The 57,671-nt window shown below is 40.9% G+C and carries 44 protein-coding genes and 1 pseudogene (1 of these 45 running past the window's edge); 20 read left to right on the top strand and 25 right to left on the bottom strand.

All coding sequences use genetic code 11. The features are described 5' to 3' along the window. Positions 1-669, bottom strand: the 5' portion of a protein-coding gene (locus tag V7K60_RS07030; protein ID WP_334924101.1) for a hypothetical protein. 666 nt of this gene lie to the left of the window's left edge; 669 of the gene's 1,335 nt are visible here — the first part of the coding sequence; it begins with the start codon at positions 667-669; its stop codon lies beyond the left edge, outside the window. A 973-nt stretch (positions 670-1,642) separates the two neighbouring features. Here V7K60_RS07030 and fmt point away from each other — a divergent pair. Then, positions 1,643-2,647, top strand: a complete 1,005-nt coding sequence (fmt, locus tag V7K60_RS07025; RefSeq protein WP_334924099.1) for a methionyl-tRNA formyltransferase — start codon at positions 1,643-1,645, stop codon at positions 2,645-2,647. Positions 2,648-2,692: 45 nt separating this feature from the next. Here fmt and V7K60_RS07020 read toward each other — a convergent pair whose 3' ends face one another. Further along, a complete protein-coding gene (locus tag V7K60_RS07020; RefSeq protein ID WP_334819380.1) occupies positions 2,693-3,058 on the bottom strand; it encodes a DUF6464 family protein in 366 nt (121 codons plus the stop codon). 145 nt (positions 3,059-3,203) lie between these two features. Next, positions 3,204-4,712 (bottom strand): hydroxysqualene dehydroxylase, encoded by a 1,509-nt coding sequence (locus tag V7K60_RS07015; RefSeq protein ID WP_334924097.1) that lies wholly within the window; start codon positions 4,710-4,712, stop codon positions 3,204-3,206. 248 nt (positions 4,713-4,960) lie between these two features. Between V7K60_RS07015 and V7K60_RS07010 the strand changes: the two genes are divergently transcribed. Continuing rightward, positions 4,961-5,863, top strand: a complete 903-nt coding sequence (locus V7K60_RS07010) for a class I SAM-dependent methyltransferase (protein ID WP_334924095.1) — start codon at positions 4,961-4,963, stop codon at positions 5,861-5,863. A gap of 188 nt (positions 5,864-6,051) precedes the next feature. On the opposite strand, the gene V7K60_RS07005 is transcribed toward V7K60_RS07010, so the two are convergent. Further along, positions 6,052-8,118 (bottom strand): potassium channel family protein, encoded by a 2,067-nt coding sequence (locus tag V7K60_RS07005; protein WP_334924093.1) that lies wholly within the window; start codon positions 8,116-8,118, stop codon positions 6,052-6,054. Between the two features lie 274 nt (positions 8,119-8,392). On the opposite strand from V7K60_RS07005, the gene modB reads away from it, so the two are divergent. The 5 genes from modB (at position 8,393) to V7K60_RS06980 (ending at position 17,854) form a co-directional block, all read left to right on the top strand. Continuing rightward, entirely contained in the window at positions 8,393-10,219 is a 1,827-nt protein-coding gene (gene modB / locus V7K60_RS07000) for a molybdate ABC transporter permease subunit (protein ID WP_334924091.1), read from the top strand. Positions 10,220-10,444: 225 nt separating this feature from the next. After that, positions 10,445-12,517 (top strand): type I restriction-modification system subunit M, encoded by a 2,073-nt coding sequence (locus tag V7K60_RS06995; RefSeq protein WP_334924090.1) that lies wholly within the window; start codon positions 10,445-10,447, stop codon positions 12,515-12,517. Then, positions 12,517-13,851: a restriction endonuclease subunit S gene (locus tag V7K60_RS06990; RefSeq protein WP_334924089.1), complete on the top strand. Its 1,335-nt coding sequence runs from the start codon at positions 12,517-12,519 to the stop codon at positions 13,849-13,851. The genes V7K60_RS06995 and V7K60_RS06990 overlap by 1 nt, the downstream gene beginning before the upstream one ends. Beyond that, on the top strand, positions 13,848-14,849 hold the full coding sequence (locus tag V7K60_RS06985; protein WP_334924088.1) for a hypothetical protein: 1,002 nt from the start codon (positions 13,848-13,850) through the stop codon (positions 14,847-14,849). The genes V7K60_RS06990 and V7K60_RS06985 overlap by 4 nt, the downstream gene beginning before the upstream one ends. Beyond that, positions 14,846-17,854 (top strand): type I restriction endonuclease subunit R, encoded by a 3,009-nt coding sequence (locus V7K60_RS06980; RefSeq protein WP_334924087.1) that lies wholly within the window; start codon positions 14,846-14,848, stop codon positions 17,852-17,854. Before V7K60_RS06985 ends, V7K60_RS06980 begins: the two co-directional genes overlap by 4 nt. Positions 17,855-17,946: 92 nt before the next feature. Here V7K60_RS06980 and V7K60_RS06975 read toward each other — a convergent pair whose 3' ends face one another. Together V7K60_RS06975 and V7K60_RS06970 are read right to left on the bottom strand one after the other, a co-directional pair. Next, positions 17,947-18,318: a four-helix bundle copper-binding protein gene (locus V7K60_RS06975; RefSeq protein WP_334924151.1), complete on the bottom strand. Its 372-nt coding sequence runs from the start codon at positions 18,316-18,318 to the stop codon at positions 17,947-17,949. A 495-nt stretch (positions 18,319-18,813) separates the two neighbouring features. Continuing rightward, positions 18,814-19,992: a pyridoxal phosphate-dependent aminotransferase gene (locus V7K60_RS06970; RefSeq protein ID WP_334924085.1), complete on the bottom strand. Its 1,179-nt coding sequence runs from the start codon at positions 19,990-19,992 to the stop codon at positions 18,814-18,816. A 188-nt stretch (positions 19,993-20,180) separates the two neighbouring features. On the opposite strand from V7K60_RS06970, the gene V7K60_RS06965 reads away from it, so the two are divergent. Then, the gene (locus tag V7K60_RS06965; RefSeq protein ID WP_334924084.1) at positions 20,181-20,780 is read left to right on the top strand and encodes an MBL fold metallo-hydrolase; all 600 of its coding nucleotides are present in this window, start codon (positions 20,181-20,183) and stop codon (positions 20,778-20,780) included. A gap of 506 nt (positions 20,781-21,286) precedes the next feature. Here the strand turns inward: V7K60_RS06965 and msrB are convergent. Together msrB and V7K60_RS06955 are read right to left on the bottom strand one after the other, a co-directional pair. Then, complete coding sequence (gene msrB / locus V7K60_RS06960) at positions 21,287-21,781, bottom strand: peptide-methionine (R)-S-oxide reductase MsrB (protein ID WP_334924150.1); 495 nt, start codon at positions 21,779-21,781, stop codon at positions 21,287-21,289. Between the two features lie 231 nt (positions 21,782-22,012). Further along, positions 22,013-22,546 (bottom strand): MgtC/SapB family protein, encoded by a 534-nt coding sequence (locus V7K60_RS06955; RefSeq protein ID WP_334924082.1) that lies wholly within the window; start codon positions 22,544-22,546, stop codon positions 22,013-22,015. Positions 22,547-22,965: 419 nt separating this feature from the next. Between V7K60_RS06955 and ssuD the strand changes: the two genes are divergently transcribed. From ssuD to ssuE, 3 genes are read left to right on the top strand one after another with little or no spacing between them, the layout of a single operon-like run. After that, complete coding sequence (gene ssuD / locus V7K60_RS06950; protein ID WP_334924081.1) at positions 22,966-24,126, top strand: FMNH2-dependent alkanesulfonate monooxygenase; 1,161 nt, start codon at positions 22,966-22,968, stop codon at positions 24,124-24,126. A gap of 27 nt (positions 24,127-24,153) precedes the next feature. Beyond that, entirely contained in the window at positions 24,154-24,771 is a 618-nt protein-coding gene (locus V7K60_RS06945; RefSeq protein ID WP_334924079.1) for a beta-class carbonic anhydrase, read from the top strand. A gap of 17 nt (positions 24,772-24,788) precedes the next feature. Further along, entirely contained in the window at positions 24,789-25,355 is a 567-nt protein-coding gene (gene ssuE / locus V7K60_RS06940; protein ID WP_334924077.1) for an NADPH-dependent FMN reductase, read from the top strand. Between the two features lie 336 nt (positions 25,356-25,691). On the opposite strand, the gene V7K60_RS06935 is transcribed toward ssuE, so the two are convergent. Beyond that, complete coding sequence (locus V7K60_RS06935; RefSeq protein ID WP_334924075.1) at positions 25,692-26,450, bottom strand: red chlorophyll catabolite reductase; 759 nt, start codon at positions 26,448-26,450, stop codon at positions 25,692-25,694. A 154-nt stretch (positions 26,451-26,604) separates the two neighbouring features. Then, the gene (locus V7K60_RS06930; protein WP_334924073.1) at positions 26,605-27,927 is read right to left on the bottom strand and encodes an FAD-dependent oxidoreductase; all 1,323 of its coding nucleotides are present in this window, start codon (positions 27,925-27,927) and stop codon (positions 26,605-26,607) included. A 219-nt stretch (positions 27,928-28,146) separates the two neighbouring features. On the opposite strand from V7K60_RS06930, the gene V7K60_RS06925 reads away from it, so the two are divergent. Beyond that, positions 28,147-29,505: an FAD-binding oxidoreductase gene (locus V7K60_RS06925; protein ID WP_334924071.1), complete on the top strand. Its 1,359-nt coding sequence runs from the start codon at positions 28,147-28,149 to the stop codon at positions 29,503-29,505. A 56-nt stretch (positions 29,506-29,561) separates the two neighbouring features. After that, the gene (locus V7K60_RS06920; RefSeq protein ID WP_334924069.1) at positions 29,562-30,917 is read left to right on the top strand and encodes a (Fe-S)-binding protein; all 1,356 of its coding nucleotides are present in this window, start codon (positions 29,562-29,564) and stop codon (positions 30,915-30,917) included. A 181-nt stretch (positions 30,918-31,098) separates the two neighbouring features. Here the strand turns inward: V7K60_RS06920 and V7K60_RS06915 are convergent, their stop codons facing one another. The 3 genes from V7K60_RS06915 to V7K60_RS06905 all read right to left on the bottom strand — a co-directional run bounded on the left by V7K60_RS06915 (position 31,099) and on the right by V7K60_RS06905 (position 34,638). Further along, positions 31,099-32,544 (bottom strand): PQQ-dependent sugar dehydrogenase, encoded by a 1,446-nt coding sequence (locus V7K60_RS06915; protein ID WP_334924067.1) that lies wholly within the window; start codon positions 32,542-32,544, stop codon positions 31,099-31,101. A gap of 635 nt (positions 32,545-33,179) precedes the next feature. Further along, entirely contained in the window at positions 33,180-33,986 is an 807-nt protein-coding gene (locus V7K60_RS06910; RefSeq protein WP_334924066.1) for a pentapeptide repeat-containing protein, read from the bottom strand. 10 nt (positions 33,987-33,996) lie between these two features. Beyond that, positions 33,997-34,638 (bottom strand): hypothetical protein, encoded by a 642-nt coding sequence (locus V7K60_RS06905; RefSeq protein WP_334924064.1) that lies wholly within the window; start codon positions 34,636-34,638, stop codon positions 33,997-33,999. A gap of 122 nt (positions 34,639-34,760) precedes the next feature. Between V7K60_RS06905 and V7K60_RS06900 the strand changes: the two genes are divergently transcribed. Then, complete coding sequence (locus V7K60_RS06900; RefSeq protein ID WP_334924062.1) at positions 34,761-34,973, top strand: hypothetical protein; 213 nt, start codon at positions 34,761-34,763, stop codon at positions 34,971-34,973. A gap of 172 nt (positions 34,974-35,145) precedes the next feature. Here the strand turns inward: V7K60_RS06900 and V7K60_RS06895 are convergent, their stop codons facing one another. Both V7K60_RS06895 and V7K60_RS06890 read right to left on the bottom strand, forming a co-directional pair. Then, positions 35,146-35,520, bottom strand: a complete 375-nt coding sequence (locus V7K60_RS06895; RefSeq protein ID WP_334924061.1) for a hypothetical protein — start codon at positions 35,518-35,520, stop codon at positions 35,146-35,148. A gap of 99 nt (positions 35,521-35,619) precedes the next feature. After that, entirely contained in the window at positions 35,620-35,985 is a 366-nt protein-coding gene (locus V7K60_RS06890; RefSeq protein WP_334924059.1) for a hypothetical protein, read from the bottom strand. Between the two features lie 543 nt (positions 35,986-36,528). Between V7K60_RS06890 and V7K60_RS06885 the strand changes: the two genes are divergently transcribed. The 5 genes from V7K60_RS06885 (at position 36,529) to V7K60_RS06865 (ending at position 43,712) form a co-directional block, all read left to right on the top strand. Then, positions 36,529-37,662, top strand: coding sequence for a substrate-binding domain-containing protein (locus tag V7K60_RS06885; RefSeq protein ID WP_334924057.1), 1,134 nt, complete (start codon positions 36,529-36,531; stop codon positions 37,660-37,662). Between the two features lie 487 nt (positions 37,663-38,149). Beyond that, positions 38,150-39,118: a nitrogenase iron protein gene (gene nifH, locus V7K60_RS06880; RefSeq protein WP_334924055.1), complete on the top strand. Its 969-nt coding sequence runs from the start codon at positions 38,150-38,152 to the stop codon at positions 39,116-39,118. 576 nt (positions 39,119-39,694) lie between these two features. After that, positions 39,695-41,089, top strand: a complete 1,395-nt coding sequence (gene nifE / locus V7K60_RS06875; protein ID WP_334924053.1) for a nitrogenase iron-molybdenum cofactor biosynthesis protein NifE — start codon at positions 39,695-39,697, stop codon at positions 41,087-41,089. Then, on the top strand, positions 41,089-42,405 hold the full coding sequence (nifN, locus tag V7K60_RS06870) for a nitrogenase iron-molybdenum cofactor biosynthesis protein NifN (protein ID WP_334924051.1): 1,317 nt from the start codon (positions 41,089-41,091) through the stop codon (positions 42,403-42,405). Before nifE ends, nifN begins: the two co-directional genes overlap by 1 nt. 47 nt (positions 42,406-42,452) lie before the next feature. Beyond that, positions 42,453-43,712: a glycoside hydrolase family 10 protein gene (locus V7K60_RS06865; protein ID WP_334924148.1), complete on the top strand. Its 1,260-nt coding sequence runs from the start codon at positions 42,453-42,455 to the stop codon at positions 43,710-43,712. A gap of 84 nt (positions 43,713-43,796) precedes the next feature. On the opposite strand, the gene V7K60_RS06860 is transcribed toward V7K60_RS06865, so the two are convergent. The 10 genes and pseudogenes from V7K60_RS06860 to V7K60_RS06820 all read right to left on the bottom strand — a co-directional run bounded on the left by V7K60_RS06860 (position 43,797) and on the right by V7K60_RS06820 (position 57,137). Then, on the bottom strand, positions 43,797-43,988 hold the full coding sequence (locus tag V7K60_RS06860) for a DUF6887 family protein (protein ID WP_334924049.1): 192 nt from the start codon (positions 43,986-43,988) through the stop codon (positions 43,797-43,799). After that, the gene (locus V7K60_RS35135; RefSeq protein WP_442944347.1) at positions 43,985-44,161 is read right to left on the bottom strand and encodes a DUF6888 family protein; all 177 of its coding nucleotides are present in this window, start codon (positions 44,159-44,161) and stop codon (positions 43,985-43,987) included. The genes V7K60_RS06860 and V7K60_RS35135 overlap by 4 nt, the downstream gene beginning before the upstream one ends. A 5-nt stretch (positions 44,162-44,166) precedes the next feature. Beyond that, entirely contained in the window at positions 44,167-45,648 is a 1,482-nt protein-coding gene (locus V7K60_RS06855) for a site-2 protease family protein (RefSeq protein ID WP_334924048.1), read from the bottom strand. 388 nt (positions 45,649-46,036) lie between these two features. After that, a pseudogene (locus tag V7K60_RS06850) lies at positions 46,037-46,993 on the bottom strand (spore photoproduct lyase family protein). A gap of 170 nt (positions 46,994-47,163) precedes the next feature. Next, positions 47,164-47,520 carry a hypothetical protein gene (locus V7K60_RS06845; protein WP_334924046.1) on the bottom strand — a complete coding sequence of 119 codons (357 nt, stop codon included), beginning with the start codon at positions 47,518-47,520 and terminating at the stop codon, positions 47,164-47,166. Between the two features lie 217 nt (positions 47,521-47,737). Further along, entirely contained in the window at positions 47,738-47,869 is a 132-nt protein-coding gene (locus V7K60_RS06840) for a hypothetical protein (protein ID WP_334924044.1), read from the bottom strand. A gap of 213 nt (positions 47,870-48,082) precedes the next feature. Next, positions 48,083-51,262: an RNaseH domain-containing protein gene (locus tag V7K60_RS06835; RefSeq protein WP_334924043.1), complete on the bottom strand. Its 3,180-nt coding sequence runs from the start codon at positions 51,260-51,262 to the stop codon at positions 48,083-48,085. A 2-nt stretch (positions 51,263-51,264) separates the two neighbouring features. Beyond that, the gene (locus tag V7K60_RS06830) at positions 51,265-54,678 is read right to left on the bottom strand and encodes a hypothetical protein (protein ID WP_334924041.1); all 3,414 of its coding nucleotides are present in this window, start codon (positions 54,676-54,678) and stop codon (positions 51,265-51,267) included. After that, a complete protein-coding gene (locus tag V7K60_RS06825; protein WP_334924039.1) occupies positions 54,662-56,179 on the bottom strand; it encodes a restriction endonuclease-related protein in 1,518 nt (505 codons plus the stop codon). The genes V7K60_RS06830 and V7K60_RS06825 overlap by 17 nt, the downstream gene beginning before the upstream one ends. Positions 56,180-56,366: 187 nt before the next feature. After that, positions 56,367-57,137 (bottom strand): lipoate--protein ligase family protein, encoded by a 771-nt coding sequence (locus tag V7K60_RS06820; protein WP_334924037.1) that lies wholly within the window; start codon positions 57,135-57,137, stop codon positions 56,367-56,369. Between the two features lie 86 nt (positions 57,138-57,223). Here V7K60_RS06820 and V7K60_RS06815 point away from each other — a divergent pair, with 86 nt between their 5' ends. Further along, positions 57,224-57,478 carry a hypothetical protein gene (locus V7K60_RS06815; RefSeq protein ID WP_334924036.1) on the top strand — a complete coding sequence of 85 codons (255 nt, stop codon included), beginning with the start codon at positions 57,224-57,226 and terminating at the stop codon, positions 57,476-57,478. Positions 57,479-57,671 lie beyond the last annotated feature (193 nt).

Raw genomic sequence — 57,671 nt, 5'->3', positions numbered from 1 at the left:
CCAAGGAATCGGATGAGGACTACCGATGGGATCTATTTGTTCTGCTTGGGACTCATCAACTGATTCCACAACAGGTATTTCGGTAGTTGTGGTTGATTGCGATTCTCTAATAGCTGGTGCTACTTGAGTTGCTGTCAATGATTCAGTAAAAGACTTTTCTCTAGAAGGATAATTTTCTTGTCCTCTCAAAGACTTAACATTAGCAGCTTTAAGTTTGCGTATTAAATTAAGTTGACTAATAGGAACATCTGTTGATGGTGCGAGTTCAACTGCTGCCAAAGAATCGGGAACAGTTACATCGCTTAAATCTAAATCGCTGCTTGACAGATAATTATCTACTTTAGCCGAAGACTCAATTTTATCTGCTGGTAATACTTGCGGTTCCTGAACAGCAGTACTTTGTGTTGGCACAGAGTCAAATTCTTTTGTTGTCGATTCGATTTGATCTGTTTTTAATGTTTCAGCTATCTCAGATTCCTCAACTACAGCTATTTCCTTTGATACAGAGTCAGATTCTCCAGCCATCGAAGTTAATTTATGTACTTCGGATCTTACTGGGATCGAGTGAGCCGATGCTCCTAATAAAGGTGCAAGTAGTATCACAGCAACAACGTAATTGAGAAATGGTTGTGTGCGGAACCATCCTGACAGCAAAAGGGGTTTAAGCATTTGTAGACTCTCTAGAGGGGGCAATTGCTATGTGAGAAGCAATACATCAACAGCAATGGAGCAGGTGGTAGTTATATGTATAACAAGAAACTAAAAGTCATGACGAAATAATATCTTCAAAGTTTGCAGATTTTTACAAAAATTAAGTATCATTGTCTACACCTTTTCTTACTGAGGTACTGAATATTTTTTGGCAAAAATATGCGAGTATAGTAAATATGCTGAGAACTCAGTAATTACTACACGATATATAATGTCGCTATATTCCACCACACCAAAAATAAGTCTTAGTTAAGAAATATTTCGGGTATAGTTTGAGGAATCAGGCTGGCAAACAAGAGTGAGATAACTTAGTTATCGGGGATCGTACTAGCGATCGCTAGTACGCAGCAAATAAGCTAGGTTACACACTAAATATAACAGCGCAAACCCTCATGATCGTAAACGTGAGGCGTTAATTAAAAACCTGGGAAAGCTGACGCATAATACATCATACTCAGAAGATATTGCTATCAGCAACCCAAAGTTATAAATTGCTATCTAAACTACAAAAATAGCTAGAAGACGCAATATTTTTTTGGAAATTTAACTACATTTAAAGCCAATTTCGGGAAGACGATTGGGAACACAACAAAATTCACTTGGTAGATGCTCTAGCGACTCACAACGAAAAACCACTAAGTGATTAGGTTCACTAGAGGCAAATGCGGCTAATACTTAGCTATTACACTTGTTAACTTAACAACTAAGTTAATCAAGCAGCCTTTTGTTTCATGAATACGAAAATATTGTACCACCAAACAGCGAATATTATTTACAGCGAACAACTGTGTTTTGCAACTACCGTCCCGAATCCAGTAGCCTGCTAGATGCTGGCTTAGTGCATTCTGTTTGAACATGCAACTTAAATGTTGTCAGTTATGAGGGGCGCACTTACGATTAACTAATGACTCACGACTAACAACAATTATTAATGAAAATTGTATTTTTTGGTACACCTCAATTTGCTGTACCCACCTTGGAAAAGTTATTGAATCGTTCAGAATTTGAGGTACTGGCGGTTGTCACCCAACCAGATAAACGCCGGGAACGCGGAAATAAACTTACACCAACACCAGTAAAAGCGATCGCCACTGCTCACAATTTAGCAGTATGGCAACCCGAACGGGTGAAAAAAGACACTGAAACTTTAAGCAAACTCAAACAATTAGATGCAGATGTGTTTGTTGTTGTCGCTTATGGACAGATTTTATCGGCAAAAATCTTAAATATGCCGAAATTGGCTTGCATTAATGTACATGGTTCGATTTTACCCAAATATCGCGGTGCTGCGCCGATTCAGTGGTGTTTGTATAACGGTGAGAGAGAAACGGGGATCACCACCATGTTAATGGATGTGGGGATGGATACTGGCGCAATGCTCCAAATAGCCACTACACCCATTGGATTACTGGATAATGCCCAAGATTTAGCCGATAGACTAGCAACGATTGGTGGGGATTTGTTGGTGGAAACTCTGTTGAAGTTGGAACGTAAAGAAATTCAACCAATCCCTCAAGATAATTTAGCAGCTACTTATGCACCTCTGATTCAAAAACCAGATTATGCTTTGGATTGGTCAAAAAGCGCGATCCAATTACACAATCAAATCAGAGGCTTTTACCCTAACTGCACGGCTACTTTTCGTAACAACCTGTTGAAAATCACCGCTTCTGCTCCTCTTGGTTCTGTAAGTGATCGCGATCTCCCACCAGAATTACAAGAATTAATACATAAATTGCCGTATTTGTCAAATGTATCAGATCAACCGGGAATTGTAGTCAGCATTGTCAAAGGAATTGGTGCGATTGTCCAAACTGGGGAAGGTTTATTGCTGTTGCGAGAGGTTCAGTTAGCCGGTAAACGTCCCCAGTCGGGATGGGATTTTGTTAATGGTACGCGCTTAACTGTAGGAGAAGTTTTTGGTACGGGAAGCTGACGGAGATGGAAGAGATGAGGGAGAATAACTTTTAACTCCTCACTCTTAACTTGTAACTTCTAACTTTTCATAAAAGCGGCAAGATTCGCAAGGGCCATCTGGGTTAACTGCACAGCGAATGAGTTCTGAATGAGCATTGTAACAGCAGGTAGCATCACCGATTACCCAACGTCCCGCTACCAAACTTTTCTCAGATGGTCGTTTAGCAGACTGTACATAAATGGCAATATTATGCAAGCGGTAGCGCCCAGCTTGAAGTTTGTATCTATGGCGGCGCTCTAAAACCGCGTAGGTTTTACCTTGAAAATCGAGATAGTTTCCGGGTTGGGGTGTCCAATCAAGTTGCACTCTACCAAGGGACTCACGCGGGTGCGTCAGAATCACCTCAGTTTGTAAAGAGTCTGGCTCCATAAGCTTATGTGATTTGATTTACATTATAAGGATGGTATCGCGATCGCTTTCTTTAGCTTACCGAATTTAAATTACAATTAATGATTAACTAAATTTGCGAAAAATATACATACAGTAGGGATGCACTGCTGTGCTACCCTACAGATTACGGCAACCAGAAGTTAGGCAGGATAGATTTACTCAATTTACGCAAAGTTTGGTTGAGCGATCGCGCCACTTGGATATGCACTTCATCCTCTTCTACAGCTAAAATCTCAGATGGCTGACCTTCTCCTAAATAAGACACCACCAAATTTGCCGCTTCCAAACCAGTAACATAAGCCTTTTCCTGTGACCAGGAACCATGACGGTTCACAATCCAATCCCCACTCATAAATACATTCTCAAAACTTGTCTTAGCGGGCAACATATAACGATAGCTGCCAGGTGCAAAGTGAGTCACTGCTTGAGGTAGACGAATTACACTACTATCAATTATCTTTGCCTCCTCAAATGCTGGTATACAAGTTGCTAAATAACCCTGAACTATTGCTAAAATCTCCTCATCACTCAAACCCAGAAACTGATTCGCGTGATAGAAATCAGCTTCAATCACTGTTCCTGGCTCATCTCGATATTCATCATGTAAAGCATTCAAATCAAAAAACGTCCAACCTGTAGTTGTGTCGAATCCAAAACAAGCATTAGAAGGACGAGGAATATTAATTTTACGGTCAAACCATAGTCGCGTTGCTAAAACATCAATTGCTCCTAAATTGCTCAAATTACGGAATTCTTCACGACTTTGTAAACTCGGGCTAGTTGAGACAATTTTCTTCATCCCTGTGATTCCAACCGCAAAAATCACGGCATCTGCATCAAAAACTTCATCACCACAAACCACACCCTTAACTTGATTACTATCAACAATTAAATCTGTAACCCGGCGTTTGGGCAACACTCGCACACCAGCTTTTTCGATACGTTCCACCCAAGGACGAAATATCTTTTCTCCAACAGTTCCCCGACACCAAACCACATCAAAATCGGGTTGATGAGCCAGAATAAAAAAGTAAAGCATCCCTAAAGTTGCGGCGGCTGAACACTGTTCACCAGGGGCAAACAAGCCCACTAATAACATCGGTTCAAAAGCCTCGCGGTAAAGTCGTGCAGAAACGTTAAAATCTTTGAACAATTCACGGGCAGTTACAAAATCATAGCGCCGCCAAGCTGCATCAGAATTGTCAAAATCAACGACAGAATAAAGTAAAGGCAGGGCGCTAAGACGGTCAATTAGTGGCAGCCGCTTAAACTGAGTGTAGAGAAAAGTTCCCAGTGGCGAGGGGAGTCGCGGTAAATCTTGAAAAATTGGTGATTCAACTTCCAAACCTGCTGGCGAATATTGTGAAGAACGAGTCCAAGTAGTAAAAGGATTAATTTCTAATTCATTGATTAAAGAAAAAATATTTTTGTAAGGATACCAGAACCCATGAATGCCAGCTTCAACAGATTTTCCGGCAGATGTTTGCCAACCTGCCACCAATCCACCAGGATAGGGGCCTGCTTCGAGAAGTGTCACATCATAACCTTGTTTTGCCAAATGGTAGGTTGCTCCTAAACCAGCCCAACCAGCACCTACAACTACCACCCGTTTTTGTTGTAACCCTCCTACCATCGCAGCCTCCAATTGTTGCAGTCCATCAACTAATGTATACGAACTTGTGTTCTAATCGGGCAAGGGTTGTTATTATAGCGGTTTTCACTTGGATGCAATAGGCGTGCTAGCACATTCCATAGAATTTAAAATAGTTATAGCCTTTAAAAAAGGCTTAGGGAAAGCCGTTCAGTAAAAATCACTTGCGGTTAATGCTGAGTTAAGAGTATAACAGAAAACAGACTTCACTATTGATGAGGATAATCATAATGTCTCAATTAGCAAATGTAAAATCTAGTCTAAATGACTTTGAATTACGAGATGGAATTTATTTTCCTAGTGACTATGAACAATTAACTAATACTCAACATAAAAAAACATGGGACACAATTGGTAAAACATACTATGGTTCCCAAAAAATTGAAAAAATTGCAGCGACATCGCCCATTAAACAAGATTACACTCTGCTAACTGGTACGCCTGGAGGTACTTGGAACAAATTTCCGTTGAATAAATCTGTCGGTTCTATTCTGGAAATTGGTTCTGGTTATGGTCGCGCACCTTTACATCTCTCTAAAGCGAAAAATCTGAGATGTGAGAAATATTACGGCATTGATATTTCTGAACCTTTATTACGACGGTTAATCAAGGTTAAACAAGAATACAACTTTTTCCCAGAAGCTGAATTTAACTTGATTTGCACTTCTGCTGAAACATTGCCTTTAGAAGATAATTCTATAGATTTGGTAATTTCTAACTGCGTCTTTATGCATATCCCAGATGCCCAATTAAGAAATTTATTGGCTGATATATGTCGTGTGCTAAAACCTGGTGGAATTTTTGTTTTTAATCATTCCTTTCACAATAAGTCTTGTCCTTCTCATATTATCCATAATTTTATCAGAAGGCTGAACCCCTTTGTGAGAAATCCAGTTTATCTCAAGCAATATTCATCTGCTGAAATAGAAGAAATGTTAGCTACTGCTGGGATGAAAGCGAAGTGTCCACAATATATTGTCGAACCAACAGCAGAGTATGCAATTTTGCCGGAAACCATCAAAGGAATTCCAGTGCCGTTTGCTAATGCTATCAACAGAAGTCTCAAGCCATCAGATAATTTAAAAGAAACTTTGGCTTACGGTTTTAGTGCCTACAGTACTCAACTGGACTAATTAAGAAACTCTCTGGTTGTCACAATGAACTGAATAAAAATAATTTATAAAAGCACAACATTGTTGTGCTTTTATTTTTACAATAAATGCCTATGAATTTTGTCTCTTATTTTTTGCTTTGAGTTTGATTATTTAGTCTAAACTCCAATAATTCTCCACAGATGATATGACTTCTAGATATGGGAGATTTAAGGTTGCTCAATATAGATAACATTTGCCAAAACTTGCACTTTTGTTAACTCGCGCACAAGACGTTGAGCTTGATGTTTATAAAGTGGTATCGGCAACACTCTAGGCAAATTATTCATCCATTGCCTAGCGGTAGTGGAACTACATCCTGTAATCAAAACTATCTCTTCAGCACCATAGATAATGGCATTTGTAGTTAGAGTTTTTTCAATCTGCACCTGCCAAAGACGAGGCAGCATTTCACCCCATTCAATTCGCTGCAAACTATTGCTTGTAGCTAAAACAATCAAGCGATCGCCAGCATCAAGCTTAACATCATACCAAGGCATTAAAGAGTAATTGTCTCGCTGATATTTCTGGTAGAGAATCGGTACAACACTGTAGCCAGAAGCTATTTCAGATAAAAGCAACCCATTCAAGGTATCGCCATCTTCAATCTTGTATTCTGTCACCATGACTATTTGCTCATTCAAGTGAAACAAGCTCAGAACATTTTCTCCAAAAGCAGCACAAGCAAAGACTTCTGCCGACAAAGCTGCACCACATATAACTTGAGCATAAGGGAACAGAGGGGCGACATTATCACTAAATTGGCGGTCTTGAGAGCGGATAATCAAGGTAGTGGCGGGGTTCATTGCATGAGCCATCAAACCAATTTCCAGATTTTCCATATTATCGTCCCCAACTAAAATGATGCTTTTGGCATGGGAGAGATTCGCCTTCGTAAATGCTTCGGTAGCATTACCAACGATAAGGGGCATGTCGGGTAAAGTTTCTTGGTCGAGAATGGTAGGATGAATTCCTACTAACGGCTGGTTGAGTTCTTGCAAAAGAGCAGCCACTTTTTGTCCCAAGCGATTTAAGCCAATAATTACCAGATGGTTGCGTTGTGGTATGGGAGGACGAGAATTGAAAAAATGGAATCTTGAAGTGACAAGAGCATCAGTCAGCAGTGCATATAATACTCCCACGAAAGCTTGACCTGTCAACGTCAGTCCCAGGCTAAAAAACCTCAACCACCAAGGAATATCGTCTGAGGGTTTTGATTGTGATGCAAACTCAACACCGCCAAATAAATCTCCGTATCCTCCCAGGAGCAAAACTGCTGTCGCATAGAAAGCTTCTTGGATGGTGATGTCAGGATAATATAAGTGATAAAGAATTATTCCAACAAGCCACAGGATGAGTACAGTAATTGCATAGATTGTCGCAATTCGCCGGATTTGATTTTGGCTTTGATAGTAAGATTGCCAAAATTGCGCTATTTTCTCCTTGAGATTTTTCGCTGTGATGCTTTGGATAAACTGTTGCCACCGCCACTTTTGGTTATGAGATTGTCGGCGTTGTTCAGAGAAAGCTAAATCGTATGCAACATCAATGTAAACTAGCGTGTCTCCTACCTGCACTTCTGCCTCTGGGTTCCAGCCAAACAATTCTTTGCTTGGGTTAGATGCAACAGGTTTGTGACTCAAGATGCGGCGAGTTGTCAGATTGAGTCTATGTACTGGCTTGCCATTACACCAGCTATCCTTCGCTTGTACCTGGTGCTTTATCACTTGCAACAGTTGCCCTTCTAAGGTGAAATATCCAATAGCTTCAGAACCAAGGGCTGTCAGAGCGAAGGCATGGGCTGAAAGATGAGTAGGTTCAAAGGCAACAAAATTGCCAAGATTTTCCCACAAGAGTTTGTTGAAATTTTGTTTGTCAGAACGTACAATCAAGCGAACGTGCGGATTAAGACGCCGTGCTGCAAAGGCAGCTTCTATATTTATCCGTTCATTTCTGGTAACTAAAAGTATTGAACGACACTGAGATATACCTGCTTGCTCTAAAACATTTGGCTGGCGGCAGTCTCCGATGATTAGCTTTTCTAGTAAGTTAGGTACTTCTGGAACTTCCCAATGTTCGGGCTGCACATCCTCAATGGCGCTGACTTTGACATCGTATTCCTTGAGGATTGCAACGCAATGTTGCCCTAAACTTTTGAGTCCGCATACTAAGAAAAGGTCTTGGGGTTTTTTTGATTGCTGGTAGAAGGAGGATGCACTTTCTGTTGACGGTAGCATTAGATACTGCTAACAGGATGTGTTTGCTAAGTTTTTACGCTTCGGTAATTCCCAACAATTTTACCAGCTGGTTTTAAGATAAGTATCAAATGATAATAAACCGTATCGAATTATGACATTTGATACCCAACTGAATGCGAATTTTGTTAAAAGTTTGGCTAGTTTTTGGGATTTCCTTGATTAATTGTGATGTATTTTACCAACTTTTTCCAACATATTAAAGCTAAAGTTGGTAAATTAGGGATTAGTTGAGCTAATTTTTCCCTACGCAACTATGCCATTGGATTTATCGCCTTTTTGGATATCACTCAAAACTTCGTTACTTGCCACATTTATCACCTTCTTCTTGGGTATCGCTGCTGCCTACTGGATGCTGGGATATCGTGGCAAAGGTAAATCGTTGATTGAGGGTATCTTTATTGCGCCCCTGATTTTACCGCCCACAGTTGTCGGTTTCTTGTTGCTGCTATTTTTTGGTAAAAATGGCCCTGTAGGGAAATTCATGGAGACTTTTGACTTCACCATCGTCTTTACTTGGTATGGTGCTGCGATCGCAGCCACGGTAGTTTCTTTCCCTTTAATGTATAAAACTGCACTGGGAGCCTTTGAACAAATAGATGGTAATCTACTACAAGTCGCTAGAACCCTTGGTGCAACTGAAACTACAATCTTTTGGCGTATTAGTTTACCTCTAGCACTACCCGGCATTGTCGCCGCCACAATGCTCGCTTTTGCGCGTGCTTTAGGAGAATTCGGCGCGACGTTGATGCTCGCTGGTAATATTCCCGGACAAACGCAGACAATCCCAATGGCGATTTATTTTGCTGTGGAAGCGGGAGCAATGAACGAGGCTTGGTTTTGGGCGATCGCAATTATGGTGATTTCTCTATCTGGAATTATTGCAGTCAACTTCTGGCAAGAATTGAGAGAAAAGAGGAGAGGAGCAGGGAGCAGGCTTGCCGTGAGCGTAGCCGAACGGGAGCAGGGGACAGGGGGAGAAATTCTTTATACTCCGCACACTAGCTTTGAATCTGGTGGATTGTTTGTCAACATTGAAAAAATACTTCCTAGCTTTGATTTAAAAGTTGCTTTCAGTACTGATGAGCAACCTTTGGGATTATTGGGAGGTTCTGGAGCAGGTAAGAGCATGATTTTGCGCTGCCTTGCGGGGATAGAAACGCCTACAATCGGGCGCATAGTTTTAAATGACAGAGTTTTGTTTGACTCAGAGCAAGGAATTAATTTACCTAGCCGCGATCGCCGCATCGGTTTTTTAGTGCAGAATTATGCTCTCTTTCCGCACATGAGTGTGGCGCAAAATATCGCTTTTGGCTTGCCCAAAGGACTATCTGCTGGGAGTATTAGGGTGCAGGTAGAAGAACAATTATTAGCGATGCAGTTGCAGGGATTAGGCGATCGCTATCCGCACCAACTTTCTGGGGGTCAACAACAACGGGTAGCTTTGGCAAGAGCATTGGCTAGTCAGCCGGAAGCATTGCTTTTGGATGAGCCGTTTTCGGCACTTGACACCCATTTGCGTAGTCAATTAGAGCAGCAAATGACAGAAACTCTGGCTGATTACCAAGGTGTGACTTTATTTGTCACTCATAATATGGAAGAAGCTTATCGGATTTGCCCAAATCTGTTGGTATTGGAGCATGGTAGAGCCGTTCATTATGGCAGCAAATACGATATTTTCCAGCATCCTGCTACTGTGAGTGTTGCCCAACTTACCGGATGCAAAAACTTCTCTCGTGCTGTTCTCCAGTCATCGCAACAGGTAGAAGCGATTGATTGGGGTTGTACTCTGCAAGTCGTTGAACCAGTCAAGAGTGAATTATCGCACGTCGGCATTCGTGCCCATCAAATTATCTTTACCAACGACTCATCACAGGAAAATACCTTTCCCTGCTGGCTAGTAGGAACAAGTGAAACGCCTCATAGAATGACATTATTTCTCAAACTACATTCGGCTGGCAAGAATTCTCAAGATTATCATCTGCAAGCTGAAGTCTTCAAAGAAAAATGGGCGACGATGAAAGATCAACCTTTTCCTTGGTATGTGCGTTTAGATCCTCTGCGGTTGATTTTGATGGAGTGAACGCAGAGATGCACGGGAGGCAACGAAGCTGTAATAATGGAAAACTTGGCGGCAGTTATAGATTAGTTATTTGACCATACATAGGATGATTATGGCAAGCAATAGCTTCAAACCCGCCTCTGCGGGTTTTGTCTGTATAGCTGCAACTTCCAGTCATTTGGTGCAAAATGTGAGTTAGCTGGCTTCCAAAATATTACAGTTGATGAGTCTACCCTGGAGTTTTTAATGTCCCGAACGGAAAAAGTAAGAAAACTTGCCGGTTTTATTTGGAGTATTGCTGAACTTTTACGCGGTGATTATAAGCAAGCTGACTACGGTAAAGTTATATTACCGTTTACAGTGTTGCGCCGTTTGGACTGTGTTCTAGAGCCAACAAAAGCAGCAGTCATGGAATTTTACGAAACCAAACTAAAGTCCATGAATCTGAAAAATCCAGAGCCGTTACTAAATCAGAAAGCTGGCGTAACTTTTCACAACATTAGCCAGTTTACCTTTCAAAAACTCAAGGCAGACCCAGATAATGTAGCTGCTAATCTTAGAAACTTTATTAATGGCTTCTCTATTGCTGGAAGAGAAATTATTGAATATTTTAACTTTACTGACCAAATTAATCGTTTAGATGAAGCAAATCTACTATTTTTAATAGTCAAAAACTTTGCTGAAATCAATCTTCATCCAGATGAAGTAAACAGCATGGAGATGGGCTATGTTTTTGAAGAATTAATTCGCAAATTTTCGGAACTATCTAATGAAACCGCCGGGGAACATTTTACACCCCGTGAAGTTATCCGGCTGATGGTCAACTTACTGTTTCTCAATGACAGAAATATTCTAACTCAAGAAGGTATTGTGACAACTATCTATGACCCTGCCTGTGGAACAGGTGGGATGTTGTCTTTAGCAGAAGAGTACATTAAAGAACTTAATCAAAACTCTAAGGCTGTAGTTTTTGGTCAGGAAATTAACCCAGAATCCTACGCAATTTGTAAATCTGATATGTTGATTAAAGGTCAAAATATCAGCAATATTAAGTTTGGCAATACTTTCACTACTGACGGTTTAGCACACGAAACATTTGACTATATGTTATCTAATCCGCCGTTTGGTGTGGAATGGAAGAAAGTACAAACATCCGTAAAAAACGAGTATGAAAAGAAAGGATTTGATGGACGTTTCGGAGCAGGTTTGCCCAGAATTTCAGATGGTTCATTTCTGTTTCTGCAACACATGATTTCTAAAATGAAGCGGGATGATGGCGGTTCTAGAATTGCTATTGTATTTAACGGTTCACCGCTTTTTTCTGGAAGCGCTGGCAGTGGCGAAAGTGATATTCGCAAATGGATTATTGAAAATGATATGTTAGAAGCTATTACAGCACTGCCTGATCAATTATTTTATAATACTGGAATTTATACATATATTTGGATTATCACTAATTATAAAACTCCAGAGCGTAAAGGTAAAATACAGCTAATCAATGCCATTCATTATTACAAAAAAATGAGTCGCAGCTTGGGAAATAAGCGTAATGAAATTGGTAATGGTGAAGATGGTAAACCCAATCAAATCGAGGAAATAACCCGTATTTATGGTGAGTTCCAACACAATGCTAAACGCAAACTCGATATCGATGGCAAAGAACAGGATGTCATTGTTAGTAAGATTTTTGATAACGAAGACTTTGGCTATTGGCGAATTACGGTAGAACGTCCGCTCAGGCTCAATTTTCAGGTGAGTGATGAACGTATAGTTAAGTTAGAAAATGAAACCACGTTTATGAATTTAGCTGAATCTAAAAAACGGGGTGGGGTGGCTTTACGAGAGATTGAGGAAGGGAAGAAGTTACAGGAATCAATTAAAGAAGCGTTGCGAACTTTGGGTGCAGATTGTCTCTATAAAAATCGGGATAAATTTAAAAAAAATTTGACGGATGCACTCAAAGCGGCTGATGTAAAAGTTGCAGCACCGTTGAAAAAAGCGATTATGAATGCTTTAGCTGAACGCGATGAAACTGCTGATATTTGTATTGATAAAGATGGGAATTCTGAACTGGATACAGATTTGAGAGATTATGAAAATGTATCGTTGAAGGATGATATTAACGAGTACATGAAGCGGGAAGTATTACCCCATGTGTCTGATGCGTGGGTAGATGAGAGTAAGACGAGAATTGGGTATGAGATACCGTTTACGCGGCATTTTTATGAATATGTGCCGCCGCGACCTTTGGAGGAGATTGAGCAGGAGATTAAGGATTTAGAAGAGGAGATTCGGGGGATGTTGGAGGAGGTGTTGTAATGAATCAAGAGTATTCCTGTCCAATCTGGCTGCAAGATACTAAACCTAACTGGGCTATTCAACGGATTAAGTATGCAACTTACTTAAAAGCTCGTGTTGGTTGGCATGGCTTGACATCTAATGAGTATCTTAATAAAGGTGTACTCCTAATAACAGGAACAGATTTTGAAAACGGTCGAATTAATTGGAAAATCTGTTATCGTGTTTCAGAAGAAAGATATCAACAAGATCCGTATATCCAGATTCAAGAAGGCGATCTCTTAATTACCAAAGATGGAACAATAGGAAAAGTCGCTTTGATTCAAGGTTTAAATGAACCTGCAACATTAAATAGTGGGATTTTTGTAACTCGCCCTTTGAAAGGAACTTACTCTAATCACTTCATGTACTGGCTTCTTAAATCCAAAGTTTTCCAAACTTTTATCGATTACATTAAGGTAGGAACAACCATCAATCACCTTTATCAAAATCAATTGAGTGATTTTGCTTTTCCAGTTCCTAGTTTAGAAATACAACAAGCGATCGCCTCTTTCCTAGACCGCAAAACCGCAGCAATTGACACCCTCATCGCCAAAAAACAACGCCTCATCCAACTCCTCGAAGAAAAACGTACCGCTCTCATCAACCAAGCTGTGACTCAAGGGTTAAACCCAAACGTTCCAATGAAAAATTCTGGTATTGCTTGGATTAGCAAAATTCCTGAGCATTGGGAAGTCAGCCGTTTAAGTTTTCTCTCAACCACTATTCAAACGGGGCCTTTTGGCAGTCAGCTACATGCTTCAGAATATGTAGAAAATGGGATTCCACTCGTCAATCCAATCAATATTCAGCGCGGAAACATAGTTGCTGACTATCAGAAAACAGTTAACCAAGAAGTAGCGATCCGTTTGAGTAGGCACAAATTGCTGATTGGAGATTTGGTTTTTGCAAGGCGTGGAGAATTGGGACGCTGTGGAGTGATTAACAAAAACAATAATGGTTGGTTATGTGGTACAGGATGTATTCAGGTTCGCGTCAGCAAAATTAAAGTTTATCCAGACTATCTTAACTTGTTTATAAGTATTCCTTGGGTTGCTTCTTGGCTATCGTTAGAGTCTGTGGGTTCAACAATGGATAACCTTAACACAGAAATTCTTTCAACACTACCAATTATTTTGCCACCTAAAGAAGAACAAATAAAAATATTTCAATACATTGAGCTTAAAAAATATTTATTTGATAAGCTAATTACGACTATAGATAGGCAGATAAGTAAACTCCAAGAATATCGTCAATCTCTCATCACAGCAGCAGTAACAGGAAAAATTGACATCAGTGAGGAGGTGGCTGCATGACTCTTTGTGTTGCCTGGATTCGCCAAAAAAATAATGTTGAGGAGCTAGTATTTGCAACTGATAGTTCCTTAACTGGAGGAGAAAAATGGAATCAAGGCATTAAATTATTTGAATTGCCTAGAACAGATTGTTTAATTTGCTTTGCAGGTGAGACAGGTCGGGCTTATCCGTTAATCTTGAATTTAATTTCTTCTATCAAGCTCAGTAGACGTTTGCAAAGTTCGCGTACTGATGTTGAAGAGGTATTAATTTATCTTTCTTCGGTGTTTACTTCATTAGTATCCACCATCATTAACGAAATTTCTGGGCTAGATATTCATGAACTGAGAGGCGGAGCTAAATTCCTTTTTGGTGGGTGGAGTTGGCTAGAAAGCCGTTTTCGTATCTGGCAACTCTATTACTCAAAAGATGCCGAAGGATTTGTATTTATAGAATGTACAGATGAACCAAATAAAAATCGTATTTACACTTTCTTAGGTGATCCAGTAGAGCTAGCTGATATTGCATCAAGAAATTATAAAAAACTAGTCTATGAAAACGATAAACAAGATGATAAAATGGATATGGAACCGCTACAAGTTCTAATAGAGATGTCTAGAGATAAAGATATTAGATCTGTAGACGGAGCTATTCAAATTTCTAAAATTTATAAATCTGGAACCTCAGAATTTTTTGGGATAAATTGGCCATCAAGAGAAGGAAAACCTCACTTTCAGGGCAGAAGCTTTAATCCGCACAGTAAACCAGACGTTCGATATTTTGATCCAGATACACTCACTCTAATTGAAGACAAGTTACCCAATATCATTGAAGACATAAATAGATTCAGTCAACTAGAAGACTTTGATTTCATTTGTTCTTGTTATGATGTAAATGATGGTAGTTTGAAAGAAAACCTTCTTGACAATGACCGTGAACGACTGATTTACATATTCCGCGAAGCAGCTTACCAGTATTTCATAGAGGAAATAAAAAATAAGGGGAGTTCAGCGCCATGACCAGCCAAACGACAGAACGAGCTTTTGAAGTTGCGATCGTTGACTCCCTGATTCAGAATGGTGGTTATCAATTAGGCGATGCTGCCAACTTTAGCCGCGAGTTGGCATTCGATAAAGCCACCATTTTCCAATTCATTCAGACTTCTCAGCTAGAAGCATGGCAAAAGCTTTCAGATATTCACGGCTTGGCTGTAGAGCCAAAGTTCATTCAAAGGCTCTATACAGAATTAGAGTTACGGGGGATGCTAGACGTACTACGTTATGGCATCACTGACTACGGTGTACGCTTCAAACTGGCATTCTTCAAACCCGCCAGTGGTCTAAACCCCGATACCCTAGTACTTTATAACCAAAACATCCTCACAGTTACTCGTCAGGTGCGCTACAGTGCTAATCATGAAAACTCAGTAGATTTACTATTGAGTATCAATGGCTTGCCAGTCACGACCGTAGAACTAAAAAACCATTTTACCGGACAAGATGCAGATAAAGCCAAGCGCCAGTATATGCAAGACCGGGATAACCGAGATTTGTTATTTCAATTCAAGCGGCGTTGTTTGGTGCATTTTGCCGTAGACCCGGATGAAATCTGGATGACTACGCGCATTGATGGCAGTAACACCCGTTTTCTACCCTTCAACAAAGGCTACAACAAAGGTGCAGGCAACCCACCCAACCCAAAGGGTTACAAAACCGCTTACCTTTGGGATGATATCTGGGCAAAAGACAGTTGGTTAGATATTATATGTCGTTTTTTGCACTTAGAGCAAGAAAACATTAAACTAAACCACAAATCTGCCAAAAAAGAAAGCCTGATCTTTCCTCGGTTTCACCAATTAGATGTAGTTCGCAAGCTAACCGCAGATGCCAAAGTTAAGGGGACAGGACAAAATTACCTAATTCAACATTCTGCTGGTAGTGGCAAAAGTAATTCTATTGCCTGGTTAGCATATCAACTTGCTAGCTTATATAATGATCAAGATCAACGAGTTTTCGATTTAGTTATCGTTATCACTGATAGAAAAGTATTAGACCAGCAACTTCAAAATACGATTTACCAGTTTGAGCATAAGCAAGGAGTCGTGCAAAAAGTTGATAAAAACTCTGCACAACTAGCTGAAGCGTTGGTTTCTGGCACTAACATCATCATTACTACCTTACAGAAATTTCCTTTTGTCTTAGATAAGATTCGGGAAATCTTAGAAAAAAACAAGATTGGCGAACTACCTAAACGTAATTACGCCCTAATTGTGGACGAAGCCCACAGTTCTCAAAGTGGGGAAGCGTCCAAGAAAATGAAAGAAGTGCTTTCTATCAACGATTTAAGTCTTTCAGCCAAGCAAGAAAGCATGGTTGACCAGGAAGATGATATTGAAGATAACATCCGCAAGTCGATGCGTGCCCGTGGTAAACAACCAAATTTGAGCTTTTTTGCCTTCACAGCCACACCCAAGCCAAAAACCTTAGAAGACTTTGGCCAGATGAACGCCCAAGGGCAAACAGAACCCTTTCATCTTTATTCCATGCGGCAGGCAATTGAAGAAGGTTTTATCATGGATGTGTTGCAAAATTATACAACCTACAGAACTTTCTTCAAAATCAGTAAGGCGATCGCAGACGATCCTAATATTAGCAAAAAGAAAACGAGTCGAGCGATCGCTAAATTTTTATCACTCCATCCACACAACCTAGCCCAAAAAACTCAAGTTATTATCGAGCATTTTCGCCAATGTGTGATGCATAAAATTGGCGGTAAAGCTAAAGCAATGGTGGTTACAGCTTCTCGACCCCATGTAATCCGCTATAAAGAAGAATTCGACAACTATTTACAGAAACAAGGTTATGCAGACATCAAAGCATTAGTAGCCTTTACTGCTTTTACCGATAGAGAAACTTATATCGAGTATACTGAATCTGATATCAACGGCTTTGGTGAAAAAGAATTACCCGAAAAATTTGAAACGGTTGAATATCAACTTCTGATTGTAGCAGACAAGTATCAAACTGGTTTCGATCAGCCATTATTGCACACCATGTATGTAGATAAAAAACTTTCTGGTGTCAAAGCTGTACAAACCCTCTCTCGCTTAAATCGCACTTGTCCTGGTAAGGAAGATACTTTTGTTTTAGATTTTGCTAATGATGAGCAGGAAATTATTGATGCTTTCCAGCCTTATTACGAACAAACAACCCTAATAGCAACAACAGATCCTAACAGATTGTATGATTTAAAAAATAGGTTAGATGGCTACCAGATTATCTGGTATAGTGAGGTAGATGCTTTTGCAAAAATATTTTTTAAATCTCAGGAAAAGGTAAATAATCTAGATCAAAGTAGACTACATTCCTTTATTGATCCTGCTGTAGACCGTTTTAAAGGTTTAAGTGAAGAACAGCAAGATGAGTTTAAAAATAGTCTAACCGCGTTTATTCGGTTATATGCATTCTTAGCACAGATTATGCCATTTGCAGATGGAGAGCTAGAAAAATTTTATGCTTTTACTCGTATTTTGCAAACAAAATTACCAAAACTTAGCCAAAGCGAAGCTTTTAAACTTCTTGACGAAGTTGCACTAGAATATTATCGACTACAAAAAATCCGAGAAGGTCAGATAATCTTAGAAAAAAATACAGAGTTATCTCTACAACCTATAACTGAAGCTGGCATACCAAGAGATAAAGAAGAACAGGCTAAACTTTCAGAGATTATCGATATTCTCAACAAAAGATTTAGAACTGATTTTACTGAAGCAGACAAATATTTTTTCAGCCAAATTGAAGAAGCACTAGTTCAGGATAAAATATTATCACAACAAGCCAAAAGTAACTCAATTCAAAACTTTAAATATGGCTTTGAGGATGTATTTCTGACGAAGCTGATTGAGCGAATGGATTTAAATCAAGATATTTTTACCAAAATCATAGATTTTAAAGATTTTGGTGAAGTAGTAAAGGACTGGATGCTGAGGAAAGTGTATACAAGATTGACACAAGAGTTTAGCTAGCAAAAATGATTTAATTACTTCAAGCGCCCAGACTTGAAGAATCTGAGCGCTTGAATATTAGGTTGCAGAGAAACATCTGCTAGTTAGGGAAATTAAGCAGGCATCATGTGCATACTTCTGCAAGACTCTGCACACTTACGGCAAGCAGCAGCACATTCCATCATTTTTGCGTCATCGCTCATCATCTCACACGCCATTGCAGTGCGATCGCACATTTCAGCACAAAGCATACAAGTGCGTTCCATGAACTCAGAACCGCTCATCATCATATTCATACACATCATGCACATTTCAGAGCAATCGCGCATCATGCTCATCATGCTCATCATGCTTTTGTGCATCTGCTGACCACCTTTGCTCATGCAATGAGTCATGGTTTCCATGCACATTTTATGACAGTCCATACAAACATCCATGCAAGTTTGCATTTCTGGAGTCATGGTTTCAGTCATCATCATCATCATCATCGGAAATACCTCCTGATTTTTTGATGCATAAAATAGTGTCCTTGAAAGGACTACTGATCACATTAGTCTTATCCTTTTAAAGAGTCAATGGGGTTTTTAAGAGAGAATTTTTAAGCCTACTATCCCGATATAATTACCGGTAAATTGAAGGAATTCTACACTAGTTTGGTGTTATTTTTCTGATAAATACTATACATTAAGGCTTGTAAACCCTCATTCACAAGTGTGGTTTCATTTGACAGTCAAATTTACATCAGGGATCAAAAGTTAGAGTTAAATTTAACTCGAAAATAATGTTATTGTTTTTTAACAAATGAATGCCTAAACAAAGTATTTGTAAACTTATATTAAGTTATGTTTTATTAACTTATATGAGCTTGAAGATATATATCCTGAAAAGTTCGTAATTCATAATGGAATTTCAACTGCGCTTAAAACAAAATTTCCTCAAAAAAAAGTAATTTTCACAACTTACATAAGATATGATGTCGGTTATAGATTTGATTGCAATTTGAGTAAGCGATCGCTCGCTGCTTGTAATGTCTCAGGTCTTTTGCTAAAGCAAAATCTGATCAATGAATGTCCTTTTTCTGGTTGGCTGAAAAAGCTGGAACCGGGAACTACAGCAACACCAATATCTTTAATCAGATGGTAAGTGAATTTAACATCTGTTTTATAGCCAAATTTGGAAATATCTGCAAGAACGTAATAAGCTCCTTTGGGAACGAAATAGGGAATCCCAACTTGGTCTAGAATTTGTAAAATGCTGTCTCGCTTCTGGTGATAAAGTTTGCCTAGTTCTTGATAATAGGATGCTGGCAGTTGCATGGCGGCAACTCCGGCTCGTTGCAATGGTGCAGGTGCGCCAACAGTGAGAAAATCATGGACTTTGCGAATCGCCCCTGTCAATTCGGGGTTTGCCAGAATGTAGCCGACTCGCCATCCAGTGACGCTATAAGTTTTGGATAAACCGTTAATAGTAACGGTGCGTTCTTCCATTCCGGGAAGGGTAGCTAGGGCAATATGTTGAGTGCCGTCATAGAGAATATGTTCATAGATTTCGTCTGTGAACGCTAACACATCCCATTTTTGACAAAGTTCAGCAATTAGGGTGAGTTCTTCACGCGTGAAGACTTTACCTGTGGGGTTGTGGGGTGTGTTGATAATAATTGCTTTGGTATTGGTATTGAAAGCTTGACGCAACTGTGCTTCATCAAATGTCCAATGAGGAGGATGCAGTGTTACGTAGCGGGGTATAGCACCAGCTAAAATCGCATCGGGACCGTAGTTTTCGTAATATGGCTCAAATACAATTACTTCGTCACCGGGATCGACTGTCGCCAGCATCACAGATGCCATTGCTTCTGTGGAACCACAAGTAACGGTGATTTGGGTTTCGGGATTGATATCTAAGCCGAGATACCAACGAACTTTGTTAGCGATCGCATGACGAAATGGGCGATCGCCCCAAGTAATGGCATACTGATTAACATCTGCCTCTATGGCCTGATATGCTGCCTGTTTCAACTCCAAAGGACAAGGAAAATCAGGGAAACCCTGCGCCAAATTCACCGCATCGTGTTGCAGTGCTACCCTGGTCATTTCTCGAATCACCGACTCTGTAAACTGTTCTGCCTTCGCTGATATTTTTTGTCGCCCAATCTTACTCACCCCTATACCTCCGTTGATCTTTATTGCCGTTATTCGGGAATTTCTGTAAACCAGACGAAACCCATAATATTGATAGATTTATCGTAGTATACTCAAATTTCAGATCCAGAGGGAATGCAACCTTATAATCTATATACTTAATTATTGAGATTAATAGTCAATTATTGAAGTACTGATCCAGAATCATCATGAAATCTTTGCACCGTCCCGATCTGTATAGCTGGTCTAATTTCAATCCGGCAAGAAATATTGATTTCAATGGGATTGCCTGGATTCGCGCAGATGGCAACATCTTGATTGACCCAGTAGCCCTATCAAACCATGATTGGAATCATCTAAAATCCCTCGGCGGTGTGGTTTGGATTGTGCTGACGAATTCTGAGCATATCAGAGCAAGTAAAGAAATTGCCGATCAAACTTATGCTAAGATTGCAGGCCCCATAGCAGAAAAAGACACTTTTCCTATACCTTGCAATCGCTGGCTATCTGATGGTGAAGAATTTGTGCCAGGACTGGAGGTGATTGAACTCAATGGTTCTAAAACTCCGGGTGAGTTGGCTTTGTTACTAGAAAAGACAACTTTAATTACAGGGGATTTAGTACGGGCACGTAAAGCAGGTAGCTTAACGATTTTACCAGATGACAAGCTGCTGAATCGAGAGGAGGCTGTTGCTTCTGTTCGCAGGTTGGCTCAACTGAGTCGGGTAGAAGCAGTGCTGGTGGGCGATGGTTGGCCTGTATTCCGTGATGGACGCGATCGCTTGCAGGATCTTGTAGCAACGCTGTAAATAATTAGGGTAGCACAGCTAGCTATGCTACCCTACAGGCGATTGTGGTTCAAATAGATCAAAAAGGCTGTCAGAAGAAAATCAAACAACACCGTATCATGGTAGTTAGTAGCATTTATGTCTGATACTTTCTTTTTTGCCATAAAAGAATATCAGGTAAGTAATATCCTGATTTGCTGACGGCAGAATGCGAAAGCTTTTACTGATTCACCTAGTTGGAGAACACTGATGTCGAAGGAAAGAAAAAGTAATAAAGAAGCTAAAAAACCTAAAAAAGATCCCAAAGACAAAAAGGAGAAAAAAGAGCCAAACAAATAGAACGATTTAGGTAAATGGTTCTAGCGAAGACCAAGAGTTGCATTTCCTTAAATTGACAATACTTCGTCCAATAGCATTGAATAAGAAAAGTTATTGTCAAAAATTTATTCACCCTTGGTCAAGCTCCAAAATCTGATGATTTAGCTTGTGTATGCAATGTCACAACAGGCTACGCCTACGCAACTTAATCAAGCAGGATCAAACTTCAGCGAAACACCGTTCATGCAGTAGCGCTTACCCGTGGGTGCAGGGCCATCATCAAAAACATGACCCAGATGACCACCACAGCGACTACAATGCACTTCAGTTCTGGTCATAAACAACGACTTGTCTACAGTAGTGGCGATCGCACCTTCAATTGGATTAAAGAAGCTAGGCCAGCCAGTACCACTATTAAATTTGGTATCAGATGTAAACAGTGGTAGTTCACACGCGGCACAATAATAAGTGCCTTGGTCGTATTCCTTATCCAATGAGCTGGTGTAAGGGCGTTCAGTTCCATGTTTACGCAAGACATTAAACTGTTCTGGCGTTAAAATCGTGCGCCATTCTGACTCTGGTTTGGTAACTTCAAATCCACTCTGAGAAGTTGTCATTGCTTGTGACCCCCAATTGATATACCTTGATAACAATGCTGTGCCGACTATGACTGCACTAGCCTGTAAAAAATAGCGTTTGTCCATATATCTATTATTTTCTATTTTCCGGTTCACTGGGCAATCAATTCCAGTACGGAATTCCCTACATGAATGACTATAATCAGCGATCACTCTGAATTAGCCCTGATAAACTGATTAAAATTTGCTAAGAAACAACAAATTATTTTTCAATAAAATACTAGGCGGCAATCCGATCGATTTGACTTAATTTTGGAGAATATCTAAGTATAGTTTTCAATTGGAGCATAACGACAGTCAATCATCATCTTCATCAGAGGTGGTGGTAAGATGCTGATTAATCCCCTGTTTACCCTGAATCGTCAGAAATGCAAATAGGCGATTGAGCCGCTTTACCCCACTTAGGGTAATCAGAGTCAGTAAGCCTCCCAATAATCCCATTTGCCACAGACCACAACCAATTGCAGCCCCCAACCCGGCCGCCGTCCAGACACAGGCGGCTGTAGTTAAACCCTTTACTTTTGGCGTTGCAGATTTTCTTGGAGACTCTTGTAAAATCAATCCGGCTCCGAGAAATCCAACCCCGGTAGCTACACCTTGAATTGTGCGACTCAGTGCATTAGTAGCAGCATAGGGACTCTCACCCTCAGCCTGCAAAGGAATCATCACGAATAGTGCTGCCCCCATACTCACGAGCATAAATGTTCTCATCCCTGCTGGTCTACCTCCTTGCTGACGGTTAAATCCAATCAAGCAACCAACCAGGAGCGCCAAAGACAATCTAAACGCTATGTGTGGCCAATCGTTGGCAGCAATAAACATCGGCCCCATTGCCTTATTTCTCCTAGAGACAGAACAGAATTTTGCGCCTATTGCCAGTGGACTGGATAGCTACCCACGTTTCTAGCTGAAAACTAAGTACATTAAGTCAATCAGCTTGGCGTACATTAAGGTTAATTTAACAGAAGGTTATAGATAAGTAAACTAATATACACAAAGATACTATTGCTGTATTCTTCCTAGAGACAGAAAGAAGGGAGCAGGGGAATAACTATGCCCAATACCCCAATCCCCAATTTTTTTTGATCGCTAGCTTATTGAACACTGCCTAATATACATTGGTCTGATTGAGATACCGGAGTTTTCTGAAAAACTTCTTGCTAGGTTAAGTAGAATATGTGATACTCTAAAAACTATAAATAAATAACGGTATTTCTATCGAATTACCGTAGTTTAAAAGGACAGGATTGATGCAGCTACTATGGTTCATCCCAACCCACGGCGACGGACGTTACCTTGCAACTGCTACAGGCGGACGGGCAGTAAGCTTTCCTTATCTACGGCAGATTGCCCAAGCGGTGGATGACCTTGGTTATACAGGAGCATTGCTGCCTACAGGACGTTCTTGCGAAGATGCTTGGATTGTAGCTTCAACGTTGGTATCACTGACGCGACAGATGCGTTTTTTGGTAGCGATTCGTCCCGGTTTGGTATCGCCTGGAGTTGCAGCGCGGATGGCGGCGACTTTTGATCGCCTCTCTGGGGGACGCTTGCTGATTAATGTCGTGACAGGTGGCGATCCGGTGGAGTTAGCGGGAGATGGCTTGCATTTGGATCACGATCAGCGCTATGAATTAACAGATGAATTTTTAACAGTGTGGCGAGCGATCGCTAGTGGTGAACAAGCCAATCTTCAGGGCGACTATTTCAACATTCAGGATGGTAAACTGCTGTTTCCACCTGTTCAGAAGCCATATCCGCCTTTGTGGTTTGGCGGTTCCTCTCCCATCGCCCAAAAAATTGCTGCCAAGCATGTAGATGTCTATCTGACTTGGGGCGAACCACCGGCGCAAGTAGCCGAGAAGATTGCATCAGTTCGCAGACTTGCTTTATCAGAAGGCCGGACTTTGCGGTTTGGGATTCGCCTACATGTAATTGTGCGAGAAACCGAGAGTGAAGCTTGGGATGCGGCGAATCAATTGATTAAGTATGTAGATGATGAGGCGATCGCTAAAGCCCAAAAAGCTTATGCTCGGATGGATTCAGTTGGACAACAACGGATGACTCAATTACACCACGGTAATCGTGAGGCATTGGAGATTAGCCCGAACCTGTGGGCGGGAGTCGGTTTGGTGCGCGGTGGTGCGGGAACAGCCCTAGTAGGCGATCCCCAAACCGTAGCAGCTAGGATATTGGAATATGCTTCTTTGGGTGTTGAGTCCTTTATCCTCTCTGGCTATCCCCACCTAGAGGAAGCTTATCGAGTTGCAGAACTTCTATTTCCTCATCTGCCATTAGAGAATTTACCCGCAGTAGAGAAGCAACATGTCTTAAGTCCATTTGGCGAGATTGTGGCAAATGAAGATTTCCCTAAGCAAAAGCTTCAAGAAAGAACAACGTCTATATCCTAGTAATTATGAACTAGGAGATTAATAGCCATGCTGCACCAACAAATCGACCAAAAAATCTCAGAAAAAGAAGCGTGGGCATTGCGTCGTCAATTGGGAGTACCTAACAATAAACGTTTGTGGGTGCTAGCTTGCATGGATGAACGTTTACCAGTGGAGAAAGCATTAGGAATTGGTGAAGGAGATGCTCATATTTTCCGTAATGCTGGAGGGTTAGTTACAGATGATGCAATTCGGTCAGCGATGTTAACTACACAGTTTTTTGGCACAAAAGAAATCATCGTCATTAATCATACCGAATGTGGCATGATGACAGCATCAGGAGACTTTCTCAGTGAGGTATTGCGGAATCAAGGTATTGACGTGGATCAAGTTAGTGTCGATCCAGCTTTGCCAGAATTAAAGCTACCAAAAGGCGTTTTTTCCAGATGGATCAAAACATTTACTGATGTGGATGAAATCTGCACACAGCAGGTGGAATTACTGCGTAATTCTCCTTTAATTCCTCAAGATGTAGTTATTCATGGCTACATCTGGGAAGTAGAGAGTATGAGTTTACGCCGTCCCTACAAACGTCTGAGTGAGAAGGTTAACACAGCATCAGCGATGAAGACCAAAACTGCAAAACATACTGAACCTGTTTTCTAAATTGGGAGTTAAATTGAATGACAAATATTTTAGCGATCGCAGGTAGTCCAACCCATCCATCTAGAACTTATGGTGTTGTCGAATACACTGCCAAGCTTCTACAACAAGAAGGCTTGCATGTAGATATTATTTCAGTTCGGGATTTGCCTGCTGAAGATTTAGTTTTTGGACGATACGACAGCCAAGCATTAGAACAGCCAAAAGCTTTATTAGCAAAGGCAGATGGTGTGATTATTGCCACCCCAATTTACAAAGCTGCTTACACAGGAGTGCTAAAAACATTTCTAGATTTGCTGCCACAAAAATCATTCACAGGTAAACCCGTGTTACCAATTGCTCTGGGTGGAACGATCGCTCATTTATTGGCAATTGAATATGCCCTAAAACCTGTGTTATCTGAATTAGGAGCGCGGCATATCCTAGCTACTATTTATGCGGTAGACAAACAAATTCAACGACAAGCTGATAACAGCGTCTTGTTAGATGAGGAAATTGAGCAAAGACTCAAAGACGTTCTCAAGGAATTTGTGAAAGCTGTAGAATATGATGCCGCAGCACCTCAAGAATTGGTTCATGCCAATTAAATAATCAAGTTTATACCTCCGTTTGCTCGTAGCAGACGGGTAATTTCTACCCATCTGCTACCTTTTTCTAAAAGCTAATCATAACCACATAAATTTCTTCTCAAAAATTGCACCTTTATAGCAATGTTCAAATTAATAGACTACACCCAGACTTCTCTACAAAATTTTGTAGTCTATTCAACTAACACCACTATAATTTCTAATTTTTAGCATACAAAATGTTGTATATATGCAAATTATCTCCTAACTCTACCTCTAGTAGATGAGGAAAATTCACTCATCTACTACTTTTTCTACTGAAATTTTCAAATAGCAAATATTACAATACGCCAGCGATTAATTCCGATCTCCTCCCCATAATGCCTGCACTACTTTATCAGTCAATTCTTTACCAAACATCTGCTCTGCTAACTTATTCCCTGGGTCTTGTTCAGCACTGCTACGGCGCAAAAATAGGTCACGTTCTGCCAAAGCAGTCCGTATATCTTCTGCTACAGGCTCCGCTTCGTCTACCCAGTTTATCCAGCGTTCGAGCATTTCGTTGGCAAATGTACGAATGAGGTTGACTGTATCATTTGTAGCAGGGCTTGTATAGCATAACCTGATAGGCGACATGAATTGACGAATATAGACGCTCTTACTGGTGTACATTGAAAGACTTGCTTCTTGCTGCAAATTCAGGAATAACTGATTAACAGGCTCATAATAGCGTTCCAGATAGTCCAGGTCTGTCAATAAATCGGTTCGAGGAATGTAATCTAGATAAAAGAAAATATCTGGAAGCGTACCAAACTCAAACGTTAGATGGGGAACACGGATGTGGGAACCTAACCAAACAGTCAGACGCATGACACTAAAATTTGACTTTTCGTTATGTGACAACACATGCACTAGCCAATCAATTTCCGTACCAGAAAAAGCCTTAAGTGAACCCTGAAAATTACCGTCAATGCTGCTGTAGCTATTTAAATCATTTGTAAAATCTGCTGGATTTAGCTGAAAACGATTCTCTAGCTTTTGTCGCAATTGGTTTGTAATAGTCCATAACTGCTCAAATACAGATGTATTATCTGAGTTGACTTTTTGGTAAATCATTATTTTTTTTGCTGGTACATTGAGGATAAACAATAAAAACTTTCATGATTGCTTCTTAATTTTAAAGATTAAGTAAATCTGGGATAATGAGTATCACTTTTGTGAAGATAAATTTAATTTTTTTATTTATATTATGATATCAACTTGCAAATTGCTACAAGTTCGTTGACAATTTGGCGTTTGATTTTTTCACTTTGGATATCCAACCTTTGTATGAGTTCAAAATTTCTGAATAGGGAACTATGGTTTCAAATATTAGCTCAGATAGTGAAGGTGAGAAGCAATGGGGAAAAAGTTTGTGCAGAGTTTTGGCAATATTTTCCCTCAAGATAAATTCAATAAACAATCCCATAGTCGAGGGAAACGCGTTATCCCCAAGCTCAACTAAGGCGTGAGCATCTCGCTTACGGCGAACAGTAAATTGTTCAACAACCTCCCCAATATTGTCAGAATACTCGTCTAAAAGGTTGTCAAATAAGACAACATCTTCAAGTGCTGCATTGCAACCTTGACCAATAGAGGAAGATACGGCATGTGCTGCATCTCCCAGAAGTAGGACACTATCACCTTGGTGATAACGGTTACAACGAATTGTTAAAATTCTTGATATAGGTCTAGTGAGGAAAGCTTCAGCTTCTTCTCTGGGCATCATCTGATAAACTTCTGGGAAATTCTTTTGAAAAAATGTGAGAACTTCTTCTGTATTGGAAAGATTAACTATCTGATTTTTTTTATGGAGAAATAAAACGACTCCACTCATGCTTCCATCTTGTTGATGTAATAGTACTATCAGCGTACTATCGTTTAGTATCCAAGAATGAATTTTGCCTTGTTCCAGGTTGATACCTGAATTTTCATTGGGACGAGGCAGGAAAATCGATTTATAGTCATTAGGGACATATTTCTGCTGGCATTCAAAGTTTTTTGTAGCAAAAAAATTCTCTCTTATCTGAGAATTTGCTCCATCTGCACCTATTAATAGGTCATAGTCAACAGTGAACTCATGTTTTCCTTCAATCACAGAGGCTTCCACAACATTTTTCAATGTTACTGTCTTTGCCACCAAATCCACAGAAGTACATTGACAGTTAAAGTTCAGGTTGAGTTTACTCTTGTCGTACTTTTGATTTAAATTTTCTAATAGCACAATTGCCAGGCTAGTGCGGTCAAGTGTAAAGAGAGATTTATTTCTTGGCGTTAACCGTGTCTTACCATTTTTTTGGTGAAAAATCGTTCCTGTCACCTCCAAACTTCTGGATTTGACCGCTTCCTCTAAACCTTCAATTTTTCTTAAAGCTCTCATTGCTCTTTCGTTCAGAGATATAGGGAAGGTTCTGGATGTAGAGAATGAAACAATTCTAGGGTCGCTGCGACGTTCATAAATGTCGATTTCGTATTTGTCGCCACGACTTAACAAGTAGTGAGCAAGCAGAAGTCCGCAAGGTCCAGCACCTACAATAACTACTTTTTTGACCATAATTCTATGACTTCCGCATTAGTTAAATAATCATAATACTTAATACCACTAAAAATTTTTACATCCTCTAATACATTTTTCATTGGTCTTGAGAGGGATATAGTGACAAAGCTTCGGAAATATGCAATCTCATCTGCTCATCCCTAATCTACTACCACAGACAATTCACCGCGTCAAACTCACGTTAAATTAGATATAGGGCGTAAAAAAATAAACTAAATGAAAGCGATGTCTAACGACAAGCCGCAAGGCGTCTGCGCTTCTGATTTTGCATCTATCATCGGCGAAGAAAACGCTGTTTGTCTTTGGGAAAATATCGAACTCAGTCAGCAAAAACGTATTCAACAGGCTATAGCTTCTGGAAAATCACCCACTTGTATTGTCTATCCCCGCAGCCAAGAACAGCTAGCCGCAGTCATTGCCACCGCTCACACAAACAACTGCCGCGTCCTCCCCTGTGGTAGTGGTAGTAAACTCACCTGGGGCGGTTTAGTTAAAGGCATTGATGTTGTAGTTAGTACAGAACGCATCAACCAATTGATAGAACACGCTGTTGGCGATTTGACTGTCACAGTAGAAACTGGGATGAAGTTCTCCGATTTGCAAGCACTTTTGGCAAAATCGCGGCAATTTCTCGCCCTTGACCCCACAGCACCAGAGTCAGCAACTATTGGCGGTATTGTTGCCACAGGTGATACAGGTTCTCTGCGGCAACGTTATGGTAGTGTGCGCGACCAGTTACTAGGTATTACCTTTGTCCGTGCTGATGGACAGATCGCCAAAGCCGGGGGAAGAGTAGTTAAAAATGTCGCCGGATATGACTTGATGAAGTTGCTTACAGGGTCTTACGGCACATTAGGCTTTATTAGTCAACTAACTTTTCGCCTGTATCCGCTAGCAGAGGCATCGGGGACGGTGGTACTAACTGGTAAAGCTGAGGCTGTATCTGAAGCGGCTGATATCCTTCGAGGTTCGGCGTTAACACCAGTTCAGGCTGATTTACTATCAACTAAATTAGTGTCTAGTTTAGGATTGGGTCAAGGACTAGGATTAATTGCTCGCTTTCAAAGTATTAGTGAGAGTGTTAAGGAACAGTCAAACCGAGTTTTGGAAGTTGGGCAAAAGTTGGGCTTAGATGGGGCAATTTTTGCCGATGGTGATGAAGCTAATCTATGGCAAAGATTGCAAGAACGAATACATACTAGTGCTACAGAATCAGTAATTACCTGCAAAATAGGAGTGTTACCTACTGCTGCTATGGAGATTTTGACCCAGGTGGAGTTGGGTTTAATTCATATTAGTAGTGGTTTAGGTTTGTTACAATTAGAGAGTAAAAATCAAGTTTTGAAAATCCGCGATCAGCTAGGCTCTGCTGGAAGCGATGCCTACGGCGGGCTGCGCCTACGCACTCAAGCGAATAAAGGTTTTTTAACAATTCTGTCAGCACCAGTTGCGGTTAAAGAACTAATAGATGTTTGGGGTTATACGGGGAATGCTTTGCCGTTGATGCGCCGTATTAAGGAACAGTTTGATAGTAAGAATATTTTAAGTCCTGGTCGGTTTGTTGGTGGAATTTAAGAAATAAACTGCAGATACACAGAGGACGCTGAGATAGAGAGGGGAAAGGGAAAAATATGCAAGTTTCAAAGAATTCTGTTAATAATACGGCTAGTTTAAAAAATTTAAAGGGGTTTGATGTTAATCATCCACCTGATCCGAAGTTGATTGATAGTTGTGTCCATTGTGGATTTTGTCTCTCGACTTGTCCCAGTTATCGGGTACTTGGCAAGGAAATGGATTCTCCTAGAGGACGTATCTATTTAATGGATGCAATTAATGAGGGTGAAATTGCCCTCAATACGGCAACAGTAGAACATTTTGATTCTTGTTTGGGCTGTCTTGCTTGTGTGAGTACCTGTCCTTCTGGTGTACAGTATGACAAATTAATTTCTGCAACTCGCCATCAAATCGAACGAAATTATCCCCGCAGTTTACCAGATCAATTTTTTCGTCAACTGATATTTTCTCTGTTTCCTTATCCCAATCTTTTACGGGTTTTATTAGTTCCGTTATTAGTTTATCAAAAATTGGGGTTGGCTAAATTCTTTCGGGCTACAGGTTTACTGAATAAAATATCGCCTCGTTTGGCAGCAATGGAATCAATTCTGCCAGAAATTACTCTCAAATCTTTTCAAGATAATTTCCCTACTGTGATTCCTGCTAAAAATGAAAAGCGGTATCGCATTGGGATGATTTTGGGTTGCGTCCAACGACTGTTTTTCTCACCCGTGAATGAAGCGACAGTGCGAGTTTTAACGGCGAATGGTTGTGAAGTTGTGATTCCCAAATCTCAAGGTTGTTGTGCAGCACTTCCCGAACACCAAGGACAAACAGAACAGGCCAAAGCTTTAGCAAGACAAATGATTGATAGTTTTGCCAAGACAGATGTAGATTTCGTGATTATTAATGCTGCTGGTTGCGGTCATACTTTAAAAGAGTACGGTCATATTTTAGAAGATGACCTAGAATATCGGGAAAAGGCAAAGGATTTTGCAGCTAAGGTTAAAGACGCTCAAGAGTTTTTAGCAACTGTTGGATTAACAGCAAAACTATCGCCACTGACTGATAAACCATTGAATTTAGTTTATCAAGATGCTTGTCATTTATTGCACGGACAAAAGATTAGCGTCCAACCGCGTCAGGTGTTGCGACAAATTCCAGGGGTGAAGTTGAGAGAACCAATAGATGCAGCTTTGTGTTGTGGCAGTGCCGGGGTTTATAATATGCTGCAACCAGAAGTTTCTGAAGAATTGGGCCAGCAAAAAGTGCAGAATTTGTTGAATACTGGTGCTGAGTTAATTGCTTCTGCTAATCCTGGGTGTACTTTGCAAATTACTAAACATTTGCAGTTGCAAGGTAAGAAAATTTCAGTTATTCACCCGATGGAGTTGTTAGATTATTCGATTCGCGGTGAAAAGTTGAAATTGTAGATATTTTTTGTAGGTTGGACATTTTGTCATTGATTTTAGAGCAAAGAGCTAAAACTACGTTTTTAAGACTTTCCTTGTTCCCAGTCTCCGACTGGGAATGCATTCATTGAGTCTCTGACTCAATATCTGACTAAAGGCAGCACTCCAAAGGAATGAGTAATACAGAAATACCCAATTTCTTTTACTTGGTAGGCATAGAGACTTCCCAAATTCCTTGATTTCCACCATATTCTAGAACATAAATTTTATTGCCAATAATCTCAGCATCAATGGGATTACTAAAACCTGTGACAAGGCGCGTAGCGTTAAGTTTATAGTTAGTATTTCCTACTTTAGTTAACTTTAAATGCAGTAGGTCTTGGCTGGCATCTTTAAAAGGGCCTATTAGTGTTTCGCCAGTGGGGTCGCCTGGTGTCCAACTCAACATAAATCCATCTCTGTTGAATTCTCGACTCATTACTCCTTGTGTATCAAAAACTAATCCTAAAGGAGAACGGTGTGTTGTAAAAGTGCTGAAACTTTGTCCAAGAACACTGGCATCTTTGATTTTTCCATCTACAGGATCGCGGTAATTATCTGCGTCCGGGCCAAGATTAGGAATTGGTTCAATCAAATTTCCAGTAGGTCGAATAGGAAAGGTTGGATCGTTACGATAGTAACCTTTTTGGATGGCGTTAAATTGAGGGCTTAACAATCGGTCAGTGGCAGGATTATAATTGGGAAATTGTTGGGGATTGTCTGTGCCACCAATACGCCAGGGAAAGCCGTAATTACCACCTAAACTTAGCCAATTTAATTCTTCTGACATGTCGCGATCTGGGCCATTTTCTGTACCAAACAAATCCCCATTGGGTGCAAAAGCCATATCAAAAGTATTGCGTATTCCTTCTGCAAAAATATAGCCAGCTGTCTTTAAGGTTGCTCGATTGTTTGCCAGAAAAAGATTGTTGCCATTACTAGGAAGACGGAGTATACAGGCGGTTAATCCGACTTCACGAGTATTGGGATATAGACCATCAACAGACTGAATCTCACCATGATCGGTACGAGAACCGCTATTCACATAGATAAAGTTACCATCCAAGCTAACAACCACACCGTTGAACTGATGGTCATAAGCTGTTTTGCTTTTGGGATAACCTGCACTCTGAGCTAAAATAGACCAGATACGCTGTCCTGTACTCGAATTAATTACACCTTTAACAATAATTGCTTTAGTTTGGTTATTCACAAGGTCTACATTGCCAACTAAATAAATTGTGCCGTTAGGGCCAATGGCTATACCTTGAGTTTCACTTAAATTATGATTATTAGAATTGTACACAAGTGTTTTAGTAGAAGAGTCTAAATCGACTTGATAAATCTCACCATTTAGTTTGAGGTAATAGAGGGTATTGTTTCGTGGATCTTTTACAATCCGAACTGAAGGAGAGACTGATAATGTATTAATAATATTGCGGACTTTAATATCAGAACGCAGGGTTTGTGGTACAACATTTACTCCAGTAGTGCTATGATTTAATAAAACTATTGTAAATAACAGTGTTATTGTAAATAACAGCGTTTTAGTAGCAAACTTACCGATAAACCTGCCTTTCATATAGTTAGATAATTTAGTGTTATTCATGATTTTCTTAATAAAATAATCAGTTAATTTTGGAAATAACTCTTCATAAGTTTAATATTGATTAATTACAACCGTAAGTTTAAATACAGATATTTTTGCTAACCTAATTAATACCAATACACTGAGAAAATATTAGTTATTGATTTGGTTAGTTTGATTATGTGAATGATAATAAGTAATTGGTTCAAAATTAATCTGTTTTAATTACTTATTTTTACCAGACTTTTTGATTTTCAACTCTCATATAATTATTTATTATCATGAATGAAAGGTTACGTCAAATCCTTTACCAAATCTTAAAAATGTAAATTCTTTAATTTTTAGTACTGTTAGAAAAATTTGTAACCTTTAATTAAGCTTTGTGAAAATATACTATTTTTTTTAGTAAAGATTACAAGATTTTTTAGCTGAATACGACATTTTTGTTAAGTTAGGTTTCAATATAAATTTTAGTTTGGAAAAAAAATACTTTTCTATTAATGAAATACATCTGAAAATATATAAGTTAAATTTATAAATTATCTAAAACATTTTGAGCTTAATAACAGTTAAGCTTTACATAAATTTTATATAGTTATTGTGGGAAGAAATGCCCCAAAAAATGAATCTAAACGTCAATTCCTTGTTCTTGTAAACTAACAGTGTGTTGAAGTGTTAGGCATAATTGTTTCTTGAAGATTTACGCCGCTGAGGTTAGCTCCCCGAATGTCGGCTCCTCTAAGGTTAGTTCCTTTGAGATTCGCCCCTGCCAGATTCGCGCCTCTAAGGTTAGTCCAACTTAAGTCAGCTTGACTCAAATCAGCTTCACTTAGGTTAGCCCGCAATAGGTATGCACCACTGAGGTGAGCTTTGGTCAGATTAGCTTTGTATAGGTCAGCTTTGTAAAGATAAGCCCCTAAAACTTCTGCTTCGTACAAACTCGCCTCGCTGAGGTCAGCCGCAATCAAGTTAGCTTCAATAAGGTTGGCAAAAGATAGGTTAGCCCGAATCAACTTAGCTGCACCTAAATCGGCATCTCTCAAGTTAGCGCCTTTTAAGTCAGTGCCAATTAGATTAGCAGATGCGATCGCAGCGCCTCTAAGATCCACCTGACTCAAGTCAGCTCCAATCAAATTTGCATGACTCAAATCTGCCTGCATGAGTATAGCGCCACTCAAGTTAGCAACACTCAAGTTAGCTGCACTCAGGTTAGCTTCATTCAGGAAGGCTCTATAGAGGTTGGCACTACTGAGGTCAGCACCACTGAGGTTTGCCCGCACAAGTAAAGCATTACCCAAATCAACTCTTCTCAAGTTTACCCCCTGGAGGTTTGCGCCTCTAAGGTTATCGCCTTGCAAATTAGCCGCGCTGAGGTCTGGTTCAATCTGGGGATTTTTCTTTCTCCACTCAATCCATGTAACTGCACCTGCTTTGAGTAAAGTTAGATGCTCTCGATTTACCATTTTCTCTCCTTTACTCCTGACGCCCACCCAGAAAATTTACCCGACCAGCGACACTTTCAATGGCCGTTAATGCTCCCGCTGCTCCTGCTAGAATATCCTGTTCTTGTCCACCTAAGTAAAGCCGTCCAAAGCTACCTACAGCTTGAACTTCAAGAATGTTAATCCTCGCTGCTTTCTCTGCTTCATTGGCAGCCAGTGCGGCATAAGCAGCAGGCTCCACTTCTAATACATACAGCGTTTGACCTGCTAGTAGTAGCTGTCCCCGGCGCGTGCGATTAATCAGTTGTGTTTGATAAGCATCGATGTTGCGGATAATCTGACTAGAAATAACACGCGGTTTCAGACATTCCTCTCTTTTGACTCCCAGGGCCGCCAAAATAGCTTGACCAGCAGCTCTGGTTTCGCCTTGGGAGCTAGAATGAACTTCTAATAGTCCGTATAGTCGTTCAACTACCTGTACTCCCGGACGGACAGAGGCAGATTTCAGGGCTATATCCGTAATCTTATTAATTTCGATACCAGGAGAGATTTCAATCCACAGTGATGTATCTCCTGGTAATGGTAAGAAGCCTTGGGCTACTGTTCCCATATATGCTGCATGTTGAGGTTGCAGGTTGTCGAGAAATACGAAACTGCGTAATTCTATGCCCAAGATTTTGCTCTCCAGTCGTGAGGGTAAAAGTTATCTATATACAAGATATAAGCGCCTAACTTGACAATATAGGGTATAAAGGAGCGCAAAATCCGTTTAACGGATCTACACCCGTGTGTCAATTGGCAATTATAGAAGCTAATGCTTATTTAGAAGACCATCGTCGTCGCAGGATAAAATCTACTTTGATCGGACGACATAATTTTTATTTAACACAGCTGCTTTGTAAACATCTTGACCCTTTTACATTACCCCAGTTTTACCCCAAATATTTCCCCAACATCTCCCAACTGGAATCACAAGGATTAGATACCAATGAATATGGCTTTTTTTAGCTCAAGTTGTTTTTCCTAAAGTATTTTCATCCCTATCCTGCCAATTAGGTAAATAAGCAGATACAAAGCACTTAAACACCTTGCTGTGGTTTGGGACAGGCTTAACGGACTTTTTCGGCGCGATCGCCGATGTTCAGGAGGAAGGGCGATCGCAATTTTTCTGGTTTATCTATCAGGTACTGGGCAAGTCCCCTTCAGGTAAGACATTATCTATGCTGAGTACCCACGGTATACCTTTGTCAATTGGAGAACTGACAGTAATTTTAGCTCTATTGGCAAACTGTTTTAAGCGATCGGCAAAGTGGGGAACAGTTTTCATGATATTGCGATAACTTTCCATATTATTACAAATCAGGATCAACGTCAAAACACCACTATTGATTTGGAAATACCAATGACAACTCGATAACAAAATCCGTGTCATGCGATCGCACGATAGGAAAAAGCTTTTTTTGGTTGCTTCTTCAAGCTGTCTGAATAGTATTTCACTCAGCTTGATTGTTTGAGGTGAAGGCAAATCATCTGGATGTAGGCATGGTTGATTCATAAGTTTTTAGCAAGCTTCAAAAGTAACGAAGCTGCGGTGAAGATTAGAAATTATGATTTTTTGCAGATTGAATATTGCAGAAAAATCGAGTTTACTAGGTTATTCTTCTTGAGTAACAATCCACAATAACTCTAACCACAACTGGGGATAAGCTTGCTTGAGATTTGAGAGGGGATCGCGCATCAAGTTATTGGCATTCAAGCAAACAATTTCAACTAGCCCCAAGTATTCTGCCACTTCTTTGAGTAGGTTTTTTTGTTCTACTACAGCACTAATTAGTCTATCAGGGCAATAAATACCAATGTATTTCGCATGGCGGATGCATGTTTTTATATTCACTCTTGTCAAGTGAGGATGAGGATTGATTATCTTCACATAACATTGGCTTAACAGGTTCCATACCCGTGGGTGAGTGTGTTCAATAATTACGTTAAATTGCTGGGCTAAATCTTCTTCGGTAATCATTACTCTCTCCATTACTTTGTTGCCATCTGTTGCATACTTTAGTAAATACCTAATTGATTATGCAAAAATTTAAAACAGCAATTCTTTGCTGATGCTATGTGCATATTTACTTTAGTCAAATAGGTAATTTTTCGTCAGGGTAAAATTTACCCCAAAGAACTCTCATTGGTTGGTATGTTTTCTACTGTTTGTATTACTCGCCTATCAAGCATCAAAGCTGAAACTAATCTCTAAAACTGTATTAAATGCTACTTTTTACCAATTTAGTTGGTAAAAAATTGCTACTAAATAAATGCTCTGTTTATTGGAATTTGGGGCTTTTAAGCCAAGATAACAAGTAAAAAGCAAACACCCGCCAAAATAATTTGCGCTTCGCAAGCAAATTGGCCATTTCTGTGATAGTCTTTTTATATGGGGAATCAAGACAGCGAAAGCACAAAAAGTCTTCAAAGAGAAATGATATAAACTCAAAGACTAGACTTTCGCCTTGGCAGATATTTTGTTAAATCCGCTACGGCTTTTTGAAACCAAGAGACAAAGCCAATGAAGCAGGATAGTGACCTCCGTAATAACTTGAAGTCCATTAGAACTCGCTTAGGCATGAGCCAACAAGATTTGGCTAACATCGCTAATGTGACTCGTCAAACTATTAGTGGTGTAGAGTCGGGGCAATATGCTCCCTCAGTAGCCATAACACTTCGCTTGGCCAAAGCGCTTGGCTGTCAAGTTGAGGATCTATTCTGGTTAGAGCGGGATTTACCTGAAATTGAAGCTGTTCTTGCCAAACCTGTTCCTAATGGTCAGCAACTACGAGTTAGCATGGCTCGTGTGGGAGGACAATGGATAGCTTATCCCTTAATTGGCAAGGATGCTTTTCGCCAAGATATGATTCCGGCTGATGGTGAAAGCATTAGCCAAACAGGTACAAATAAAGTTCGAGTCAGGCTACTAGACGATAATCTCGACACACTTCACAACACCGTTGTGATTGCTGGTTGTGCCCCTGTGATTTCGCTATGGGCAAGAGCCACCGAACGCTGGCATCCCCAACTGCGAGTCCAATATAACTTTGCCAATAGCATGGCTGCATTGCACAGTTTATGCAGAGGTGAGGCGCACATCGCGGGGATGCATTTGTACGATCCTGAGACTGGTGAGTATAATACTCCCTTTGTTCGAGATGTTCTGGCTGGCAGGGAAGCAGTTCTGATTACCCTTGGTGTCTGGGAGGAGGGACTTTTATTGAAGTCAGGGAACCCAATGGGAATTAGAACAGTTACTGACTTAGTGGCAGGGGAAGTGACTATTGTCAACCGCGAAATAGGTTCCGGTAGTCGGATGCTTTTGGAACAAACACTCCAAAAAGAGCAGATACCGTTCAATGCTGTTCAGGGTTTTGACAATATACTCAAAAATCACCAAGATGTTGCCCAAGCTGTAGTCAGAGGAATTGCCGATGCTGGTATGAGTACAAGCTCTGTAGCTACCGCTTTTGGGCTGGGATTTATCCCTTTAAAACAGTCACGATATGATTTGGTGATTCTCAAGGAATATTTGGAAGAAGCACCTGTACAGCAGTTGCTCAGTACTTTGGGACATCGGATGGTTCACTCCCAATTTGAAATTCTCGGCGGTTACGATATCAGCAAAATCGGAGAAGTTGTAGCGACTGTTTAGAGTGGATTGCAATGGTTGGTTGTGTGGTTTAGGGAAAACTTGGCGTAAATTTAAATCCTGCTGCAACCACTCTTTAGGTATGAGCAACCTTCAGGAGATTACAACAACTGATGATGCTGAATTCGTAATTCGGATTGAATTTAAGTTTCCGGCTTGGAATTTGTAGCTTTCTTTTTTCCAATTGGTATTACTACCGCTAGAGAAATCATTTGAGTGAGCGGATGGTAATACTTGCAATATCCCTTGAGTGATGTTTTATCGCTCTAGCCATTAGTCAGAAAAAATAATGACTAATGGCCAACGAAAACTGACCAAAACTTGAATATGTTATGGATTCGGACTCTTTTTGCTGTAGAACGAGCGCCTCCAACGACGTTTTACATAAGGTCACTGCTGTAATTTTACAGTGCGAGTACCTCCAGCACTTTGTGCCAACGCCTCATAAACCAAAAGACCCACCAAACAAACAATTACAGGATCAATCATCATGTCCGACGAAAAAATTAGACAAATTGCTTTTTACGGTAAAGGTGGTATTGGTAAATCTACCACTTCTCAAAACACCCTTGCTGCAATGGCAGAAGTGGGTAAACGCATCTTGATTGTCGGATGTGACCCTAAAGCTGACTCCACTCGTTTAATTCTGCACTGTAAAGCCCAAACCACCGTGCTGCACTTGGCTGCTGAACGGGGTGCTGTGGAAGACATCGAACTCGAAGAAGTGGTAATTACTGGCTTCCGGGATATCAGATGCGTGGAATCTGGTGGCCCTGAGCCTGGTGTAGGTTGCGCCGGTCGCGGTATCATCACCGCCATCAACTTCCTCGAAGAAAACGGCGCTTACTCAGATGTAGATTTCGTATCCTACGACGTATTAGGCGACGTTGTATGCGGTGGTTTTGCGATGCCAATCCGTGAAGGTAAAGCCCAAGAAATCTACATCGTTACCTCCGGTGAAATGATGGCGATGTTTGCTGCTAATAACATCTCTCGTGGTGTTCTTAAGTATGCCCATACTGGTGGCGTGCGCTTGGCAGGTCTAATTTGTAATAGTCGTAATACTGATAGAGAAGACGAACTGATTAGCACATTGGCGGCCAGATTGAGTACTCACATGATTCACTTTGTTCCCCGCGACAACATTGTGCAACACGCAGAATTGCGCCGGATGACTGTCAACGAGTATGCACCCGATAGCAATCAAGCTAATGAATACCGGACATTAGCAGACAAGATTATCAACAATACAAATTTTGCCGTTCCCACACCTATTGAGATGGACGAGCTAGAAGATTTGTTGATTGAATTTGGTATTCTCGAAAGTGAAGAAAATGCTGCAAAACTGATAAGTGCCGCCAACGCTCAAGCAGATGGTGAGAAGAAGCTAGAAGACGCTCAAGGCGAAGCACTAGAAGCACTGAAAAAAGGAAACGTAGAAATAGTTTCTGGTAGTTAAAAGAAATAAGGTTCTTTGTCTGACTCAGGTGCTAAATACAGAGTAAATATCAGGTGGGCTATTTTGCCCACCCTCTCACCAAAACAGTTTTGAGTGCTGAGTAACATTAGCGGATAGCTAAGGTTTAGCCCGTGCTGAGTAAAAAGTAAAATTAGACCGACTAAGCATCAAATTAGTTTTGAGTAGCGAATGACTCGGCTGAAAGTGGGAAGATTCATTAGTACTACTTATTCATTACTTCTTACTCAGGACTCAGCACTCATTACTCCTAAAAAATCCTTTAAAATGGAGGTAATCGAATAGCCAATCTTAACTTTTGTTTGTTTCAACTTCACCGTGCTAACACTAATCTACCAAGGTCTACACAGCAACATTAATACTTTAATAGTCTAGTTCATGTTTTTGTTGTTTCCTTCTCTAACCTAGTTGATGTTTATGTTTTAGGGGATGGGAAAATCTCTTTCTCATTCCCTTTTATTCTATCCTTTAGATACACGGTTAATAAACGAAAATCCTATGAAAGCTTTTTGAAATTCACTTAACACCTAGTAACTTCTACTTATTGTCACCAAACCAATGAATCCCACCCCAGGAAAAATTAACGATTCGCTCAGTAACTCCAATTCTGAAGATGCTTCTCAGCAGCAGAAACAAAAGAAAAAAAAGTCTTCTACACAATTACCCCAACCTGGAACTACTCAAGGGAGTTGTGCTTTTGATAGTGCAATGATTACCTTAGTACCAATCACCGATGCTGCTCATGTAGTTCACGGGCCAAGTGGCTGTGCTGCCAGTATTTGGGGAAGTTACAGCAGTCTCTCCTCTGGTTCGATGCTGTACAAAATACGCTTTACCAGCGACATCGATGAGAATGATATCATCTTCGGTGGAGCCAAAAAGCTGTACAAAGGCATTTTAGAATTAGCAAGACGCTACAAACCTGCGGCGGTATTTGTTTACTCCACTTGCATCACAGCCTTGATTGGAGATGATATCGAGGGAGTTTGCAAAGATGCCACCGAGAAAACAGGAATACCTACTATCCCTGTACATTGTCCTGGATTCATTGGGAACCAAAATTTGGGCAACCGTGTCGCTGGTGAAGCAATGCTAGAACACGTTATTGGAACAGCTGAACCAGAGACTAGTACACCTGATGACATCAACCTAATTGGTGAACATAACATCGCAGGTGCAATATGGAATGTTCTACCGTTATTGGAGAAATTAGGTATCAGAGTTTTGGCAAAAATTACAGGTGATGCTGTCTACAAAGAAGTTTGCTATGCTCATCGTGCCCAACTTAACGTCATACTCTCCTCCAAAGCACTCATTAACGTGGCAAAAGGGATGGAAAAAAAATATGGCATTCCCTATATTGAAGAGTCTATTTATGGTATAGAGTCAATCAATCAATGTTTAAGGAATATTGCGGCAAAGTTAGGTAATTCTGATTTGCAGGAACGTACAGAAAAGTTAATTTTAGAAGAAACTGCTGCAATAGATGAAAAACTCGCTCTGTATATTACCCGATTGCAAGGTAAGCGCATTATCCTTTCTATTGGAAGTTTCAAGAGTTGGTTGATTATCTTTGCTGCTAAAAAATTGGGGATGGAAGTTATTGCTATTCTTACTAAGAATCATACTGAGGAGGATCAAATTAGAGTCAAAAGTTTGTTGGAGCAAGATGGCATAATTCTAGAACAAAATACTCCTGAAGAAATTTTACAGATAATTAACGAAAATCAAGCTGATATGTTAATTGCTGAGAAACGCCATCAAGACACCTCTCTCACTGCTAGGATTCCATTTCTAGACATTAATCAAGAACGCAATCATGCCTATGCAGGCTATATAGGAATCTTAGAGGTAGCACGAGAACTGTATGCCGCTTTTTACAACCCTGTGTGGGAGCAAGTATACCAGCCAGCCCCGTGGTCAGCAGGAAATTCTTCTGAGGAGGATATTTGATGGCGATTATTAGCGTTACGAGTACATCTGTTGCAGTTAATCCCCTGAAGCAAAGCCAAACTGTGGGTGCAGTTTTAGCCTTTTTGGGGTTGAAGGGAATCATGCCTTTATTACACGGTTCTCAAGGCTGTACTGCTTTGACTAAAGCGGTATTAGTACAACATTTCCGTCAGACGATTCCCCTTTCCAGTACAGCGATGACTGAAGTTGCAACCATTTTGGGTGGCGAGGAAAGAGTTGAAGAAGCAATCTTGACTTTAGTGCAGAGATCCAAACCAGAAATTATCGGTCTTTGTAGCACTGGACTTGTGGAAACCAGAGGTGATGATATGGGGCGCTTTGTCAAGGAGATTCGCCACAGTCACCCAGAATTGGATTATCTACCAATTGTGCTTGTCTCTACACCAGATTTCAAAGGTACATTACAGGATGGCTTTGCTGGTGCAGTTGAAAGTATAGTCAGGGAAATTCCTCAAAAAAGCGACAAGCAAAACGCTTATCCCACACAAATCACTATTTTGGCGAGTTCTGCTTTCACACCAGGAGATGTACAGGAAATCAAAGAGATTGTTACCTCTTTTGGACTCGTACCTATTGTTGTACCTGACCTTTCTGGCTCATTAGATGGTCATATAGAAGATTCTTCTAGTGCCATTACAGCTAATGGCACGACTTTGGCACAGTTGCGCTCAATTGGTAGTTCTGTATTCACTTTGGCACTAGGTGATAGTATGCGGGGTGGGGCGCAAATTTTGGAGCAGAGATTCAATATACCTTATGAGGTATTTAGTGAACTGACGGGATTAGCAGCAGTAGATAAATTTCTGCAAGCATTGGCGGATATCAGTGGTGTCAGCGTACCAGAGAAATACCGCCGTCAGCGCCGTCAGTTACAACACGTGATGTTGGAGAATCACTTTTACTTTGGGTGCAAGCGAGTTTCTTTGGCGCTGGAACCAGATTTACTTTGGTCCACAGTTTCTTTTTTGCGATCGCTAGGAGTTCAGATTCACTCAGCAGTGACAACAACACGCTTTCCTCTATTAGAAAAACTTCCGATTCCTAGCGTCACTATCGGCGATTTGGAAGACTTTGAGCAATTGGCGGTTGGGTCTGATTTACTAATTACCAACTCTCATGGAGTAGCGATCGCTCAACGTTTAAAAATTCCTCTCTACCGTCAAGGGATTCCCATTTTTGACCGTTTAGATTATGGTCAGTTCACCAAGGTAGGCTATCGAGGTACTATGCAACTTTTATTTGATATTGGCAATCTCTTTTTAGAGCAGGAAACAAAGGTTAAGCATAAATATTAGTTATCATGTCGATGTTTGCTTCAGTGACAGAGACATTTTAAATAATGATGAAAAGGTTTGTAAAGTGGTGTGTTGAGTTTTCTTCTTGGTGGAATATTCGCCAAAGTAGAAAGTCTCTTTTGTTTGTCGTTATGCTTACCTTGAGTGCGATCGCTACAGTGATGTTGTCGTTCCCATTGAACGCTCAAATTAAGCTGCCGTCAACGCCTGCATCTGAGTTAAGGGGGGTGTGGTTAACAAATATTGATAGTGACGTGTTATTTGAGCGCGATCGTTTGAAGAATGCCTTACAAACTCTTGATGAATTAAACTTTAACACCGTCTATCCTACTGTGTGGAATTGGGGTTATACACTTTATCCCAGCAAAGTTGCAGGTAAAGTTATTGGGCGATCGCTCGATCCCACACCTGGACTGCAAGGGCGAGATATGCTCAAAGAAATTGTCAGTGAGGGACATAAAAAAGGGTTAACCGTGATTCCCTGGTTTGAATTTGGCTTCATGGCTCCTGCTGATTCGCTTTTAGCTAAAAATCGTCCCCAATGGCTTACCAATCGCAGCAACGGTATACAAATTGTCAAAGAAGGCACACATGACAGGGTTTGGCTAAATCCCTTTCGCCCAGATGTGCAACAATTCATTCAAAATCTAATAGTTGAAATCGTCAAAAACTACGATATTGACGGTATTCAATTTGACGACCATTTTGGCTTGCCATCAGAATTAGGCTACGATGCCTACACAGTAGCGTTATACAAAAAAGAACACCGTGGTAAAGCTCCCTCCGTGAACCCTAAAGACCCAGAATGGGTACGTTGGAGAGCTAACAAAATTACCGACTTTATGAAGCGGGTATTTACAGCCATCAAAGCCACTAAAAAAGACTGTCTTGTTTCAGTTTCACCTAATCCTCAACGTCTTTCTTATGAATTCCTTTTAGCAGACTGGCAGAAATGGGAGCGGATGGGACTGATTGAAGAGTTGGTATTGCAGGTATATAGTAAGGACTTGGATTTTTTTATTAGTGAATTAGAGTATCCAGAAGTCAAAGCAGCACGCAGTCATATCCCTGTGAGTATCGGCATTTTAGCTGGTTTGAAAAACAGAGCAATACCCATACAACAGATTCAGACACGAGTGCAAAAAGTACGCGATCGTAATTTTGCCGGAGTCTCTTTCTTTTTCTATGAAACCCTTTGGAATATGAGCAAAGAAAAGCCGCAAGAGCGTCAAACTGGCTTCCAGAATATTTTTCCCACACCAACGGTTTACCCGAATCTGCTAGCAGGTTGGAAACCTTTGAGTTAATTTTCCTCATTAGCTGTCGGTGAACACATCGCTTAATTTAAGTGAAAGTTCACCGACAATCACTTAAGAATCTGTCGTGGTCTTTTAACTAGCTTGCTGTCCAAACCGTCTCTGTAAATCAGCCTCCGCCGCCTCAATTGTCATTGGAACCTGTTTTGGAGATTGGGCACGTCTCCTGTCGATGTAGATATAGAATGCTTCATCGTCGTTGCGATGCTCCAAAATATAAGTTCTTAACTGCTCTAAAGGCATTTGTTGAAAGTTAGGTTTTGTCATAACCAAAGAATTTCTCCAGTTGGTATTATCTCAGCTTCGATTGAATTATTCGCCAAGATATAAACATTTCTGGTGCACTCGTCTAATCTTATAAGGTCTATTCCTTTGTAAACCCTGGTAAGTTGGGCACACACCCGAATTGCGGATATTGCTTGTTTGGGTGTAGGCTCCATAAACACTATCCTATTCCCAAACGCCCAGCCAAGGCGGGAGTTAGGGGTAGAAGCGTGGTAATCATCAAGAATAGAGCCAAAAGCCCCAAAGCGGCTCTAGTATCATCAGGTTCAGTGACTTCATTCAAACTGGGGCGTTCTTGATCCCGTTGCAACAATAAAATCACGATCCCCCAGTACATGGCAATCATATTACCGAGAGATACTACTGCCAGTAAAATTAAAGTTGCGATCGTGGCGCGTCCTGCGGTTTTGCGTCCATAAATCGCCTGAACAATGCGCCCACCATCTAATTGTCCTGCGGGCATTAAGTTCAAAGCGGTGATAACTAACCCCAGCCAACCAATTATCACTAAGGGATGAACACTTACCAGAGATGACTGCAAGGCTGAACCAAGGACAACTCGCGCCAAGCTTCCCACCAAAATCGACCCTTGGAAAAACTGATTGGGCAATTGAAATAAACTACCTGGGTGGGAAAGCAGCAAGCCAGTCACCAGCATTAACAAAGAGACAATACCACCTGCGGCTGGCCCGGCTAAGGCGATATCAAATAATACCTTGCGGTTGGGCAACAGAGACTCAAAGCGGGTAATTGCACCAAAAGAGCCAATTTGCACTGCGGGTAGAAAGAAGGGCCAGCTAAGGCGAATTTGGTGACGCTGGGCAAGTAACCAATGACCGATTTCGTGAGCTACTAAAATCGAAAATATTCCAGCACCTATGGGCAAAGCTTCTTGAAACCGCCCTGGATTACCAAAGAAATCAAAATTCAGCAGTAATCCCGCAGCTTCTAAATTAGTAGCAATGGTTGCTATCAACAGAATACCTGCAAAAGCTTTTTGCGATAACAACATCGGCCGGGGATCGTTGCGGCTGGGTAGGACGATCACCACTGGTTTGCCGTCTGTATTTTCCACTAAAAATAGGCGATATTGATCGCCAAGGCGTTGCCGTAAACTTGCAGTTAGACGGTTGTGAGTTTCTTCTGGTTCTCCCCGCAAATTACCTTTGAAAATAGCTCCATCTTGGTAGGCGATAGTTTCTGTGGCAAAAAATGTATCGATACCAAAAATGCCTTTAATTGCATTCAAGTCATCTTCCGGTATTGGCGGGATCTCCGCTTTCAGTTGTGCGACTGCTAATTGTGAGGAATTTGCTTCCAGAGAGGAAGCAGCAGCGAGTCTTTCGGTTGCACGTTGCTTGAGGATGGTATCTTGCCCAGCTGCGCGCAACTGTCTGCCCAAATAGACGTACAATCCGGCGGATGTCACCACTAAGAACAATATACCCGCTATATTGATGTAAATCCCTGCGGCAAACAATCCAAAAAACAAAAGCCAGGGAGTCATCAACACCACCGACTGTAACCAGGCTAAGATTCCCAGTTTACCAAAAGGTCTGGCGCGATAAAAGCCCCAGCCCAAAATGCCTAAAGCTACCAGTAGGATTGCCGCCAGGATAGAAGTTTCTGATAAAGTGAACATCTCCAAACCTTTGCTATTGAGACTAAGCCAGAACAAGTCCGGTATTGCAGATACACTTATTAATTTATAACGCCGCCTGTCGTCTGCCCAAATTATCTCGCTTTGAGTGGTCGTAGCCAAACCCAGGTATGGTGTAAGTCGAAGTTGTAATCGCTCTATTTACAGGAGATTTCATCTTGTGCAGTAGACAAACTAGGTTTTAAAGATAAGAAACCATTTCCATTTATAAGGTAAATCTTAAGTAGGGGAGGCAGGATGAGCGAAGGACTCCGCCCATCCTGGCATTGTGTTACGGCTTTAACCTGAAAAGAGAGCGATCGCATAACATATCAATCGCTCTCTTGCCAATAATTAATTTGCTCAAACTGTATTTGAGTTAAATGATCTACTAAGTCCAATAAAGAATTTCAGCATTTGGAAAGCGTTTAGTAATCTCACTCTCAAAAAAGCAACGCAACGCCTTCATTGTATCTTTATCGTAAACATACTTCGTCCCACCAAACTTATTACGCTTGACACTGCGTTTTGCCTCATCCATCTCTAATTTTGATTGCGGATACCAAGTTTGTAAAACTTCTTTTGACCCTGGTGTGAACCGATGCGAGATTAGTTCAAAGGTAAGGTTACAATCAAAATCCAGTGCCTCGTTTATCTGGTCAAACAAACTACTATAGTGCATTTGCCAATCGTCTATTGGCATAATTGGCGCGATAACCAAGCCTACTGGATAACCGCCACCGCCACGCTCTTGTGGTAGCGCCAACCGTCACAATACATTCAGTCTGGATGCTACGGATGCTGTGCCACCTTCAAACTTACCAGAAATCGGTGCGGCATTAACGCTCATCCGACAGCGAGTATGCCCATTGTGTGGTAAATCTAGTAATCCATCCACAGCATCAAACTTTGATACCCAACGTAGATGTGCATTGGTACGAGTGCCAAAGTAACGGATACATTCAGCAAGACTTCCAGTTAAATGCTCAATACCCAATGGATCTGTGTAACAGCTAACTTCAAAACTTGTGGTTTTACTCTGTTGCTCGTAGTTAGCTAAATTCTCTAATATCTGCGGTAAGTTGGCAAAAACGCGGATGACAGGTGGCCCAGATAAGCTACCAGCTAAGTAGCAGTATTGACAGTGAGCCGGACAACCTTCGGCAATGTGAAACTGCCAATCGGCAGAAGGTGGAATAGGACTCAGTTTAAAAGAACTGGGTGGTGCAGTAACCACTGCTAAGGTACGCTTGGCAATGTTGTAAGTATCCCGCTCAGACTCACCATGTAGTCCCTTCAGGCGGTTCTGTAATAGTTCTTCTATTGGTAAGTTGAGTAGACTGCACACGTTCAAGAATCTGCTGCCTCCAAACCTCATTTAAGGCAGCAGGTGTAAACAGTACCCGTTCAGGTATCCACAACCTTGGCGATCTTGTTTGTGTATCTGATACTGAAACTTGGTCTGTAATGGTATTCAGCAATATCTTTCTCCGTTATTTAGTTTGCTGATTCCTGCAATTAATTTTCAAGGACTTGCTTAATTCGTCGTTCTAACAAATCAAGATCCAAACTACCTTCATCACGGTTAATTCGACGCACAGTTGAATTAACATTAGCTAAATTAACCAATAAATCTTGAAGAATTTCCTGCTGCTGACGGGCTTGAGTAACCTCGTGTGGTTCCTGTACTAAATCACGCACAATGGTATCTTCAGCGCGAGAGGCGATAATTGGATCGCTTTGCCCTTGAACATGAACAAAGGTTCGTCGCCCTGGGCCTCGCTCCTCTTCTATTGGTGTAACTGCTGTTACTTGGTCAGAACGCACATATTTGCCAAATCCCAAATGGACTAGCTCTGATGAGAGTATTTTCATATAATTGAAGCGTTATTTTTAAGTCTTCCTTATATTATAAAATTTATAAAAGTCACTTAAAGGCATAGACCATACGGGTTATACCCAATTCAAAGTAGTACTCTCCTGTCCTAACTGCTGCTTGATATCTCTATGTCAGTCACACTATTCCAACCAGCTTTTGGGCTTGTTCTGGGATTTCAGCAAGCTCAATAAACTCAAGTTTTAGGTTAGAGTGCTAACTTTGGCTTGTTAAGTACAGCATTTCATTAATTCGTAGCGGATTAAATTTGGCAATACCTTGCAATGCCAATACATCAGGATGCATCGTTAATGCATCCCCCTGCAATGTTAATGCATCGGGATACATTGTTAATGCGTCCCCTTACAATTCCAATGCATTGGAATACATTGTTAATGCGTCCTTTTACAATGCCAACGCATTGGAATACATTGTTAATGCGTCCTTTTACAATGCCAATGCATCCCGATGCATTATTTCTGCAAGTTTAGCTTGATTGCAAATAATACCTTTTTCAAGTTGTAAATTTATTAGTAGCCTCTTTCTTCACTGGCAAGATATTTAATCTTGCTCCGATTCAATATCCTCATCTGCGATCGCAAAATCACTGATATAGTCGCGTACAACACGCTCAAAAAATAGGGGAGCAGGTAAACCTGTCCAATCGCTGTAGTGACCAAAGCCATAACGCAATGATTCTACAAGAGCCGCTAAATCATCAGGATTATCTTCTGGCTGTCTCAAGGTAACAACAATCTCCAGGGGGTTGGGAGTTGGCCAGCGACCCAGAAATGGAGCTTTTGTTGAGAGTTGATATACGTTTAACCCAGCCTTGTTATAAATTGGCTCTTTAGAAGCATCAGTTTTTTTAACAAGGGTCTGGGTTGAGCGATAACAACTTTGCCCGCGTGGATATTGATGTGCTGCTTCACGTGCCACAGATAGATAAGCCATACATCCAGTTTGGTTAGTAGCGCTGAGTCGGAATAATCCAGTCGAACTAGATGCTGAATCTATTTTAAATGTAGGCGGCAATTTGTTGAGTTCTTCTTTAGTTTTGGTATCTTCTAAAGAAGTCTCTATTAAATGTCGGGCTTTTTTCTCAATAATTCCAGGGGCAAGTTCTTGGCGAATACGAATTAGACGAGCGCTTTGCCATTCATTCTGCATATATTGATGCTGCTGGCCAAGGTTAATTTGATTAGTATTTATTTCCTCATCTTTAAGCCAAGACCATAGTTGGACGCAGTTGGAAGAATCAATCATAACCAATGGTTGCATCCCATCTTCCACAGAATTAGAAACAATCTGTTTTACAAAGTCCATGAATCGAGTTTTTGACACATTACGCTTATCAGCCAGTTTGATTGGAGTAAGTTGGGCAATAAAAGCTAGTGCATCAGAAAAGCTAAACCACGGGCTAATTACTAAATTTCCTTTCTCGTAAGCACAGCAAAGCTCACATTTTCCTGTATCTACGTTGAGGCGCATTACCACTGCTAAAAATGTATTCTCAATAACACCACGAACGCGACCCCTTTGTTTACGGACGATTGTGAACCCTAAAATTTCTTTTGGTCTAGCTTCTGGTGGGATATTTTGCAAGTACTTGTCAACTTTTTCTTTTACACCATCAATCCGACCAGAATGAGCTGAGAACAAATCTTTCAGAGCCGACTGCATCCGATGGGAGAAGTCTGCGAGTTTGAGATGCTTTGTTTTACGTGTCTTTGCAATGGGTAGAAGAAATTGCACGCCACTACCAATTTTTGCAAGTGCTTGGCGGGTTGAAGGTTTATTAACTTTATCGTCAGGTTTAACAGTGTTTTTTCCAGTAGGATCTGGGTAAAATTGCCGTGCCATTATCAAGGAGAAAGTTGGCTTATTGGGGTCTTCAATCTGTTTTGCAGTGGATTTCCATGCTTCAATTCGTTGGCGCGATCGCTCCTTATTTTTCAAGTCTTTTCCAGGTAAAATTTCTCGTGGATCGTGAGTATTTGCTGGCAAGCGATTAATAAGAATTTCGAGCGTATTTCCCCACAAAACTTTAGTAATTTTCTGCAATAGCTTTGCTTGTGTCTCTAAATCAGCTTCATAAAATATAAACAGTCTTGGTTGCTCATTAGGATATAGTCGCTGTATCGCTGCTTGGTTTGCCTGAATAATGGTTTGGAGAGCATTTGTTTGATTCAGCGTAAATCCATTAAATTGAAGAGCTTTTCTTCCCCACTCAATCTCTTCTAAACGAATGTCAAAGTGTTTACGTAGCAAGCTATCGATTTGACTGTCGTTGAGTTGATCGAGGTATTTCGCAGTAAGCTCGAAGTCTGAATTGGTTTCGAGAGCTTCCAAAACACCACCAAGCAATGTAGGGAGATTAATTATGCGTGATACTTTCTTTGCCTCATCCAGATTATGGCTGGATTTTACAAGAGAGTATTTATCGAATACTTTTATTCCCAATGGGTTAAGAATTTTAGCGATCGCTTCCAAAGCATCTAATTTATCAATCTCTGGTACACCTGTCTCAATACCGTATCCTTCTGAAGTATTTTCGTCTTCTTCTGAATTATCTTGAAGTCCATTACGGTAAGTTAGAACTACCTCACAGCTATCAGTAGAGGCTTTGCCCAAAGCGATTTGTTGCCCATCAAAAGATTCCAGAGGCAGTTTCAATTCTCTCCGCAGGATTTCAAAATCTGTATCTGTCACCCAACACCAATTCTTCTTCTCTTGCTTGTTATTTTTATCTTGCTCGCATTTTACTCGATAGCTAAAGGCGCGATCGTGATAGTCTTGATAAAATATGAAACCGCTAATATTCCTACGGTCATATTTAGGAGCTTTTAATTGAGTGAACCAGCGACGTTTGGAAACCTCAACTTTCACCAAAGGTTGAGGCAAAGATGGATAAGTCACAACTTCCAAGCTCACCACAAAACTGAATTTTCCTTTTGTGTCAGGTAAGGTTATCGGATCGGTCATCAATTCTACAATCCCAGAATTACTGGAAATAATACGTTTTATCGGCCCTAAATCTGGAAAAATCTCCTGTCCAGCAATTTGACGAGCTACGTAATCTACTATCGCACGATAGGCATATTTATCTGTTGGATCTTTTGGCTGAGTTGTACCTGTCTGTTTAGACCAATTCCAAGGGAATACTTGAGATTTAAATGGAGAAATTTTCAGAAGTTCTCCTCTTTCCTGCAAATCTTGCAAGCGGTCAATAATATTCGTTGATATGTCTTCTTTTTTTGTAAAAGGTCTGAGATGATTTGTAAACCAGTCGTTAATAATTGGGCGAAGCATTTGATTGATATTTTCTTCATTACCACCATTTAGGTAAACAAAAGGTTCTGGATCGCTTCCCCTTTTAGCATTATTCAATGCAAACTTCGTAAGACTTACGTCTGGTTCAATTCGCGCTGCATCTTTTAGTACTACTTCTAGAAATCCTCGAAATGAGGCATAGGGGAGATTTTTGACATTAGTTTCTTTTTGAATGTCTGCAAAATCTAACATAGCTGCCCTTGTCCAAGCAAGAGTAAAACCCTCTACTATGATTGGGCGCAGATTATCCGGTACAGTGAAGGCTTGGGTAAATCTCTTGACGAGCTTGATTTGCCCTTGCTGAATATAAAAGGTATCTGAAACTAAATTACCATCAATTTCTTCGTCTTCCTCTTCTTCAGAGTAATCTTCTTCAAGTTCAATTTCATCAGAAAAATTGTCGCTCATGTTTACATCTCTAATAGTGTTGAAAAATCATTGAAACCGTCTTCTTCATCTGTAAAATCTTGGCAATTAGCTAATTCATCAGGGTATTTTACTCCTTCAATACGTCGTAAAGGTGCTAGAAATGCGTCATAAAGTTCTTGATAAATTTCCCGAATTACAGGATCGGGATGGTTGACACATTCTTCTAAAATGATTCGCATCTGCACCAGCATACTATCTCGCCCAGAATCGGGTTTATCTTCTGCTGAATTTTTAGCCCAAGCTGCATCCACAAAGTAAACGGATACTGGGCATCCATTCCGCATCCCGCGCCCAATTGTTTGCAAAATCGCAACCATTTGATTAGCTGTAAACGATTTGAACAGTTCAGGGCCTAAACGGCTAGCCATTAAGGGTTCACGTAACAATCTATTGGCAGTTTTCCAAAGGTCTTTTCTAGATTGCTGCCAAGAAGTTGCGATCGCATTTAAATCTTCTGTTTCACTAAAAACTCGACTATCAAATTCTTGTGTTGCCCGTCCTGCCAAGCTGTACAAAAGCTGCATATCATTCTTTGTCGGATGAGGACGAGTCAGGAAGTAAATCGAGCCGATTGCCGCATCTAGTTTTCTGTCCCCTTTAGTAAAAACGATGTTCACACCTCGACCAATTGCCAACATGGGAAAAATTAAAATATCACAGTTTTCATCGTCTCCTAATGCCTCACACTGAGCAGAGGTAATAAAATCCGTCGGTTGTTCTCCATCTCTGAGGGATTTAACAATTGCCTTTGTATGCCGCCCAACTTCAGGATGATAATCATTGATATACTTTTTGATTGTGCGAGCCTGATCGTAACTATTGACAACTAAAGCAGCTTTACGGCGAATACCAAACTTGACATCAAAATTACGCATGGACTTGTAAATTTCAGATTTAGTAATTCCTCCACGCACAAGGGCATTCACCATCCGCTTAAGATTATGGTTTTGAAGTTCGCCAGCACCGCTATATTTGAGGGGTTCATCACTACGTTCACTATCTGGAAACCATTTGAAACGATAAACGCTCTGTTCTGGTTTATGTTCTGACTGACGCGGTTTTAGTAAATAATGCGGACCAACGTTAATGTGGTAGGCGGGACTAGCTTCTAAAAATGAAGTTGCTGAAGTAATTAAAACGGCTGGGCTTTGATGTCCATCATCTGCGTCTAACAACCGATGGAAGCGATGCATTAACATTCGAGGCGCACCAACAAATGTAATGTAAGACAATTGCACATTTTTGGTGGCAGTACGTGTTGTTTGTGCTTGGAAAAAACTGTATTCCACTCCAGAAAATGAACCTAAAATGCTTTCTGGAATAAATTTTCGGAGTTCTGGTGATGCAGTTGACTCCCCAATAGTTTCACGAATGAATCCCTCTGCAACCATTGTTCTAGTTCCTGGTACAATTCGCTGGTAGCCCACAATTACGAAAGTAACAGTTATAAGTAATTTAGCTAAATCTTCTGCTTCTATTGTTGGTGAATGATCTGGAAAACAGAGCTTGAGAAATAATTCAGCAATTTCTTCAACGATCGCATCACGTCGCTTAATAAGATTTTCAGCCAGGTAACGGCGGAAATGACTAATGAGAGTTTTCCATTGCTTTTCAAGGGTTTCACGGTTATAGCCTAAAATCCGCGGCCACAAATCTGCTTTAAAGTCTTGAGGGTTCTCAACACCTGTGCGATCGTAGAAGGCGTTATATGCTGCCGCTTCCCAAAATTCAGTTAGCGCCCGACTTTTACTAAAGCCTAGCTCGACTTCTTGTTCATCAAGACCATCCTGCTGAGAAGATTTTTTTAAACTATTCAATAGTTCGCTAACAATCCGTAATACAGTCAATAATTGATTTTCATAGCGTTCTCCCACCCGCGACTTAGACATATTCTGAAGGGTGGTAATTAAGGAAGTATTATGGTTGCCAAATTCTGACAAATCACGACTGTAGAGTTCTACATCCCGATCAAATAATCGATAGTTCTCACCACGAGCAAACCGATTATGGATTTGTTCTAGAATTACCCGATGAATGGATCGCTCTGAGCCGGAAATACTTAAGGTTGCTGCCCCATAACCATCTAACACTGATTGCACCATGTCGCCTTCGTCGAAAACAACTACGTCGAAGGTACGGGCAATTAATTCAAAATATCGTACTTGTTCCTGAATCGCATGAGGTGATATTTGAGTATCGAGCGATCGCACATGACCAACCCAAATATTAGCATCCAACAAATCTCGCGGTGCTTTGTTTCGACCGCACATTGTCCATAAGGGACACAGACATTTTTTCTTCTTTCCCTGTTTCCCCCCGCCTTGCAATATCTCGTTGCAAGGTGCGAAACCAAAGCCCCACCTAGACATATCCTCGGTTGAAAAAGCTGGTAGAACGCAGTTCATCCCAAAAACTTCCGCCTGTTCTAAGGTGTGGGCAAAACCACCATTACTTCCTGTGGCGATCGCTTCAGCAATATTGTCTGCATGACGACGGCGAGTCTCATCACTTTGTCCGACAAGCATTCCCACCTTAACTTGATGAAATGCCAACTCAGCCATGTACTGTCTAGCAACTTCAATGGAGGGAAACACAAACATTGCTTTATAGTCATGTAGTCCCAGCCAGATCGCGATTAACACGAGAATGGTTGTTTTACCTGACCCTGGTAAACCAATTAAGTGCTTGATATCTTCTAATTCCAGGACATCATCTTCTTTCCGCAGACCTTTTCCAGCCTCTGATACCATGAGGTCAAAGCGTTCAAAACGATCTGCCCAATTACCAGGTCGTCGCTCAGGATCTTGCTTTTCCCGCTCGTCCATTTCAATAGCCAGATCGCGCAGTTCACTTAAGGGAATGCGAATTTTTCCTTTTGGTTGGCGATTTAGGGAATGTGCGCGACGCGCAGCAATCGGGGCGGTGATAGGAGCGATCGGTAACTGCACTGCTGTTGACTCTTCACCCAACGCAACCACCATCTGCTGACGAGGATCGGCAAGTGTAAAACCATAGGATTCATAAGATAAAGGGGTACTCAAAATTTGACGCGCTTGGGTAATTTGAGAATCTTCTAAAGGATCTGTTCTTTGGAAGTACAGTGTTTCGGTATCAATTTCATACGTCCCTTTAGTGTGGTTACAATAATGATGATTGTTATAAAGAGCAATTGCGTGTTTAACTGATTGGTTTGTAACAAAACTCAGGGACATCTGCCGCATATTGAAAATAGCTTGACGGGCTTGCTCTAATACAGGTGCATTTAAAATGCTGGACATGCCTGACATAATTACTGGTGCATACTCCAGTGAATTAGTATCAAGAAATTCCTCCATTAAGATGCAAAGCCAGCAAATTCGGTCTATACCTTTCCAAAAATCAGGCTTGGTTCGCATAAGGCATCTTCTTTAAAAAATCAATTACAGAGGAAACTGACATAATTTCTAAACTGGCAGGATCGCCCTTTTTATCTAGTGTTGAGATCAGGATAGAAATGTAGCTTGGGTTATCCTCTATTAAGCGATCGCTCACAGCAAGAATGCGGCGGCGATAGTGAATCAGTCCGCCAATACTACGATTGAGACGCAAAGCTAGAGTCACCGGACTTGTGTAAGATTTGGCATCAATTCCAATTGCCCGTTCGTTAATTGCCACATCGCATAAATCAGATTCCGGGTAAAGTTCAGCATTGAGCTTATTTTGTCGGGCTGTATCAAAAATGGCTAATTCGTCAATTGCTGGGCCTGTCCAGTAGGTAAGAATTCGCGGCTCGGCAATTCGTAAAATATCATTGGGATCTAGTTTTTCAGATACTTTTGGTGAGTTGTGGCCAATGCACTGGCGAATTGGACAGCGCCCTTGTGAAAAAAGTTTTTTGTTGGGATGCGATCGCATCAGTGTGCCACAGTGGGCACAGCGATGTGCTAGTCCATCAACTAGCCAGATATCTGGCACTAAGTCGAAGAATTTCTCAATGAGCATTCCCTGTAAAGGGGTCAAGTCATTTTCAACCAAGTAGTCTAATAGTTGCCGTTCTCCTATTAAAGAGTACCTGCCAAACAACTCTCGTAGTGCCGTGTAAGCTTTATGTTGGCGACGACCGCCAAGCCTTTGAGTCGCGTCACACAACTGAGTATATAGACGATGTTCAATTACATTGTCTTCACCAAAAGCTCCGCTCAGGTTGGCAATCTCTGCACAGTCTGAAGTAGGTACTCGTAAATCTGGATCGATTAAGGTAACGCTAGAAAAGCGAAAGTCTGATTGGTTAAAAACCCCTAACTGCCAATGATCGCAACCAAGAGAGTATCGAGCGTTATCCAAAACAGTATGCACGCAAGCAGCGCGATCGCTTAATCCTTCTTCAATATATAGACGACCCAATTTGCACATTGCTTGATAGAGTTCTGGTGGCAGCGTACTATCCTCTTGGCGGATAATTTCTCGACCTGGAAGAACCCGGTCATATTGGCGAAGAATTCCCTGAGCAAGTAACACCACAGCATCTTCAGCCAGATCCCTCGCTGCGCGCTGTCCTGTAGGCAGAGGCAAAGAAGTTGCTGAAATTGTAGGTAGCCAAGTAGGATCATGACCTTGAGCCTCTGCAATAATTTGCTTCTCTAAAACATCTTCACCAAAGGAAGGTAAAACTTGAGCGATCGCCGCAATTGTCCAACCCTTCTTTAATAGTAAAATTGTTGCCAATCCCTCCAAAATCTGCCGAAATCCAAATTCTTGTCCTTTGGGTTGTGATAAAAGTTGTTTCGCTCTCCACGACCGAATGGTACGAAGGGCAGGTGATTCTATAGACAGTTCAAGGTGTTTAATCTGGCGTTTTAGCTCCTTTGTCAGAGCCTCCGCAGTTCCCTGCCACTCACGCACGTCCTCAAAGTACATGGCTATGTATAATACAAATTACATTTTAATTTGTTTACATTAAATGATGTAAACAGAAATGTCAACTTTTTATTTACACTGCAAAATTACGCTGTACAGCGATTTTACTTACAACAAACTTTGGTTTTCTACGTATTTCCTAGATAACCTCAAGTTTTGAAATAGGCGATACCTACGGTGAGCTACGCTAACGCACTTCATACAGCGATCGCAGTTTGAGAATATCTTGCCATTCAAGCTCGGTGAATGGTTGGGTAACTAGTTCTATGCCAAAGTACTGTTTTGCCGTTTCTGTCAATGTATCCACAATCTTTGCAATCCAGCCATCCTCTTGGTGTATGTTGCAAAGTGAGGTATTCCACGGAGCCGATTGTTCAAAGATTTCCTGAAATAAACCTTTGTCTGTAGACAAAATCATCGAGCCGTGTTGAAGAATAGTATTTCTTCCCTTGCGTTGGGCACTACCAATAAATTTACTTCCATCGGCTGTAACCAAGTCAGCCGCTGTTGCTGTGTTGAAACAACTGGGATTATGAATGTAACCCCGTCCCGCAGAACCATAACTTAACTCAATACCCAACTTTTGCCAGCCTTGGATTAAAAAGTTACAAATTTTTTCATAAGTACCCCAGCTTTTTCCAGTACTAGCTGAGGTAATCAGGGCGTAGGTTAAGTTTCCTTGGTGGAGAACAGCTCTACCTCCCGTTGGCCGACGAACTAGATCGAGTGGCTGTCCCTGGTAAATCAGATTATGCCACTCGGTAGGCCATTGTTTTTGCAGATGTCCCAAGGAGAGAGCATAGGGGCACCAGGTATAAAAACGCAAGGTAGGCGGGTGTTGTCCGTTTTCGCATTGGTTGAACAACCAAGCATCGATCGCCATTTGCACTGCTCCTGATGTCTGAAGCATTGGGACGAAACGCCAGGTGGATGGTGATTCGGTTGCTAGTTGTTTCATCTGTTTCGGACTCTGGAAAGATATTGATAGCCTAATACCAGTATTTAATAATACTTTTGTTTCAGATTATTAGGAAAAATCTGTTCATGAATTTCATCAAAATGATCTCTCAGTCCGCGATCCGTTCCGCGATCGCTCTGTTACTGGCTATGACTTTGTTTGTTACCAACCTTTTTTGGCCAGCCGCAAGTGAAGCGATCGCTCAGGCGCTACCCGTACAGACTAACCACGCACAAAGCAATCAGTCTTGGCTAACTGGCATTCTGCAACTAGCCTTGGCAAACATTCCTAGCAACCTGAAATATCCCTCTTCTGTCACTTTCCGGGAGGTAAATCTCTAGAAGCTTTATCAGTAAATCTATACAAGCTATCCTATTATAAAAACTTGGTTATAGCGCTTCTCGTTTGCGTGAGGTACACCCGTAGGGGCACGGCACTACCCATTGGTGTCAACTTAAGCAAAAAGGATGCAGAAGATGTAATCTAAGAACATCTTGATTGATGTTCTTAGATTACATCATGAGTAAAAAACGT

This window comes from Nostoc sp. (assembly GCF_036917555.1).
In the GTDB taxonomy this organism is placed as follows: Bacteria; Cyanobacteriota; Cyanobacteriia; order Cyanobacteriales; family Nostocaceae; genus Nostoc.
The sequence above is the reverse complement of the archived record's forward strand: the minus strand, read 5'-3'. Positions and strand labels throughout refer to the sequence as shown.

Coding starts and splice junctions, on each gene's coding strand:
- fmt (WP_334924099.1), top strand. CDS start 1,643: ATGAAAATTGTATTTTTTGGTACACCTCAATTTGCTGTACCCACCTTG.
- V7K60_RS07020 (WP_334819380.1), bottom strand. CDS start 3,058: ATGGAGCCAGACTCTTTACAAACTGAGGTGATTCTGACGCACCCGCGT.
- V7K60_RS07015 (WP_334924097.1), bottom strand. CDS start 4,712: ATGGTAGGAGGGTTACAACAAAAACGGGTGGTAGTTGTAGGTGCTGGT.
- V7K60_RS07010 (WP_334924095.1), top strand. CDS start 4,961: ATGTCTCAATTAGCAAATGTAAAATCTAGTCTAAATGACTTTGAATTA.
- V7K60_RS07005 (WP_334924093.1), bottom strand. CDS start 8,118: ATGCTACCGTCAACAGAAAGTGCATCCTCCTTCTACCAGCAATCAAAA.
- modB (WP_334924091.1), top strand. CDS start 8,393: ATGCCATTGGATTTATCGCCTTTTTGGATATCACTCAAAACTTCGTTA.
- V7K60_RS06995 (WP_334924090.1), top strand. CDS start 10,445: ATGTCCCGAACGGAAAAAGTAAGAAAACTTGCCGGTTTTATTTGGAGT.
- V7K60_RS06990 (WP_334924089.1), top strand. CDS start 12,517: ATGAATCAAGAGTATTCCTGTCCAATCTGGCTGCAAGATACTAAACCT.
- V7K60_RS06985 (WP_334924088.1), top strand. CDS start 13,848: ATGACTCTTTGTGTTGCCTGGATTCGCCAAAAAAATAATGTTGAGGAG.
- V7K60_RS06980 (WP_334924087.1), top strand. CDS start 14,846: ATGACCAGCCAAACGACAGAACGAGCTTTTGAAGTTGCGATCGTTGAC.
- V7K60_RS06975 (WP_334924151.1), bottom strand. CDS start 18,318: ATGATGATGATGATGACTGAAACCATGACTCCAGAAATGCAAACTTGC.
- V7K60_RS06965 (WP_334924084.1), top strand. CDS start 20,181: ATGAAATCTTTGCACCGTCCCGATCTGTATAGCTGGTCTAATTTCAAT.
- msrB (WP_334924150.1), bottom strand. CDS start 21,781: ATGGACAAACGCTATTTTTTACAGGCTAGTGCAGTCATAGTCGGCACA.
- V7K60_RS06955 (WP_334924082.1), bottom strand. CDS start 22,546: ATGGGGCCGATGTTTATTGCTGCCAACGATTGGCCACACATAGCGTTT.
- ssuD (WP_334924081.1), top strand. CDS start 22,966: ATGCAGCTACTATGGTTCATCCCAACCCACGGCGACGGACGTTACCTT.
- V7K60_RS06945 (WP_334924079.1), top strand. CDS start 24,154: ATGCTGCACCAACAAATCGACCAAAAAATCTCAGAAAAAGAAGCGTGG.
- ssuE (WP_334924077.1), top strand. CDS start 24,789: ATGACAAATATTTTAGCGATCGCAGGTAGTCCAACCCATCCATCTAGA.
- V7K60_RS06935 (WP_334924075.1), bottom strand. CDS start 26,450: ATGATTTACCAAAAAGTCAACTCAGATAATACATCTGTATTTGAGCAG.
- V7K60_RS06930 (WP_334924073.1), bottom strand. CDS start 27,927: ATGGTCAAAAAAGTAGTTATTGTAGGTGCTGGACCTTGCGGACTTCTG.
- V7K60_RS06925 (WP_334924071.1), top strand. CDS start 28,147: ATGAAAGCGATGTCTAACGACAAGCCGCAAGGCGTCTGCGCTTCTGAT.
- V7K60_RS06920 (WP_334924069.1), top strand. CDS start 29,562: ATGCAAGTTTCAAAGAATTCTGTTAATAATACGGCTAGTTTAAAAAAT.
- V7K60_RS06915 (WP_334924067.1), bottom strand. CDS start 32,544: ATGAATAACACTAAATTATCTAACTATATGAAAGGCAGGTTTATCGGT.
- V7K60_RS06910 (WP_334924066.1), bottom strand. CDS start 33,986: ATGGTAAATCGAGAGCATCTAACTTTACTCAAAGCAGGTGCAGTTACA.
- V7K60_RS06895 (WP_334924061.1), bottom strand. CDS start 35,520: ATGAATCAACCATGCCTACATCCAGATGATTTGCCTTCACCTCAAACA.
- V7K60_RS06890 (WP_334924059.1), bottom strand. CDS start 35,985: ATGATTACCGAAGAAGATTTAGCCCAGCAATTTAACGTAATTATTGAA.
- V7K60_RS06885 (WP_334924057.1), top strand. CDS start 36,529: ATGAAGCAGGATAGTGACCTCCGTAATAACTTGAAGTCCATTAGAACT.
- nifH (WP_334924055.1), top strand. CDS start 38,150: ATGTCCGACGAAAAAATTAGACAAATTGCTTTTTACGGTAAAGGTGGT.
- nifE (WP_334924053.1), top strand. CDS start 39,695: ATGAATCCCACCCCAGGAAAAATTAACGATTCGCTCAGTAACTCCAAT.
- nifN (WP_334924051.1), top strand. CDS start 41,089: ATGGCGATTATTAGCGTTACGAGTACATCTGTTGCAGTTAATCCCCTG.
- V7K60_RS06865 (WP_334924148.1), top strand. CDS start 42,453: ATGAAAAGGTTTGTAAAGTGGTGTGTTGAGTTTTCTTCTTGGTGGAAT.
- V7K60_RS06860 (WP_334924049.1), bottom strand. CDS start 43,988: ATGACAAAACCTAACTTTCAACAAATGCCTTTAGAGCAGTTAAGAACT.
- V7K60_RS35135 (WP_442944347.1), bottom strand. CDS start 44,161: ATGGAGCCTACACCCAAACAAGCAATATCCGCAATTCGGGTGTGTGCC.
- V7K60_RS06855 (WP_334924048.1), bottom strand. CDS start 45,648: ATGTTCACTTTATCAGAAACTTCTATCCTGGCGGCAATCCTACTGGTA.
- V7K60_RS06845 (WP_334924046.1), bottom strand. CDS start 47,520: ATGAAAATACTCTCATCAGAGCTAGTCCATTTGGGATTTGGCAAATAT.
- V7K60_RS06840 (WP_334924044.1), bottom strand. CDS start 47,869: ATGTATCCCGATGCATTAACATTGCAGGGGGATGCATTAACGATGCAT.
- V7K60_RS06835 (WP_334924043.1), bottom strand. CDS start 51,262: ATGAGCGACAATTTTTCTGATGAAATTGAACTTGAAGAAGATTACTCT.
- V7K60_RS06830 (WP_334924041.1), bottom strand. CDS start 54,678: ATGCGAACCAAGCCTGATTTTTGGAAAGGTATAGACCGAATTTGCTGG.
- V7K60_RS06825 (WP_334924039.1), bottom strand. CDS start 56,179: ATGTACTTTGAGGACGTGCGTGAGTGGCAGGGAACTGCGGAGGCTCTG.
- V7K60_RS06820 (WP_334924037.1), bottom strand. CDS start 57,137: ATGAAACAACTAGCAACCGAATCACCATCCACCTGGCGTTTCGTCCCA.
- V7K60_RS06815 (WP_334924036.1), top strand. CDS start 57,224: ATGAATTTCATCAAAATGATCTCTCAGTCCGCGATCCGTTCCGCGATC.